We start from the raw sequence: 49,752 nt of genomic DNA, 5'->3' as shown, positions 1-49,752 counted from the left end.
CCCTTTGTCTGTCTCCGGGATCTGCCCGGCCCCGCCGTTCCCGCACGAAATGACAGCCATGACGTGATGGACCACAGCACCGACGTTCAGTCCTCCCGCGCAAAGCTCAACCGCCTTCAGATCACGACCCATCAGCGAACGAGCGCAACTGGTTTTGCTCGTGAGATCCGAGAGTTGGGTTCCGCATCATATTTCGTGATGGTAGCGATACGGAAAGCTCCGTTGATGCGTCGGAATCCAGCGACCGTTCCCCGGCGCGGCCGGGTACGTCCGATCTGGAATGCTGGCAGGCATGCTTAGCGACGGTGTGATGAAAGTGGTGGCAGCGGCCGTCGTCGATCGAGGACGTCTGCTCGTCGTCAGCAAGAAGGCCGCGCCAGAGGTGTTCTACCTACCCGGGGGAAAGGCCGAGGCAGGAGAGAGCCCGGAGGAGACCCTGGTTCGGGAGCTGAGCGAAGAACTCGGCGTTGTGCCCCGCGACATGGACCTGCTTGGCCAGATCGAGGACATGGCTGCGCTTGAAGGTGTGCCGATGCGCATGACGGTTTTCACGGCCAGACTGGCCGGACGCCCAACGCCCGCCGCTGAACTTGCCGCCCTGGGGTGGACCGACGGGCGTGATGACTACGAACCTCGCCTGGCCCCAGCGGTTCGCAACCAGGTGCTCCCCTTGCTCGTCCGAGCAGGAGTTCTCGTTCGTGCTCATCACGAAATTTAGCCAGAGCCGAGAGCTGACCACGATTTTCGTGAGTTCTGACCGCACTTGCCGGCTGAGACCGTGACTTTTGTTCGCGAGAAATGACCGCACTCCGGCAGGCCCGTCCCGGGAGACGTTGCCCGTCGCGAGGAGCTGAACTGGGCCGGCAATTTTGGTGAGATGCCTGCCTCATGACGGGTGCGGTCGGCGGTGGGCCCGGGGTGGCCCTGGGTGGTACTGACGAGGATCGTTTCAGTTGATCTTGCCCAGATGGCTCTGTCAACCAGAGGCGGGCCGGGGGTCTCCTAACAAGGGAGGGCTTCAGATTGCCCGAGTGCACTGGTGACGGGTTGGCGTGCCCAGAACAGCGCGTGACCGCTGTCTCCCTCGGGAACGAACTGCTGGTCGATGATCGCCAGGCCAGCTTGGCGCAGCCAGGACCGGTAGGTGGTGGCGTCGGCGTGACTCCACCACATGGCGGCGGGCCCGCCGAGCCAGTTGTCCTGCGTGCCGGTCCAGGCGTCCTGCCCGGTGGTGGCGAGGAGCCAGCCGCCGGGGCGCAGCCAGCGGGCGATGTCGTGCAGCAGGCGCGGCTGGCGGTCGAGCGGCATGTGAATCAGCGCGTAGAGGCAGATGACGGCGTCGAAGGAGCCGGGCGGGAAGTCCAGTTCGGTGGCGTCGGCGCGGATGAAGGCGGCGCCCGGGACGAGCCGGCGGGCGCGCTCGACCTGGACGTCGCTGATGTCCACGCCGGTCACCTGGTGCCCGACGGCGGCGAGGTGCCGGGTGACCGGGATGCCGCAACCGCATCCCAGGTCCAGGATCTGGCCTCGCCCGGGGAGGCGATCCCGCAGATCGGCCCGCCAGCGGTCGTACTCGTGTGCTGCGTCGTCGTCACTGCGGTAGTGGCGAGAAAGCGCGTTGTAGCCGGAGCGGACCAGATCTGCTGGATGGGTGTCCATGGCGAGCAGGCTATGCGCATGCGGGGTCGCGGCCGTGGCTGAGGTAAGCGCGCAGGGCTGGGCAGGCGACGGTCGCGGCGTGCTCGTCGGGCCTGTCGTCTGGCGTTATGGCTGGTCTTGCCCGAAGAGGTTCTCGCCGTCGCTGCCACCGAGGAGGAAGGTGAAGCGGTCCAGGCCGTAGGCGGGTCACCGAATGTAGGACAGGAAGGAGGGCGTGAGCGTGGCGGGGTCGGCGGCGAGTATGTCGTACGGTCGAAAATCACGAACAACGACTTCACCAAAACAGGGTCGCAGCCACACCTGGCAAGCACCTGCGGTCAACTCTCATGAACAAAACCACGCAACCGATCCGCCAGAGCTAGAACCTCCACGCGCAACTTGTCTGGTCGTACGACCGCAAAGGACCAGCCCAGCCCGGCCAGCATTTGAGCCATCCCATCGAGGCGCTCGGCCCGCGCCACCAACCGAACCCCGGAACCGATCTCCGTCAGGGATCCCACCGAAGGAGGGACGCGCCGCCTTACCTCCTCCAGGGGTGCGTGCAGCACCACCTCGACCTCGTGCCGGAACGGAACGCCCGCCAGGGAGTCCAAGACGTGAGTGACCGCGTTGAAATCGTCCGGGGGCGCGAAAGTCTCCTCCAGGAGGTCGACGGAAATCACCCGGTCGGCGCGGAATGTACGGAGTTCCTGGCGAAGGTGGTCGAAACCGGTCACATACCAGCGGGCGGAGTGCAGGACCAGGCCGTAAGGGTCCAGGTCGCGAGTGGTCGGGGCGCCGCGGAAGGAGCGGTATCGCATCTGGACCCTGCGGCGGCGGCGTGTCGCGTCCGCGAGTGACAGCAGGGCCGACGGGGGCAGCGGAGGCGAGGCGGGGCGGTGGAAGGCCAGGCCGACCGTTTCCGAAATGGCCCGGACGCGCTCTCCCAGGGCTTTGGGGAGGACGCGTTCGATCTTGGCCAGGGCACTTTCCGTACCCAGGGCGACCCCGTTGTGACGGCCTACCAGCAGGCCCAGAACCACCGCCGTCGCCTCGTCCTCCGACAACATCAATGGCGGCAGCTTGAAACCCGGCAGCAACCGATACCCGCCGTAACGCCCACGATCCGCCTGAACCGGCACACCCAGATCGGTCAACCGGGCGACGTAGCGGCGGATGGTGCGCTCGTCGACCTCCAGGCGGGCGGCCAGTTCCGGGCCGGTCAGACCGGGCCGAGCCTGAAGCAGCTCCAACAGAGTAAGCACACGATTCGTCGTCATATCAGGACCGATTCTGTCCGGATATATCCATACAGTCGAGACAACGAATCAGACGAATCAATGGACCTCAACGTCGTCGAGGATTGGCACGGCGCTCACGAAAGTCTCGTTCCCCGGCAAGGGCGGCTTGCTCGGGTCGAGACCAGCAACGAATCAGAGGAACCAAGGACCTCAACGCCGTCAAGAACCAGCACAACACCCCAACCCCAACGCAACAACCGCGAGCACGCACCGGAACAACAACCAATCAGAGGAGCGTAATGAGTACTTTTGTCCTGGTGCCGGGATTCTGGCTGGGTGCGTGGGCCTGGAAGGATGTTGTCGATGATCTTCGGGCGGCGGGGCATGTCGCGTACCCCCTCAGTCTCACGGGGCTTGCCGATCGAGTGCACCTGGCCTCGCCTGAGCTCTCCCTCGACGATCACATCAGCGACATCGTCAACCTCATCACCTACGAGGACCTGCACGACGTCATCCTGGTCGCGCACAGTGGAAGCGGTGGCACGGTCACCGCGGCCGCTGACAGGATCCCCGAACGTGTCGCCCGTGTCGTCTACGTCGACAGCGGCCCGGTCCCGGACGGTATGGCCCAGATAGACCTCGTCGGACGCGAAACTGTAGAGGTCGCGCTCGTCGACGGCTACCGGTTCCCTTTCATCTCCTTGGAGAGCCATCCCGGCGCCGAGGGCCTGACTCAGGAGGCCAGGGACCTGATGGGCGCCCGGGCCACCGACCAGCCGCTCGGCCCGATCAACCAGCCCATCTTCCTCACGGGCGCCGTCGACAAGGTTCCTAAAACGCTCGTGAGCTGCATGTTCTCAACAGCCCAGATAAGGGACCTGATTGCCCAAGGCCACCCTTACTTCGCTGCGGTGACCGGAACGGAGTGGCAGATCCGCGAACTCCCCACCAGCCACTGGCCGATGTTCTCCCGCCCAGCGGACCTCTCGGCACTGCTGCAAGCCTTGTAAGTACCTGAAGTAAGCACCCAAAGCGACCGTCTTTACAAAGTAGAGTACGGCGTGAGCTCCGTCGGTTCCGCGATCACATCCACCAGGGCGCCGTTGCGCAGCACCGTCACCGGCAACGGCCGCCCGATCGCCTCCGCGAACATCAGCCGCTGCAGCCCCTGCGCGTCCCCCACCGGCTTGCGCCCCGCGCTCAGCACCAGATCCCCCGCCCGCAACCCGGCCCGCGCCGCCGGAGACCCCGCGACCACCTCCACCACCCGCAACGCGCTCGCCTGCCCGACCCGCTCCCTGATCGCGGGCGGCAGCGGCGCGGGTGTCGTGACCAGCCCGAGGTAGGCCCGCCGTACCCGCCCGTCGCGCATCAGCGCGGCCACGATCGACCGCGTCGTGGAGTTGATCGGAACCGCCAGGCCCAGACCGGTCCCGGCCACCGCCGTGTTGATGCCCACCACGTGCCCGCCGGCGTCGGCGAGCGCGCCGCCGGAATTGCCGGGGTTGAGGGCCGCGTCGGTCTGGATGACATCCTCGATCAGCCGCACCGCGGACCCGCTGCGCGCCGGCAGCGAACGCCCTAAACCCGACACCACCCCGGCGGTCACCGAGCCGGTGAGGCCCAGTGGCGTGCCCACGGCCACCACCAGCTGGCCGACCACCAGCGTGTCGCTGTCCCCCAGCGTGACCGGCGGCGGGGTGGGCTCCAGCGCCCGCAGCACCGCCAGATCCGACAGCGGATCCGCGCCGACGACCGCGAACTCCGCGCTCGTCCCGTCGGAGAAGGCGGCGGAGCCCGTACGCGCCGAGCCGACCACATGCGCGTTCGTGAGCAGGAACCCATCCGCCGTGAAGATCACCGCGGAGCCGCTCGACCGCCCCGCCTTGACGCTCGCCACCTTGGGCGTCAGCTCCGCCGCGACGGACGCGACGATCCTGGAGTACTCATCCATGGGGCACCACCTTCATACACCAATTACTTCATTACACCTCATAACCCAGGACATTTGTCCTCCCGAACAGAGGATTGTGCGGCCTGCCGGGCCAGCGGCCCCGAAAATTACCGTTCCGACCATGACGAACGCCGTCGTCCTCGACGACATCCGCAAGAGCTACCACGACGTGACCGCCGTCGACGGGCTCTCCCTCACCATCCCCGAAGGCCAGACGCTGGCCCTGTGCGGCGCCAACGGCGCCGGGAAGTCCACCACCATCGGCATGCTGCTCGGCGTGATCACGCCCGACTCCGGGCACGCCCGCCTGTACGACCGCGACCCCACGCAAGCCGTACAGCGCGGACTGGTCGGCGCGATGCAGCAGGAAGGCGGCACACCACCGCGGGTCACCGTGAAGGAGCTGCTGACCTTCATCCGGGCGACCTACCCGAACCCGCTGCCGATGGCCGAGGTCGTCGCCACCGCCCAGATCGCCGGGCTCGAGCGCAAACGCGTCGACCGCCTGTCCGGCGGCCAGCGCCAGCGGGTGCGCTTCGCGATGGCCCTGGCGGGCGACCCCCGCCTGCTGGTCCTGGACGAACCCACCGCCGCCCTGGACGTGCGCGCCCGCCGCGAATTCTGGGCCGCCATGCGGCGCCTCACCGACCAGGGCAAGACCATCGTCTTCGCCACCCACTACCTGGAAGAGGCCGATCGGCAGGCCGACCGCATCGTCGTCCTCGCCGAAGGCCGGATCGCCGCCGAGGGCACCGGCGCCGACATCAAGGCGGCGGCCGAACTCGCCGCCGGAAGCCCTCTTGAGGACGCCTTCCTCGCCCTTATCGCCCACAAACCCCTCCCATAGACAGGCGCCGACCAGGCACCTCACCGCAGGGGCTGTCCAGATCACGACATCAAACCTCGAAGGAGAACCGGGGATGATCCCCTATATCCGGCTCGAAGTCCGCAAGATGCTCCGCGACACCGGCTACGTGACCATGGGCCTGGCCGTCCCCCTGATCATGTATCTGCTCTTCACCACCCTGGCCATCCCCGCCGAGGACCGCCCGGAGGGCGCGCTCTGGTCGATGATCGGCCTGGCCGCGTACGGCGCGCTCGGCGGCGCCTTCAGCAACGGCACCGGCACCGCCGAGGACAAATCCCTCGGCTGGCTGCGCCAGCTCCGCCTCACCCCGCTCACCCCCTGGCAGGTCATCAGCGGCAAGACGGCGACGGCCGCGATCATCGTGGTCCCCTCGATCGCGCTCGTCCTGTCCGCGGGCGCCTTCGTCAACCAGGTCAGGCTCGACCCGACGCAGTGGATCGCCGTCATCGCCCTGCTCTGGGCAGGCACGATCCCGTTCAGCCTGCTCGCCCTGGGCAACGGCTACCTGCTCTCCCCGCAGAACGCCGCCGCCGCCAACTTGGCCGGATATATCGGCCTATCGGTGATCGGCGGGCTCTGGTTCCCCACCAACAACCTCCCCGGCTGGCTCGGCACGGCCGCGACCTGGAGCCCCGTCCACGGCTACGCCAACCTCTCCTGGAGCGTCGCCTTCGACCACGCCCCCAATCCTCGCTCCGCCCTGGTGCTGCTCGCCTGGTCCGCCGCCTTCGCCGCCTACGCCAGGTACGGTTACCTACGCTCCGCCCGCATGGTCTGATGGAAACCGTGAACACCCCCGACCGGACCGGGATCCACGTCTGGGTCCTGCTCAGCGGGTTCCCCATCGCCGAGATCGTCTCCGGCCGCGACCAGCCGCTCTGGCTGGCCTGGCCCGCGATCGCCGCCATCGCCGCCCTCTACCTGTGGACCACCCGGCTCGCCTTCACCGACCGCGACAGGGCCACCAGGATCGCCCTCCCCCTCCTGATCGCGGTGGGCGTCGCGTCCGCCGTCGCCTTCCAGGGCGCCTGGTCGTTCGTGCTGACCATGGCCGCGATCGCCACCGGAACCACCGTCAGGGCCGCCCGCGGCATGCTGCTCCTGCTCGCCCTCACCGCGGTGGCCCTGGCCGTGAACGCCGACCTCGGCCCGCTCCTGATGATGTTCTCCGGCTGGGGCGTGTTCGTCGCCGGGCTCATCCCGTGGATCATCGTCCAGCTCTGGGACACCATCCACGAGCTGACCGAGACCCGCAAGGAGCTCGCCCGCGTCGCCGTCTCGGAGGAGCGGCTGCGCTTCTCCCGCGACCTGCACGACCTGCTCGGCCACACCCTCTCGGTCATGGTCGTCAAGGCCGAGGCCGTGCGCCGCCTCGCCCCCGGCGACGGCGAGGCCGCCGCCCGGCAGGCCGCCGACATCGAGCAGATCGGCCGCCAGGCCCTCGCCGAGGTGCGCGCCGCCGTCACCGGCTACCGCGGGCGCGGCCTGGACGCCGAACTCGCCACCGCCCGCGACGTGCTCGCCGACGCGGGCATCAGCCTGCGCGTCCAGACCTCCGCCGTACGGCTCCCGCCCGAAACCGACGCCCTCCTCGGCTGGGCCGTACGCGAAGGAGTGACGAACGTCATCCGCCACAGCGCCGCCCGCTCCTGCCAGATCACCCTCAGCGACACCGGCGGCCTCGAACTGGAGATCCTCGACGACGGCCAGGGCGCGCCGGAGCCGGTGGAGGGAAACGGGCTCGGCGGGCTGCGGGAACGGGTCGAGGCGGCCGGGGGGCGGCTGGCGGTCGCCGGGGCGAGCGGGTTCCGGTTGCGGGTGACCGTACCGGCATGATCAGGATTTTGCTGGCCGAGGACCAGACGATGATGCGCGGCGCGCTCGCCCTGCTGCTCGGCCTGGAGCCGGACATGGAGATCGTCGCGCAGGTCGCCGGCGGCGACGAGGTGGTCGCCGCCGCGCTGGACGCGCGGCCCGACGTGGCCCTGCTCGACATCGAGATGCCCGGCCGCGGCGGTCTGGAGGCCGCGGCCGACCTGCGCGAGCGGGTGCCCGGCTGCCGGGTGGTGATCCTCACCACGTTCGGCCGGCCGGGCTACCTGCGCCGGGCGATGGAGGCGGGCGCCTACGGCTTCCTGGTGAAGGACGGCCCGGTGGAGGAGCTCGCCGCCACCATCCGCCGGGTGCTGGCGGGGGAACGCGTGATCGACCCGGCCCTGGCCGCCGCCGCGCTCAGCGCCGGGCCGAGCCCGCTCACCGACCGGGAACGCGACGTGCTCACGGTCGCGGGCGACGGCGCCACGATCGCGGACATCGCCGCCCGCCTGCACCTGTCGGAGAGCACGGTGCGCAACTACCTGTCCTCGGCCATCGGCAAGACCCGCACCCGCAACCGGGTCGAGGCGGCCAGGCTGGCCCGCCACAACGGCTGGCTCTAGACCTTCTCGAGATCGGCCATCTCCCTGAACGTGATCTCGGCCAGCGCCCGCTGCCCCGCGACGTTCGGATGGAAGAAGTCCCACCCGCTGACCTGGTCGAGCGTGAACGGGTAGGCGAAGACCTGGCCGCCGTCGTAGCGGCAGCCGGGGCCGTACTCGGCGCAGGCCGCCTCCAGCTGTGAGTTGTACGCCACGACCCGCGCCCGCACGCGATCCCGGCGCTCGACGTCCTTCTTCGCCGTCGACCCCGGATTGGCCAGCAGCGCCTGGCAGACCTTGCCGATCGACCAGAACGTCCTGGCCAGCGGGTTGTCCTTGCCGACACGCCACAGATGCTTGAGGTCGGGGACGCTGGCCAGGAACACCCGCGCCCCGGTCGGCCGCAGTTCCCGTAACGCCGCCGCGATCCGCTGCCGGTAGGCGGCCACCGGCGTCATCTGCTTCTCGGTACGGACGCAGGCGTCGTTGGCCCCGATCAGGATCGTGACATAGGTGGCCTTGGCCGCCACCGCCGCGCGCGCCTGCCCGAGCAGATCGGCGCTGACCGACCCGGACACGGCGAAATTCAAGCCTTTCACGTCCGCCCCCGCGGCCAGCATGCGCAGATAGTGACTGTTGACCTCCGGGTGATCGCCCGCCGCCCAGGAGCGCGAGGGGCAGGCGACATACCAGCCGCAGGCGTTGAAACCCACGCTGATCGAATCCCCGAGCGCCGCCAGCACCACCGGTTCGGCACGGGCCGCCGCCAAAGCCGCCGTCCCGGTCATCGGCCAGCACAACGCGGCCACGAGCACGGGCGTGATCTTCTTGATCATGGGCACCTCCGGGAGCCCAAGCTAGAGATCGCGAAGATGTCTGCTCTATCACCATCCGGGCAGGCGTCCCTTCCATGACCAACTTCCTATCGGCCCTTGACATGGAGCCCCCGCTCAAAGGGCACCCAATGTCGAACACGTTCAGTTTCTGCGTAGAGTGTGTGGAGTGAGTGTCGCTCTCGGACTACAACGTCCCCTGGTGGTTCGCACGGTTCCGGTCGACGACGTCGGCGACCTGATCGCGCGCCTCCCCGACAGCGCCCCTTACGCCTGGGTGCGGCACGGCGACGGCCTCGTCGGCTGGGGAGAGGCCGCCGGCGTCACCGTCCCGCACGGCCCCGGCCGCTTCGCCTGGGCGCGCGCCTGGCTCAACTCGATCTTCCAAGCCGCCGACATCCACGACGAGGTCCGCCTGCCCGGCTCGGGACCGGTCGCGTTCGGCTCCTTCACCTTCGACCCCGGCTCCCCCGGCTCCACGCTGGTCGTGCCCAGGACCGTGCTGGCCCGCCGGGACGGCCGCGCCTGGCTGACCACCATCGGGGAGGAGACCCTCGACCTGGTCACCCCGGTCCGCACGCCCGGCCGGATCCGCTACAGCGACGGCTCGCTCACCTCGATGGAGTGGGAGCACGCGGTCGCCACCGCGGTCAAGGAGATCACCGGCGGCCGCCTGGACAAGGTCGTGCTGGCCCGCGACCTGATCGCCACCGCCGACCGCAGGATCGACCCGCGCGCCCTGCTGGCCCGGCTCGCCTCCCGTTACCCCGAGTGCTACACCTTCTCCGTGGGCGGCCTGGTCGGCGCGACCCCCGAGCTTCTGGTCCGGCACACCGGCCGGGCGATCGAGTCGCTCGTGCTGGCCGGGACCTCGCCCACCGGCGCCGACCCCGCCGACCTGTTCTGCTCGGAGAAGAACCAGTACGAGCACGTCTGCGCCGTCACCTCCGTTCGGGACGCGCTCGCCCCCCTCTGCGAGACCCTGGACGTGCCCGACCGGCCCGAGCTCCTGGTCCTGCCGAACGTGCAGCATCTGGCCAGCCGGGTCACCGGGCGCCTGTCCGACGGCGCGTCCGTGCTGGACGTGGTCGCCGCCATGCATCCCACCGCCGCCGTCGGCGGCACCCCGACCGAGACCGCGCTCGAGGTCATCCGCGAGCTGGAGGACATGGACCGGGGCGGCTACGCCGGCCCGGTCGGCTGGATCGACGCCCGCGGCGACGGCGAATGGGGCATCGCGTTACGCTGCGCCGCCATCACCGGCGACCGCGCCCGCCTGTTCGCCGGCTGCGGCATCATGGGCGAATCCGACCCCGCCGGAGAATTAGCCGAAGCCCAGGCCAAACTCCGCGTCATGCGCTACGCCCTGGAGGGCTGAGCGGGAACGTGCAGCCCGGCGCCCGGCGCCGCTGCCGCGCGACCCGCCGTAGCCGTGGCCAGCCAGTCGGTGAAGCCCGGCAGGCCGCTTTCCGTGACCGCGACCTCGAAGGCGACCTGGTTGCCGTAGTCGACGCCGCGAGGCGGGTGGCCGGAGACCCGTAGATCGTTCTCCAGGCGGCCGGCGTGGGCGTGGTCGATGGTGACCGTGACCAGCCGGGCCGGGACCATGGTGATCGGCGACGCCCGGTCGAGAGTCTCGCCCACCACGCCTCCGTACGCCCGGACCAGGCCGCCCGCGCCGAGCAGCACGCCGCCGAAATACCGGGTGACCACCGCCACGACGTCCGCGAACCCCCGCCGGATCAGCACGTCCAGCATCGGCGTCCCCGCCGTCCCGCCGGGCTCGCCGTCGTCGTCGGCCTTCCGTATCCGGGTGCCGATCACATAGGCGGTGCAGTTGTGCGAGGCGTCCGCCCGCCGCCGCGCCGCGATGAACGCCCGCGCCTCCTCCTCCGACCCGGCCGGAGCCAGGGCGCACAGAAACCGCGACCGCCGCACCTCGGTCTCGTGCTCCACGACCTCGCTGACGGTGGTGTACGGCATGCGCCCAGGATACCGCCTTTACAAAGTATGTCCTATATCCGTTTGCCGGCATATTCCCTCATCGGTATATTCAAAGAGTGCTGTTCGACGTGCTCGCCGAGCCGACCCGGCGGCGGATCCTGGACCTGCTCCTGGAGCGCCCGCATCCGGTCGGCGAACTGACCGCCCGGCTCGGTCTGACCCAGCCGGGCACCTCCAAACATCTGCGCGTGCTCCGCGAGGCCGGCCTCGTCCAGGTCCGGATCGACGCGCAACGCCGCTGGTATGAGCTCTGCCCGGCCCCGCTGGCCGAGATCGACACCTGGCTCACGCCGTACCGGCGACTCTGGGCCACCAGCCTCGACGCGCTGGAACTCCACCTCGAGACGATGGAGAACGATCAATGAACGAGACCCTGCACACCGTCGACGGCCGCACCGTGCTGCGGATGGAGCGGCTGCTCGCCCACCCCGTCGAGAAGGTCTGGCGGGCGATCACCGACCCCGCCCACCTCAGCCAGTGGTATCCGTTCCCCGCCGCCGAACTCGACCTGCGCCCCGGCGGGACGATCATCTTCGACGACGGCGCGGGCACCGTGCTGAAGGCCGTGATCACCGAGCTCGACCCGCCGCGCGTCTTCGCGTTCAGCGAGCACGCCCCCGCCTCGGTCCCCCGCGAGAGCGACGACCTGGTCCGCTTCGAGCTCCGCCCCGAGGCCGCCGACTGCCTGCTGATCTTCACCCACACCTTCGACGACAGGTACGCGGCGGCCAGCTACGCCTCCGGCTGGCAGACCTGCCTGATCGCCATGGAATTCCTCCTCGAAGGCCGCCCCTTCACCCCGCCCGAGGGCAACTTCCCCGAGCTCCACGAGGAGTACGTCACCCGGTTCCACCTCGACGAAGGCACCCGCGTTCCCGGCGGAGTGCGCTTCGAGCGCCAGCTCACCGTCCCGATCACCCAGGCCCAGGCGGCCCTGGAGAAGGCGGACTGGCCCCCGGCCGACTGCCACCTGTCCGACGGAACCGGCCACGGCGCCCGCCTGGTCGTCACCGCGCCCGACTCCGGCGACCCCGACCGGGCGCTGATCGAATGGCGGGAGCGCATCAACCGCTTCGCCCGCGACCGCGGCTGAGGGTTAGCTGAGGGTAAATTGTCTTGACATTCTGACCTCCGGTAACCTCGGACAGTGACATCGACTCGGTTGGAATTCGACCTGGACCGGTCGAGCCCCGTGCCCCTCTACTTCCAGGTGGCCGAGCAGATCTCGGAAGCGATCAGAACCGGCGAGCTGACACCGGGCTCCCGGCTGGACAACGAGATCCTGCTGGCCGACCGGCTCGGTCTGTCCCGCCCCACGATCCGGCAGGCGATCCAGTATCTGGTCGACAAGGGGCTGCTGGTCCGCAAGCGCGGCGTCGGCACCCAGGTCGTGCACGGCCAGGTCAAACGTTCGGTGGAGCTCACCAGCCTCTACGACGACCTGCGCCGCGCGGGCCAGGATCCCGCCACCCGGGTGCTGTCCATCGGCACGGCGGCCGCGGACGAGACGGTGGCCGAGGTGCTCGCCGTACCGATCGGAACCGAGGTCATGCACCTGGAGCGGCTGCGTTTCGCCGCCGGGGAGCCGCTCGCGCTGCTGCGCAACTGGCTGCCGCTCGGCCTGGCCCCGCTGACCGCCGACGCGCTGGCCGAGCGCGGTCTCTACGAGCTGCTGCGCGCCGCCGGGGTGCGCATGCGGGTGGCCAACCAGCGCATCGGCGCCCGCGCCGCCTCCCCGGCCGAGGCCCGCCTGCTCGGGGAACGCCGCGGCGCCCCCCTGCTCACCATGGTCAGGACCACCTACGACGACCAGGGCCGCGCGGTCGAGCACGGCTCGCACGCCTACCGGGCCTCGCACTACTCCCTTGAGGTCACGCTGATTGAGCGCTGACCTCCTCGGCCACGCTCCGGGCGGCGACCCGCTTCTTCAGCCACAGCGTGGTGCCGATCCCGAACAGGACGGCGACGACCAGCCCCACCCAGGAGAAGCCCTTCAGCCACTGCTCGGCGACCACGCCCAGGTAGTAGACGGCCGCCGTGGTCCCGCCCGCCCAGGCGATCCCGCCGAGCACGTTCGCCACCAGGAACCGCCAGTACGGCATCCGCAGCGCCCCCGCGAGCGGCCCCGCCAGGATCCGCAGCAACGCCACGAACCGCCCGAAGAACACCGCCCACATCCCGTACCGCTGGAACATCGCCTCCGCCTTGGCGATGTGCGCGGGCCCGAAATGTTTGGGGAACCGCCGCCCCAGCCGGTCGAACAGCGGTTTGCCGCCCTTCTTCCCGATCAGATAGCCGATCGAGTCGCCGACGATGGCGCCCGCGCTCGCGCAGACGCCCACCATGACCGGGCTCACCACGCCCTTGGCCGCCAGCAGGGCCGAGCTGACCAGCACGATCTCCCCCGGCAGGGGGATGCCCAGGCTCTCCAGACCGATCACCAGGCCGACCAGGGCATAGACCCAGACGGCCGGAATCGACTGCAACCATTCCTCGACGTGCATGCTCAACCCCTGTCGTCCGGACAGCCCATTCTTCCCTGACCGGAAGAGTGCCGGAGCCACCTTGCGAACGACCTGCGAACGAGCGTCAGTAGCCGAGAGTGGTCAGACCGGCCAGCGCCGCCTCCCGCATCCTGCCGCGCACCGCGACGGAGGCCGCCCGGTCGGTCCGCACCTCCACGATCCGCAAACCGTCCCCCTTGATCGCCCGGGACAGCTCGTCCGGCTCCTCGACCCGCGTGTACGGCGTGCCGGTCGCCGCCGCCAGATATCCCAGATCCACCCCGTGCGGCGTCCCGAAGACCCGCTCGAAGGGCGCTCCCAGGCTCGCCTGCGGCAACATCGAGAAGATCCCGCCGCCGTCGTTGTTGGCCACCACCAGGCAGAGATCGGGCCGGGGCTCGCGCGGCCCCAGGATCAGCCCGTTCTGGTCGTGCAGGAGCGTCAGATCCCCGACCAGCGCGTAGGAGGGGCCGTTGTGGGCGAGCGCGGCCCCGATCGCCGCCGACACCACCCCGTCGATCCCGGACGCCCCCCGGCAGGCCATCAGCCGCAGCCCGCGCCTGGGCCGCATCGCCCAGTCCAGATCCCGGATCGGCAGCGAGGAGCCGCAGAACAGCTGGGCCCCGTTGGGCAGCAGCGCGCCCAGATCCCGGGCCGTCCTGGGCTCGCTCATCCCGGCGGAGTCCAGCACCTGGTCGATGGCGTCCCGGGTGGTGAGATCGGCGTGCCGCCAGGAGTTCAGCCAGTCGTCGTCCCCGGCCGTGACCGGGATCTCGACCGCCTGCGCGACCTGGGTGGCCGACCGGGTCGGATCCGGCCACCTGGTCAGGTCCTGGGCGACGACGATGTGCTCCTGCGCGCGCTTCAGCCAGGACAGCAGCGGCCGCGACAGGCCCGGCCGGCCCAGCGTGACCACCACGTCCGGCACGTGCGCCTCGGCGAAGGCCTGGTTGCCCAGCAGGAAGTGGTAGGTGGAGACGGCGTGGTCGCCGTACCGGCCGTTGCCGCTGGGCTCGGACAGGACCGGCCAGCCGGCCATGCCCGCCGCGGCCACGTACCGCCGGACGTTGCTGGCGCCGTCGCCCACCACGAGCACGCCGCGCCGGGTCGGCGAGATGTGCAGCGCCGCCGACGGCGGCGCGACCCTGGACCTGATCCACGGCCCGTTGGCGTCGCCGTCCAGCGACTCGCACCAGGCCGAGTCCCCGTCGGGGATCAGCGGCTCGCGGAAGGCCAGATTGAGGTGCACCGGCCCGGGATCCATCGGCCCGGCCGCCCGCTGGTAGGCCCGGCACGCCAGCGACCGCCAGTACGCCACCTGCCCCGGCCGCTCCTCCGGCACGCCCACCTCGGCGAACCAGCGGACCGCTGAGCCGAACAGCTTCACCTGGTCGATCGTCTGGTTCGCGCCCGTGCCGCGCAGCTCCGGCGGCCGGTCGGCGGTGAGCACCAGCAGCGGCACCCCCGACTCGTGCGCCTCGATCACGGCCGGGAAGAAGTTGGCCGCCGCCGTCCCGGAGGTGCAGATCAGCGCGACCGGTTTCTCGGCGCGTTTGGCCAGCCCGAGCGCCAGGAAGGCGGCGGACCGTTCGTCGATCCGCACGTGCAGCCGCAGCCGGGAGTCGGCGTGCGCGGCCAGGGCGAGCGGGGCGGAGCGGGAACCGGGGGCGAGCACGACCTCGGTGAGCCCACAGCGGACCAGCTCGTCGACGAGCACGCCCGACAACGCGGTGGCCGGATTCACGAGAGACCTCCGCTTGGCCGCGCCTGTGTCTGGACTGAGGAACGCAGGTCGCGAAGCGGCCGGAGTGACGAGGGAAGACGCAGGCTGAGGGCGGCCAAGCCCGCCGTGCCGGAGGCGCGGCCATAAACACTGCCTAGCGCGCGAGACATGCGGCCGCCTCCTCCATCCGTCGAACCCACTTCGGCGACTCGATCTCGAAGCGCGCCAGCGCGGCTTCGTCCACCTCCGGACGCCGTACGGCGATCGCCCCGGCCACGGGGGTGAGCGAGTCCGCGACAACGTCCCCGGTCAGGAGGGACATGGTCCCGAGGCCGCAAGCGTACGGCAATTCGGGCAATGCGGCGGCCAGGGCGAGACCGGCGGCGAGCCCCACCGAGGTCTCCACCGCGCTGGACACCACGGCGGGCAGCCCGCAGGCCTCCACCACGCGCAGCGCGGCGCGCACCCCGCCGAGCGGCTGGACCTTGACCACGGCGATGTCGGCGGCCTCGGCGGCGCGCACCCGCAGCGGATCCTCGGCCTTGCGGATGGACTCGTCGGCCGCGATCGGGACGTCGACCCGGCGCCTGACCTGGGCGAGCTCGTCCAGGGATGGGCAGGGCTGCTCGGCGTACTCCAGGGTGAACCGGTTCAGCTCCTTGAGCCGCAGGACCGCCTCGTCGACGTCCCAGCCGCCGTTGGCGTCCACCCGGATCTTCCCGGCCGGGCCGAGCGCGTCCCGGACGGCCTCCACCCGGGCCAGGTCCGCGGCGAAGTCCTGGCCCCGCTCGGCGACCTTGATCTTCGCGGTCCCGCAGCCGGACGCCTTGGCCAGCTCGAAGGCCCGCGCGGCGGGCACGGCGGGGATGGTGGCGTTCACCGGGATGGTCGAGCGCACCGGGTCCGGCCAGCCTTCGAAGGCGGCCTCGCGGGCGCAGGCGAGCCAGCGGGCGCACTCGGCGGGGCCGTACTCCGGGAAGGGCGAGAACTCGCCCCAGCCGGCCGGGCCGCGCAGCAGCACCCCCTCCCGGGCCGTCTGCCCGCGGAACCGCAGGCTCATGGGAATGCCGAAGACCCGCGTCGTCATCGTCGCGCTCGCCTCCACAGGGCTGGTGGGTTGGGGAGACAAGCGTCGCATCACCCGACAACCGCCTCCCAGCCGCCGCGCCGTGACCGCACGTCCCGGGCCCTCGGGACGGTCCACGAGAAACCCCAGCCGCGCCGTGGCGGCTGGGTAGATCACGCCTTTGTCACTAATCTTGCGAGCGTGCCAGAACGCGCTGTCCATGCCCTGCTGCTCCCGCCCGGCCCCGAACTCCTGGAATCGGTGCGGAAGGCCGTTTTCGCCGAAGGGCCCGCCGTGCTGCCGCTCTCCCCCGGCCTCCCGGCGGCGGCCCTGAAGGCGACCCTGGACGCGCTGCGCCCCACCCACGTGATCACTCCGGATGGGGTGGAGCGGGTCGCGGGCGGCGCGCCGACCCGCGCCGAGGTGGCGGTGATCATCGCGACCTCGGGCTCCACGGGCGCGCCCAAGGGCGTGGAGCTGAGCGCGGCGGCCCTGGTCGCCTCCGCGGCGGCCTCGCTCCAGCGGATCGGCGCGGCCGGCGAGCGGTGGCTGTGCTGCCTGCCGACCTCCCACATCTCCGGCCTCCAGGTGCTGGTCAGGGCGATGCTGAGCGAGACCGTGCCGATCGTGCACGAGCGGTTCTCGGCCGGGGCGGTGGCCGCGTCGGGGGCCGGGCACGTGTCCCTGGTGCCGACCCAGTTGCGCCGCCTGGTCGACTCCGGCGCAGATCTGTCCGGGTTCCGGACGATCCTGCTGGGCGGCGCCGCCGCTCCCCCGGACCTGCTGGCCGCCCATCCGGGGATCGTCACCACCTACGGGATGAGCGAGACGAGCGGCGGCTGCGTGTACGACGGCACGCCCCTTTACAATGTAGATCTGGAAATCGGGCCCGACGGCCGGATCTCGATCGGCGGGCCCGTGCTGTTCTCCGGCTACCGCTTCGGGGAGCCGTTCGGCGGCGGCCGCTACCGCACCTCCGACCTCGGGATCTGGGAGGGCGGCCGGCTGACCGTGCTCGGCCGGGCCGACGACGTGATCAACACCGGCGGCCAGAAGGTCGTCGCCGGCAGCGTGGCCGCCGTGCTGGCCGAACATCCCGGCGTGGACGAGGTGGCCGTGCTCGGCCGTCCCGACCCCGAGTGGGGCGAGATCGTCGTCGCCGTCGTGGCCGGTCCGGCCGAGCTCGGCGAGCTGCGCGCCTTCGCCAAGGAACGCCTGCCCGCCTACGCCGCGCCACGTGCGGTCATGCGCGTTCGTTCACTCCCGCTGCTGCCCAACGGCAAACCCGATATGGTCGCCTTGCGGAACCAAATATGACCTGCGCTCGTCATACAGTTGCGTAAGCCCGCCACTAGGAGGACGTGCCCGTGCTGATTCCCACGCCCAAGATGCTGATCTCCGCTGGAGTCGTCGGCGCGATCCTCGTGGGCGGGGTGGCCGTGGCGCACACCGCTTCGGCGGGGCGGCTGAACGAGGAGTCGCTGCGGCTCAAGGAGGTCACCCGCGCGACCCCGGCGCCGGACTCCGGCGTGGTCTCCGAGCCGGAAACGGACCCGAATGTGGTCTCCCGGCTCATGCCCGGTGACCCGGGCGAGATCTCCGAGTACTGGACCAAGGAACGGCTGGAGGACGCGCAGCCGATGCCGATTCCGGAAGTGTCCATCAGCATCCTGCCCAACTGAGTCCCGCGCGGGCGGGCCAATCCACCGCCCCCGGCATTCTCGGGCCCCTGGGAACAAATCACGCCTTAAGGCGTTATTGCTACTGGCACGCCGGAGCGACGAGCCACCCGCCGCCGACTTCCTGACCGAGCCGGAACAGCCCATTCAGAATCACTTTACGCACGAAGTCAAGGAGGAGGTGTCCTCATGCCCCGAACCGCCGTGGCGGCCTCGCGCGCACGCGAAACGACCCCCACGACGCTCGACCAGCTCCTTGAGCGAGGCCGCGCGCAGGGTCACCTTTCCCTGTCCGAACTCCGCCAGGCCTTCACCGAGGCGGGCGTCGGCGCCGCGGAGGGCCGCACCCTGGTGCGCGAACTCACCGAGGCCGGGGTGAGCCTGGCCGATACCCCCCAAACCACGGCGGCGGAGGAGGATTTCGACCCTCAGGAGGCCGAGGCCGAGGCCCAGTCGATCGACATCGACGACAACACCTCCGTCATGGGCGACTCCGTCCACACCTACCTCAAGTCCATCGGCCGCCGCACGCTGCTCACCGCCGCCCAGGAGGTCGAGCTCGCCCGCCGGATCGAGGCCGGCCTGTACGCCGAGTACAAGCTGGAGGAGGCCGAGGAGTCCGGCGAGCGCCTGCCCCCCGGCTTCCGCGAGGACCTGGAGTGGGTGATCGAGGACGGCCGCCGCGCCAAGGACCACATGCTGGAGGCCAACCTCCGCCTGGTCGTCTCGGTGGCCAAGAAGTACACCGACCGCGGCATGGCCCTGCTGGACGTCGTCCAGGAGGGCAACCTCGGCCTGATAAGGGCGGTCGAGAAGTTCGACTACACCAAGGGCTTCAAGTTCTCCACGTACGCGATGTGGTGGATACGCCAGGCCATACAGCGCGGCTTCGCCGACTCGGCCCGGACGATCCGGCTGCCCGTGCACGTGCTGGAGATGCTGTCCAAGCTGTCGCGCGTCGAGCGGGACATGCACCAGCGCCTCGGCCGCGAGCCCACCCCCGAGGAGCTGGCCGTCGAGCTGGACAAGACCCCCGACCAGATCGAGGAGCTGCTGCGCACCAGCCGCCAGCCGATCAGCCTGGACTCCACCATCGGCGAGGACGGCGAGACCCGGATCGGCGACCTGATCGAGGACGTGGACTCGCTGGAGGCCTCCGAGGTGGTGGACCGGCAGCTGCTGGCCGAGCAGCTGCGCGGCGTGCTCGCCAACCTGTCCCCGCGCGAGGCGCGCATCATGGCGCTGCGCTTCGGCCTGGCCGACGGCAAGCCGCACACCCTGGACGAGATCGGCAAGCACCTGGGCCTGACCCGGGAGCGCATCCGCCAGCTGGAGAAGGAGTCGCTGTCCAAGCTGCGCCACCCCAGCAACACGATCCCGCTCCTGGACTGGGCCAGCTAACTAGCCAACTCGATCAGCGAGAACACCGCGCCCTGCGGGTCGGAGGCCACGGTCACCCGGCCCGAAGGCAGCGCGAACGGCGGGATCTCGATGACGCCGCCGAGCGACTCCACCCGGTCGGCGGCGGCCAGGCAGTCGGCCACCGCGAAGTAGACCATCCAGTGCGGCACGATCTCCTGCGGCCAGGCGTCGGTCATCTCCACCATGCCGGTCACGGTCTCCCGCGGCCGGCGCAGGTCGAACTCGGTGTAACTGCCGGAGACCCGGCCCTGCCAGCCGAACACCCGCCGGTAGAACTCCGCCGCCACCTCGGTGTCCCGGACGGCCAGCTCGTGCCAGCAGAACGTGCCCGGCACGTGATGCATGGCCGCCCCGGGAAAGTCCCGTTCCTCCCAGACCCCGAACATCGCCCCCGCCGGGTCGGCGAGCAGCGCCCCCCAGCCCTGCTCCCGGCCCTCGTCGAAAACCTGATCGGGCCCGGAAAGCAACCGCCCACCCGCCTGTACGGCATGCTTGACGCTCTCGTCGAGATCGTCCACCGCCATATGGGTGACCCACCCGGCCTCCCGGACCGGCCCGAACCCCGCCACCGGCTGGGCGCGCAGCAGCGCGGTCGAATGACTACGCCCCCGCGGCTCGAAGTCCCAGCCGAACAGCCCGTGGTAGAACTCCTCCGCCCCGGCCAGGTCCCCCGTGCCGAGATCGACCCAGCATGGCTTACCCGCCGCGTAACGCGCCCGTCCGGCCATCCGCCCTCCCGTACCTCACGGTAAGCTCCGGCGGCGGAACGTGCCCAGCGGTTGCGTGATCGGTTATCCGTTATCCGGGATCTCGCTATCCCGGAACGTTGTCCGGAACCCGGACGATCCCGGTCAGCCGGTGCTCCTCGCGGAGCGTCCGCAGCCGGTTCACCTCGGCGGTCCACTTGGCGCCCTCGGGCGTGGCCCGGCCCTTCCTGCGCCGGATCCGGTCGTCATACGCCTTGACCCCGAAGGTGGCCCGCTGCGCCGACTCGGCCGACCGCAGCGCCCCCGAGATCGCCTGGTCCAGCGCCACCCCGGCGGCCCGCAACTCCGCCCCCGGCGCGTGGGCGGCCCGCTTGGCGCGGTACTCCCGCTCCGCCGTGCGGGCGCGCTCCAGCATCGCCGGATAGCCCTTCGCCGCCTCCTGGTCGGCGTGGTAGCGAACCTCCGCCTCCCGGCTCACACGCGGACGGAAAAACGCCATCGTCAGCCCCTCAAACTCTGTCCAACCCTTACTGCCGGTAGCGTACGCGGTCCCGCCGACAGTCGTGCCCCCGGAGGCCGCCTGTACGAAGTAAGGTTCTCGATATGCCAGCCAAACGCCCGCCCGTCCCGCTCTCCCGGGAGCGCATCATCGACGCGGCCCTGCACATCGCCGACGGCCAGGGGCTGCGCCGCCTCACCATGCGGCGGCTCGGCGACGCCCTCCAGGTGGAGGCGATGGCCATCTACCATCACCTCCCCCGCGGCAAGGAGGCCCTGATGGACGCCCTGGCCGAGCATGTCACCACGATCGAGGTGGACTCGGGCGGGCAGACCTGGCAGGACGTCGCCAGGGACTGGGCGCGGGCGGGCAGGGCGGCCCTGCTCGAACACCCGGGCGTGCTGGCGCTGGCGCTGACCAAACCGCCCAAGGGCATGGCCCTGGCGACGATCGCCAACCAGGTGGAGCGGCTCCGCGAAGCCGGTCTTGACGACCCGTCGGGCGCGGTGCGCACACTCAGGGCGTACATGTTCGGCAGTGTCGCGGTGGAGGTGCAGCGCTCCGGCTGGGCCGATCCGGACGCCACCGTGGCGCACGCCCGGGTGGAGTCCGGCGAGGAGGATTTCGAACGGGGACTCGACGCGGTTTTGGCCGGTCTAGCCCGACCGAATGGTATGTAACCACTCATTTACCGGAACGACGGCGTGTCGCGCTTGGGCTGTTATCGTCCGTCAGGCAGTCTTGTGCCGCAGATCACATACGGCAAGGCTTGCCAACTGGACCGGTTGAAATCGTCCCAACGGGCTATGTCCTGACCGAGTGACCTACCGCACACTGGTGTAGTCCACTGCAACACGTCCAACCAAGCGCTCGTCCCCCGTCCAGCTGAGGGATCCGTCCAACGAGCGACCCGAGATAGACACGGAGCCCCGGCGATGTGCCCTCATGACCCGTCTTGTCCGAACGCGGAAGCGAAGGATCGAGAAGCCGCCAGAACCGTCGCGGCCCACCCCGAGCAGGGGTGGAGCCTGTTGTGCAACGGTGTGGTCCTATTTGAGGACACCGGCGAGCTGCTTCCGAACGGCGTCGTCATCGCCCCCCACCGGCCGACCGACCTGGCGAGCAGCGCGGCCTGACCCGCTCCGCCAGCCACCGGGCCACCTCCGCGCCCACCCGGGCCGGCTCCCTCTTGAGATCGTGACCCTCCCCGGCCAGCACCACGAGCCGGTCCGCGTCCGCCTCGGCGGGCACTCCGAACGGGTCCCGGTCGCCGTTCACCACCAGCACCCGCACCCCGGCCCCACGCAGCTCATCGGCCCGGGAGCGCTCCGGCCTGCCCGGCGGGTGCAGCGGGAAGGCCAGCGCCACCACCCCTTCGGCCCCGGCCTCCCGCGCCGTACGGCAGGCGACCCTGGCCCCGTTGCTGCGCCCGCCCTGGACCAGCGGCAACCCCGGTAGCCGCGCGCGCAACGCGCCGATGAGCGCCAGCCAGGCCTCGTCCTGCTTGGCGACCGGGCCGGGCGCCCGCGCCCCGCGCAGCCGGAACGGCTGGACCACCCGGGCCACGCTCACCCCCGCCGCCAAAGCCGCGTCCCGCACCGCCAGCAGATCGGGCGCGTCCACTCCCCCAGCCGAGCCGTGGGTGAGCGCCAGCACCAGCCACGGCGACTCCGCCACCTCGATCTCCACCCGCCCCGGCCCGTAGGCGGTCTCAAGCTCCATACCCGGACGCTACCTTGTCATGGCCGCGCCTCCGGCACGGCGGCTCCCTCCGGGGCATTACACGGGCGTCGTCCAAATGGAGGATGACGTCATGGCGCGGGTGTGCCAGATTTGACTACGTGCCCGACACATCATTGCCACGTGACGATCTGCGAGCCACCCTCGAAGCGCGCCGGGACCTCGGTCCCGAGTACGAGGACGCGCTCGTCGACTCGTTTTTGGAGAAACTTGACAGTGAGATCACCGCGCGGGTGCGCGCGGAGGTCGCGGTTCACCAGAGCAAAGCGGGCGTCAAGCCACCCAAGCCCGACAACTCACACATCCCGGTGGCGCTGGGCTCGCTCGGCATCGCCATCCCGCTGACGGCGATCGCGGCCGGCAACGCGGGCACCCCGGGCCTGTTCCTCGCCTGGGGTGGCATCGTCCTGATCAACCTGGCCTACGCGCTGGGCCGCCGCCGGAACTAGGGGCGGTCGTACCGCTGCCTGACCTGGGCGGCGAGCGTGTCGTCCGCGTGCTCGAACCCGTATCGCCAGACGGTTTCCGCGTCGCCGTCCCGGCCGCGCAGCGGGAGCGTGCGCGCCAGCAGCTCAATGGCCAGTGCGGCCGTGTCAGTGTCGGCATCGGGCCCCGCCTCGACGGCGGCGGCGAACTCCGCGCAGGCCATCTCCAGGTGCGCGATGCCCAGCAGCACCCGCAACCGCGGCGCGTCCGTCACCTCCAGCACCTGGAGCACCACATCGGCGGCCTCGTCCGGCCGCCCATCCGCCAGCAGATCCTCGGCCATACGCTCGGCCACCACCGCGAGCCCGAGCGCCGCCTGGGCCCGATCGTGCGCGCCCTCCGTGGTCGCCAGCTCCGCGAAGAGCTCGGCGGCGGCGTCCAGCTCGCCCGCCTCGTAGAGACGGCGGGCCCGGTCGATCTGCCGCACCTGATCGGCGCGAGGGTCGATGGCCGTCATGAGGGGGGCCTCCACTGCCGATCTCAGCCGGAAAAGGATCACGAGGATCCTAGCCTTCCGGGCGGCGATCCGCCCCCAGACATGCCAAACGGTTCAGTCCTCGTACGCTTCCAGCGGCGGGCAAGCGCACACCAGGTTCCGGTCGCCGTAAGCCTGGTCGATCCGGCGCACCGGCGGCCAGTACTTCTGATCCCGCAGGGACGCGACCGGGTAGGCCGCCTCGGTCCGGCTGTAAGCGTGGGTCCAGGTGTCGGCGGTGACGCTGTCGGCGGTGTGCGGCGCGTTCCGCAGCGGATTGTCGTCTCTCTCGTACGCCCCCGACCCGACCTTGTCGATCTCCCCCTTGATCGCGACCATGGCGGTCACGAACCGGTCGAGTTCGGCCAGGTCCTCGCTCTCGGTGGGTTCGATCATCAGCGTCCCCGCCACCGGGAAGGACATGGTCGGCGCGTGGAACCCGTAGTCGACCAGCCGTTTGGCCACGTCGTCCACGGTCACACCGGTCTCCTTGGTGATCTTCCGCAGGTCCACGATGCACTCGTGGGCGACCAGCCCGTCCCGCCCGGTGTACAGCACCGGGTAGTACGGCGCGAGCCGTACGGCCAGGTAGTTGGCCGACAGGATGGCCTGCTCGGTGGCCGCCTTGAGCCCTTCGGCGCCCATCATCCGCACGTACGCCCACGAGATCGGCAGGATCCCCGCCGACCCGTACGGCGCCGCGCTGACCGCCCCCACGCCCCGCCCGGGCAGGTACGGCGCCAGATGCGCCTTGACCGCCACGGGACCGACGCCTGGCCCGCCGCCCCCGTGCGGGATGCAGAACGTCTTGTGCAGGTTGAGATGGGACACGTCCGCCCCGAACTCGCCGGGCTTGGCCAGCCCGACCAGCGCGTTGAGGTTGGCCCCGTCCACGTACACCTGGCCGCCCGCGTCGTGCACCCGGGCGCAGATGTCGGCGATGGCCTCCTCGAACACGCCGTGCGTGGACGGATAGGTCACCATGATCGCCGCCAGCGCCTCCCGGTGCTTGCCGATCTTGGCGTCCAGGTCGGCGAGGTCCACGTTGCCGTCCTCGTCGCAGGCCACCACGACCACCCGCAGGCCCGCCATGACCGCGCTGGCCGCGTTGGTGCCGTGCGCCGAGGACGGGATGAGGCAGACGTCCCGCCCGAGGTCGCCGCGCGCGTGGTGGTAGGCGCGAATCGCCAGCAGCCCGGCGAACTCGCCCTGCGACCCGGCGTTGGGCTGGAGCGAGACGGCGTCGTAGCCGGTCACCTCGGCCAGCCAGCCCTCCAGCGTCTCGATCAGGGCGGCGTATCCGGCGGCCTGATCGACCGGCGCGTACGGGTGGATCCCGGCGAACTCCGGCCAGGTGACGGGCTCCATCTCGGTGGTCGCGTTGAGCTTCATGGTGCACGACCCGAGCGGGATCATCGACCGGTCCAGCGCGATGTCCTTGTCCTGCAATTTCCGCAGATAGCGCAACATTGCGGTCTCGGAGCGGTGGCTGTGGAACACCGGATGCGTCAGGAAGTCCGAGGTCCGCCCCAGCGCCTCGGGAAGCGCCTCCCGGCTACCCTCGACCGCAGGCACTCCGAAAGCCTCCCAGACCGCCTCCAGATGCCCGTATGTGGTCTTCTCATCACAGGACACGCCAACCTGGTCCGCGTCCGCCAGGCGCAGGTTGACGCCCCGCTCGCGGGCCGCCGCGACGACCTCCGCCGCCCGGCCGGGCACCCGGGCCAGCACGGTGTCGAAGAACTCCGCGTGCGCCACCTCGACCCCGCCCGCCCGCAGCCCCTCGGCCAGCAGGGCCGCGTGCCCGTGCACCCGCCTGGCGATCCGGCGCAGCCCGTCGGGGCCGTGGTAGACCGCGTACATGGCGGCCAGTACGGCCAGCAGCACCTGCGCGGTGCAGATGTTGCTGGTCGCCTTCTCCCGCCGGATGTGCTGCTCGCGCGTCTGCAGGGCCAGCCGGTAGGCCTGCCGCCCGTCCGCGTCCAGCGACACCCCGACCAGCCGGCCGGGCAGCTGCCGCTGCAGCCCTTCCCGGACGGCCAGGTAGGCGGCGTGCGGCCCGCCGTACCCGAACGGGACGCCGAAGCGCTGCGAGGAGCCGATCGCGATGTCGGCGCCGAGCGCGGCGGGGGTTTCGAGCAGCGTCAGCGCGAGCAGGTCGGCGGCGGCGACGACCAGCGCGCCGATCGCGTGCGCCCGCTCGGACAGGTCGCGGAAGTCGGCGACCCGGCCGCTCGCCCCCGGATACTGCACCAGCACCCCGAAACACTCGGGCAGCTCCCCGCCGAGATCGGCTTCGACCAGTTCGATGCCCAGCGGCTCGGCGCGGGTGGCCAGCACGGCCTTGGTCTGCGGCAGCGCGTCGGCGTCCACCACGAACACCGCGCTCTTGGCCTTGGACACCCGCCGCGCCAGCGTCATCGCCTCGGCGGCGGCCGTGCCCTCGTCGAGCATCGAGGCCCCGGCCACGTCCAGGCCGGTCAGGTCGGTGATCACGGTCTGGAAGTTGAGCAGCGCCTCCAGCCGGCCCTGCGAGATCTCCGGCTGGTACGGCGTGTACGCCGTATACCACCCCGGGTTCTCCAGCACGTTCCGCAGCACCACGCCCGGCGTGATCGTGTCGAAGTAGCCCAGCCCGATCATCGAGGTCAGCACCTGGTTGCGGGCGGCGAGTTCCCGCAACTCGGCCAGGGTCTCGATCTCACTGGCGGCGGCCGGCAGATTCAGCGGCTCTGTGGTGCGGATCGCCTTGGGGACGGCCACGGCGACCAGGTCCTCGGTGGTGGCGTATCCGACGGCGGCCAGCATGCGCGCCTGATCGGCGGCGGAAGGACCGATATGACGAGCGGCGAACTCGGAGTGAACAGTCATGACAGGGGCCTCCAGCGGCGTCGAGACCAGCGCGCCCGGCCTGGAACCGGTCGCTCTGCGGGTCTCCCCCTCTGTCATCGGACCTGAGAGCTTCACCGAGCCCTGATGAGGTGCCCGGCTTTCCCCTTCGGTGCGGCCGCCTGGCTGGACGGCACGGCTTTCCAGAGTCGCCTCGCCCGTGCGGTACCGGTTGCCTGAGAGATTCCGGGGAGGTTTGCTCCTTCGGCGCCCCTCCTACTGGACGTGGAAGGGACTCTCCCGCACAAGGTCGTCGGCTGCCACCAGCCTACCGCCATCGGGCCGGGATGCTCTCAACCGGTCTTGCGGGCGCGTCGTCGCTGCGCCAGTTCGTCGGAGGGGTGGTCGGCCTCAGGCGGAAGGCCGACCTCCGCGCGTTCCCCCGGCAGCTCCGCGAGCGATCCCTCGACTTCGCGCCACACGCGCCCGAGCGCGATCCCGAACACGCCCTGCCCGCCCTGCAGCAGGTCGATGACCTCGTCGGCCGAGGTGCACTCGTAGACGCTCACCCCGTCGCTCATGAGGGTGATCTGGGCCAGGTCGTTGACGCCGCGTTCGCGCAGGTGGTGGACGGCGGTGCGGATCTGCTGGAGCGACACCCCGGTGTCCAGGAGGCGTTTGACGACCTTGAGCACGAGGATGTCGCGGAAGCTGTACAGCCGCTGGGAGCCGGAGCCCTGCGCGGCTCTTATGGTCGGCTGGACCAGGTCGGTGCGGGCCCAGTAGTCGAGCTGGCGGTAGGTGATCCCGGCCGCCGAACACGCCGTGGGGCCGCGGTAGCCGATGTCGTCGGCGACGGCCGCGGGCCGCTCGTCGAACAGCAAGCCCTGCTCACCGGCGCGTTCCCGCGCCGACTCGCGCTGAGCCGGATCATGCCCGGCCGTCTTACCCTCGCCGCTGCTGACCGCCACTGCGGACCTCCGGCTTTCTCTCATCCCACGGCCTGATCTGGGGGTTCTTGAACTACAACCGTGGTTTCCCTTGCACGGTAGGACTGGCGCCAGCCTCAGTCAACGACCGCGATCGGCGCGTCGTGAAGCCGAAAAATCATCCGATCTCAACCGGCACGGCCGAAATCCTCCGGCGTGATGTTGTCCAGGAACTCGCGGAACTTCTCCACCTCGTCCTCCTGGTCATCGGGCATGCTGACTCCGGCCTCGCGGACCACGTCCTCGCTGGCGAAGATCGGCGTATGGGTGCGCAACGCCAGCGCGATCGAGTCCGAAGGCCGCGCGCTGACCTCTACGCCGTTGGAGAACACCAGGTCGGCGAAGAAGATCCCGTCACGCAACGCGACGATGTTCACGGTACGCAACTGGATGTCGAGCGCGTCCAGCACGTCCCGGAACAGATCATGGGTGAGCGGCCGTGGCGGCGGATCCTCTGCCTGTGCCAGCGCGATCGCGGTCGCCTCGGTCATGCCGATCCAGATCGGCAGGTACCGATCACCGTTCGCCTCCTTCAGGAGGACGATCGGCTGGTTCGAGGGCATCTCAACGCGGACCCCCACGACCTCCATCTGCAACACGGGCGACTCACTCTCCGGGATGCGGCATATATCACCAGGCATTCAACGTAACACCCGAGAGCGACAGGCGTTGTCAGCGGCCGAGAACGCCACGAACACTGCCATTAAGCAGCGCGGCGTGCAAACGCATGAGAAGTCCGGAGATTTCGCGTGCGGATTCCTCGGCGTGGTCGAGGGATCCGGGCGCGCGGCGGCGCAGCAGCGGCGCCACGGCCTGCTCCAGCAGCCCGGCCTCGCGCTCCGCGGCGGCCTTTACCGCGCGCAGATGCCGCGCGTGCAGCCCGAACCTGGCCAGCCGCCCCACGCTGCGCGCCACATCGAGCGCGTCGGCGTCGTAGCGCCGCGCGCCGGGCGGGATGAGGCCGTAGTCCTCCAGCTCGGCCAGGGTCTCCTCGTCGATCTCGGCCGCCGCCAGCAGCTCCTCCCGGCTGAGCCGGACCGGCGGCGTCTCGGCGCCGACCGCGCGCGGCCCCGGCGGATCGGCCAGCTGGTCCTTGATCACCCGCAGCGGCAGGTACTGGTCGCGCTGGGCGGTCAGGATGAACCGCAGCCGCTCGACGTCGGTGTGGGTGAACTTCCGGTATCCGGACGGGCTGCGCTGGGGCTCGATCAGCCCCTCCCCCTCCAGGAACCGGATCTTGGAGATCGTGACGTCGGGGAACTCCCCCTGCAGCAGGGCGAGCACCTCCCCGATGCTCATATGCGCCCTGATCGCCTCAGCGGCCATACGGGCTCACCCCCTTCTCACCCAGCGATCACGGCCCTCCCGGGCCGCGGGTGAGGAACACCAACCGGAATTTACCGATCTGCACCTCGTCGCCCCCGGCCAGCGGGAACTCCTCGATGCGCTCCCTGTTGACGTAGGTGCCGTTGAGGCTGCCCACGTCGCGAGCGGTGAACTGGCCGCCGCGCCGGTAGAACTCGGCGTGCCGCCGGGACACGGTCACATCGTCCAGGAAGATGTCGCTCTCCGGGTGGCGACCCGCCGTGGTGAGGTCGCTGTCGAGCAGGAACCGGCTGCCCGCGTTCGGCCCGCGCATCACGACCAGCAGCGCGGTGCCCGGCGGCAGCTGCTCGACCGCGGAACGATCCGGCAGCAGCGTCTGCCCGGTCGCCTCGTCCACGGCCTCAAGGGAGATCGTCGAGGTCGTGTCCGGCACCACCTGGTGCGCGGGCGGGCTCAGCGGCGAACCGCATCGAGAGCAGAAACGGGCATCCTCGGGGTTGGGGTGACCGCACTGCGTGCAGTAGACGCTGGGCATCGAACGGCTCGGCCTCTCTCACGACTTGCTCAGAACTGCGAATGCCGAAACTTACGCTGATCAGACACGAAGGTCAAGGCAGGCACGCTGGACATTGACTACCCAACGCTACCGTCAGGCACGGTCCAAGGTCCATGCCGCCACACCATCATCATCCGCCAGGGGGTTTCAGGTTATACAGGTTATCGTTTCAAGCCGATCCGGCGGCCCGCTCGACCACAAGAGCCCAGCGTTCGATGAGTGTTTGGGCGGTGTCCACGTCGTGTCCCTCGGCCCACAGGTGGGTGACGGCCTCGGCCGGGTCGGGCAGCACCATGGCCCAGCTGCCGTCCTCCTCGACGATCCTGACGCCGTCGGTGGTGTCCAGGCGGCGGCCCTCGGCGGCCTCCACGACCGAGCGCATGACCGCGCCCTTGTGCGCCCACGGCGTGGGGATGGTGCGTTTGAGGAGTTTGGCCTCGGGGATGCGGGCGTCGATCTGGCTGAGCGAGAGCCGGGTCCTGGCGACCAGGCCGAGCAGGCGCAGGAAGACGGCCAGGCCGTCCACGGTGGGCCCGAACTCGGGCACCACGAAGCCGCCCCTGCCGTCGCATGCGAAGATCATCTCCGGGTGGGTGGCGGCGCTGGTGAGGGCGTCGATGCCGGTGGCCGTCCAGTCCACGTGCACGCCGTGGAAGCGGCACACCATCTCGGCCACCCGGGTCGTGGTGACCGGCAGCGCCACCCGGCCGCCCCTGCGCTCGGCGGCGACCAGGTCCAGCACGACCAGCAGGGCGCGCTCCTCGCTGATCAGGTGGCCCAGCTCGTCGACCAGCGAGACCCGCTCCCCCACCGGGTCGAACCTGACCCCGAAGGCGGCCCTGGACGAGCCGACCAGCTCCGACAGGCGCTGCAGGTCGCGGCGGCGCTCGGCCAGCGTCTCGGTCGGCGAGGCGTCGTCCAGGCGGTTGTTGACCGTGAGCACGCCGACACCGACCCGGCCGAGCAGGCTCGGCAGCACCAGCGAGGAGGTGCCGCCGGCGCAGTCCACCACGACCTTCATCTCGGCGTCCTTGACGCCGGTCATGTCCACGCAGCGGAGCAGCTCGCGGGCGTAGGTGTCCACGGCGCGGGCCGGGAAGGTCAGCTCGGCGATCTCGCCGGGGAAGGCCCTGCGGTACTCCTGGCGGGAGAAGACGCGTTCCAGCTTGCGCTGGGCGGCCGGGGACAGGTCGGCGCCGGTGTCGTCCAGGAAGACGATGTCCACGCTCTGCGGGTCCCCCGCGGTGGTGCGCAGGGTGATGCCGCCGCGCACGTTCTCCCGGGAGGTGTGGAAGCGGGCCACCGGCATGGCGGCGGCCTCCAGGTCCACCACGTTGATGGCGCTGGAGTTGAGCGCGCTGATCACGGCGCGTTTCAGCGCGCGGGCCGCCCGGGAGGCGTCCCTGGAGGTCACCACCGTGTCGCCCTTGCTCAGGGTCGTCGCGTACGCGCTGGCCAGCCGGACGCACAGCTCCGGGGTGATCTCGACGTTGACCAGGCCGGAGACGCCGCGCGGCCCGAACAGGCTGCGCTGGCCGCGGGACTCCCAGATGACGCTGGTGTTGACCACCGCCCCGGCCTCGACCGTCTTGAACGGGTAGATCTTCACGCCGGACGAGACGTACGCCTCCGACTCGATCACGCACTCGTCGCCGACGACCGCGTTCTCCTCGATCCTGGCGCCCGTCATCACGTCGGTGTTCTTGCCGATCACGCAGCCGCGCAGGTGGGCGGCCGGGCCGACGTAGACGTTGTCGTGCACCACCGCCCGGTGCAGGAACGCGCCCTCCTTGACCACCGCGTTGCTGCCGAGCACGGTGTACTCGCGCAGTTCCGCCCCGGCTTCGACCTTGGCGTAGTCGCCGATGAACAGCGGGCCCTTGAGCACCGCGTCCGCGTCGACGGAGGCGCCCTCGGAGACCCAGACGCCGGGCGACAGCTCGAAGGCGTCGTCGAAGTCGACCTTCACCCGGCCCTCCAGCACGTCGGCCTGGGCCTTGAGGTAGCTCTCGTGGGTGCCGACGTCCTCCCAGTAGCCGTCGGCGACGTAGCCGAACAGGCGGGCGCCGCGTTCCAGCAGCTTGGGGAAGACGTGCGCGGACCAGTCCACCGACTCGCCGGGGGCGACCTCGTCCAGGACTCCGGGCTCCATCACGTAGATGCCGGTGTTGACGGTGTCCGAGAAGACCTGCCCCCAGGTGGGCTTCTCCAGGAAACGCTGGATCCTGCCGTGGTCGTCGACGATGATGATGCCGAATTCGAGCGGGTTGGGGACCCGTTTGAGGCCGATGGTGACCAGGGCGCGGTTCTCGCGGTGGAACCTGAGCATGTCGGTCAGGTCGATGTCGGTGAGGGCGTCGCCGGAGATGACCAGGAAGCGGTCCTCGCGGAGCCGGTCGGCGGCGTTCTTGACGCTGCCTGCGGTGCCGAGCGGGGTCTCCTCGGTGGCGTAGTAGAGGTTCATGCCGAGCTCGTCGCCGTCGCCGAAGTAGTTGCGGATCAGCGCGGCCAGGAACTGCACGGTCACCACGACCTCGGTGAAGCCGTGCTTCCTGAGCAGGCGGAGCACGTGTTCCATGATCGGGCGGTTGATCACCGGCAGCAGGGGTTTGGGCTGGTTGGCGGTCATCGGGCGCAGCCGGGTGCCCTCCCCGCCCGCCATCACCACGGCCTTCACGCCAATCCCACCTTCATCGGGACGCACGTGCGAGCCTGCGCACCTGCACCACGTACAGCACCCCCGCCCACCAGTACAGACCCGTACCCCAGATGACGAAGGCCCATCCGAATATCGCGCATATCTCCGCGTACCAGCCGGGGTGCGCGGCCAGGAACAGCAGGGGGAACGCGTACATCAGGTTGGCGGTGGCGGCCTTGCCGAGGAAGTGCACCGGGAGGGCCGGGCCGTAGCCGAGGCGGCGCAGGATCGGGACCATGCAGAGCAGCAGCAGGTCGCGGGCGAGGACCAGGGCGACCAGCCACCAGGGGATGATCTCGCGCAGCAGCAGGCCGGCCAGGGTGGCCAGGATGTAGAGGCGGTCGGCGGCCGGGTCGATCAGCCGGCCCAGCCTGCTGGTCTGGTTCCAGGCCCGGGCCAGCTTGCCGTCCAGCCAGTCGGAGAATCCGGCGACCATCAGCAGCGCGACGGCCCAGCCGTCGGCTTTGGGGCCGAGCACCAGCCAGAGGAACACCGGCACGCCGAGCAGGCGCAGAAAGCTCAGCAGATTCGGAATGGTCCAAATCCGGTCCTCGGCGGTGTCCACGATCCAGACCCTACATGCGCGCCGCGCGGCCCCGGCGGCCGCTCCGGTCAGGGCCGGGTGGGCCGGAAGTCGGCGTCCACCAGCCCGAGCCGGTGCGCGACCACGGCCGCCTGGGTGCGGTTGCGCAGGTCCAGCTTGTCCATCACGGCGGCCACGTGGGTCTTGACGGTGGTGACGCCCAGGTGCAGCCGTTCGCCGATCTCGGCGTTGGACAGGCCGATCCCGACCAGCGTGAGCACCTGGAGTTCCCGCTCGGTGAGCGCGGCCGGCACCCGGGGATATTCCTCCTCGGCGGCCAGCGCCCTGGCCACCACCCGGCGCAGCACCGAGGCGGCCAGCAGGGGCTCGCCCTGGGCGGCCCGCCGAACCGCCTCCACCATCCGGTCCGGCGGATCGTCCTTGACCAGGAAGCCGAGCGCGCCCGCGCGCAGCGCCGCGTAGACGTTCTCGTCCTCGGCGAACGTGGTCAGCACCACGATCCTGGTGCCCGGCCGCGCCGCCAGGATCCGCCGGGTGGCCTCGAGCCCGTCCACCCGCGGCATGCGCAGATCCATCAGCACCACGTCGGGCCGATGCCGCTCCGCCTCCTGTACGGCCTGCGCCCCGTCGGCCGCCTCCGCGCACACGGTCATGTCCCCGGCGGCCTCCAGCATCATCCGCACCCCGGCCCGCACCAGCGCCTGGTCGTCGGCGACCACGATCCTGATCATCGAACGCCCCCCTTGGCGAAGCGGGTGACCGCGCAGTCCCAGTCGGAGCCCCGCTCGGGCAGCGCGAACGCCGCCGCCAGCCGCCAGCCGCCGTCGGGCAGCGGCCCCGCGGTCAGCCGCCCGCCGAGGGCGTGGGCGCGTTCCCGCATGCCCGCGATGCCCTGCCCGGAGGACGGCAGCATCGGCACCGCGCCGCCCGCCGCGTTGCGCACCTCCACGGTGAGCTCGTGGTCGTTCACCTCCACCCGCACCCGGGCGGGCGCGCCGGGCCCCGCGTGTTTGAGCACGTTGGTGAGGCCCTCCTGGACGATCCTGGCCGCCGAGGCGCGGGCCACCAGCGGGGCGACGGCCACCTCGGGGGCGATCTCCAGCGCCACCTCCAGGCCCGCTCCCGCCATCCGGGCGGCGGCGTCGCGCATCACGTCCTCGGGGTCGCCGACCGGGAGTTCGGCGCCGGGGGCGCGCAGCACGGTGAGCAGGCCGCGCAGGTCCTCCAGCACCTGGTGGCCGGTGGCGCGGATGTCGGCCAGGGCTTCGGCGGCGGGGCCGGTGGCGCCGGCGTACTCGGCCGCTCCGGCGCGCAGCACCATGGCGCCGACGTGGTGGGCGACGATGTCGTGCACCTCGCGGGCGATGCGCTCCCGCTCGGCCAGGCGGTCCGATCTGGCCCGTTCCGCGGCCAGTTCGACCTCGCGTCTGGTGGCGGTGCGCCGTACCCGGACGAAGGCGCCGATCGCGGCCGGGGCCGCGACCATCGTGGCGAGCACGAGCAGCCACCAGAACGTCACCTCCGCGCCCGCGCCCACGGCGGTGAGCAGGGTGACCACGCAGGTGAGCGCGGACGCGGCGAGCAGCCACCGCCAGGTGACCTGGCTGGCGAAGACGCCGAGGGCGATGAACAGCAGCACCTGGAGGCTGGCCGCGGCGTCGGGGGCGCGGCCGGCCGCGACGAGCAGCAGGGCGCTCTCCAGCAGCAGCACCGCGCCCGGCAGCCAGCGGACCACGCCGAGGGCGAGGCCGGACAGCACCGCGAGCAGGCCGATCCCCCAGGCGTGCATCTCCGCCTCCGGCCAGTTCGCCCAGGTGCCGAGCACCGCGAACGAGACTCCGCCGCCGGCGAGCAGGATGTCCAGGAGGGGTGAGCGTTCCTCGCCGTCCGGCACGGCGGCCGACTGGCTGCGCAGGTAGCGGCCGATGGCGACGGGGACGCCGATGATGCCGAAGGTGTAGAAGAGCACGCTGCCGGTCGGGGCCGTGCCGGAGGCCAGATGGATCGCGGTGGCGGCGCAGGCCAGCGCGGCCACCGGCAGCGTCCACGTCCAGTCGCGCGTCCTGGCCAGCGCCCCCGCCGTGAGGGCGAGCAGGATCTGCAGGCCGTCGAGGATCCCCGCGCCCACGCCGTCAAGGGCCGCCAGCAGGAGGGCGAGGTAGATCGCCACCGGACCCGGCGTCCGGCGGGCCAGGCCGAGCGGCAGCCCGGCGGCCAGCACGACCACGGCCGTCAGCCAGCCAGGAATGTCAGGACCGCCCCAGGACTGTTGGGTAAGTGCGCACAGCGCGACCCCGGCCACCGCCAGGAGAAAGTCCAGGGTGAATCCACGCCAACGCATGACTGAAACCGTATCCGTCCCGGTCACCACCGGGTTCCCCCGCGGATACGTATCCGTCCCGGTCATACCGAGCGCCGCCCGAACACCGGACCCGATCATCGGGCTCCCTCCCACACCCGGCCCGATCCTCAGATTTCCGTATCCATCCCGGTCGGTATCGTGTTCTCCCTCACACTCGGAACCCCTTCGCATCCCCCGGTCAGCGTGGTCTTCTCCTTCGCTGGGAGGAGGCGGGTCCTCCAAGTGGCCGGTGTCTCTGGCCGCTCGACCGTGGTCACCGGTGCCGTTCACCCTTTAGCGTGCAGGCCATGGCCAACGAACCAGCGCTCTTCTTCGGGCAGTTCATGCGCTCCCCCGCCGTGATCGGCGCGATCGCCCCCAGCTCCCGGCGGCTCGCCACCGCGATCTCCGTGCCGATCCCCGAGGACGGCGACCCGGTCGTGGTCGAGCTGGGGCCGGGGACGGGCCCGTTCACCGCCGAGATCCAGCGGCGGCTCGGCGGCCGGGGGCGGCATCTCGCGGTGGAGATCAACCCCCAGCTGGCCGGCCACCTGTCCACCCGCCATCCCGGCGTGGAGCTGATCGTGGACGACGCCCGCAAGCTCCCCGACCTGATGGCCGCGCGCCGGGCCGGGCAGGCCGATGTGATCATCAGCGGGCTGCCGTGGGCCGCGTTCGGGGCGGGCACCCAGGAGGCCCTGCTCAACGGGGTTTTGACGGCGTTGAAGCCGGACGGGGCTTTCACCATGTTCGCGTACGTGCACGCGCGGCGGCTGCCCCCGGCCGTCCGGATCAGGAAGGCCCTGCAGAGATCCTTCGAGGAGGTCGTGCTCGGCCGCACGGTGTGGCGCAACCTGCCCCCGGCGTTCGTCTACCACGCCAGGCGCCCTCGCCGAATCTCCTAGGATTGCTGGCCATGGACTTCACGCTTCCCGAGAGCGCCCAAGCCGTCCAGGCCGGGATCGCGGCCATCTGCGCGCGATACGACATGGACTACTGGCAGCGGTGCGAAGCCGAGAAGCGCTGGCCTGAGGAGGTCTGGGCCGAGCTGGCCAAAGGCGGCTGGCTCGGCCTGGCCGTGCCCGAGGAGTACGGCGGGGGCGGCCAGGGGCTGCTCGAACTGGCCGTGGCCACCGAGACGCTGTCGGCGTCCGGCTCCGCCGGGGGCTCGGCCTTCACCTACGTGCTGACGCCCGGCTTCGGGGCGATGACGCTGGCCCGGCACGGCAGCCCCGCCCAGCGCGCCGCGCTGCTGCCCAAGCTGGCCACCGGCGAGATCGAGACCTGTTTCGCGCTCACCGAACCCGACGCGGGCTCCAACGCGCTGGCGATCTCCACCTTCGCCCGCCAGGACGGCTCCGAGTATGTGATCAACGGCCAGAAGATCTGGATCACCGGCGTGCAGCGGGCCACCTGGATGCTGCTGGTCACCCGCACGATCCCCGCCGCCGACGCGAAACCCCGCACCAGCGGCCTGACCGTCTTCCTGGTCAACGTCCCCGACGCCGTGGCCGCCGGCCGGCTGAGTTACCGCCCGATCCCCAAGATGGGCGCCAACACCACCCCGTCCAACATGGTCTTCCTCGACGACCTGCGCGTCCCCGCCGACGCGGTCATCGGGGAGGTGCACGGCGGCGCCGTCGTCCTGTGGGACATCCTCAACCCCGAACGGGTGCTCCTGGCCGCCTCCGCCCTCGGCGGCGCCGAGGTCGCCCTCCGGGTCGGCGTCGCGTACGCCAAGGAGCGCGAGGTCTTCGGCCGCCCGATCGGCTCCAACCAGGCGATCGCGTTCCCGCTGGCCCGGGTGAAGGCCAAGATCGAACTCGCCCGGCTGATGCTGTACAAGGCCGCCTGGCTGTTCGACCAAGGGCAGCCGTGCGGCACCGAGGCCAACATCGCCAAGCTCTCGGCCTCGCAGGCCGCGTGGGAGGCGGCGGACGCGGCCTTCCAGACGCACGGGGGGATGGCGTACTCGCTGGAGTATCCGGTCGCCCGCCTGCTGAACGAGGCCCGCATCGGCAAGGTCGCCCCCGTCACCGAGGAACTCCTCCTGAACTACCTCGCCACCCAGGTCCTGGGACTCCCCCGCAGCTTCTAGGACGCCAGGTCGAGGGCGATGTCGACCTGGCGGCCATCCGCAGGTTCTTGCCGAGCCGGAGGATCTTCATCATGAGATCGGTGCCGATGTTGCCGGAACCGATCACGGCCACGTCCGTCATGTACGCCTCCCGGTGAAGGTCGCGCTGACCGAGCCGATGCCGTCGATCGACGCGTCGAATCTGTCACCCGGGAGTACCGGCGCCATCGGGCCGAGCGCGCCGGACAGCACGATGTCGCCCGCGCGCAGCGGCCGGCCGCGATCGCGGGCGGACCTGGCCAGCCAGGCGACCGCGTTGAGCGGATCGCCGAGGCACGCCGCCCCGGATCCGGTCGACACGATCTCCGCGCCCCGGCGCATCGTCATCGCGCATCCTGCCAGGTCGAGCCCGTCCAGGCGGCGGCGGGAGCCCAGCGTGAACAGGCCGGAGGAGGCGTTGTCCGCGACGGTGTCGACGATGTCGATGTCCCAGCCGGCGATCCGGCTGTCCACGATCTCCAGCGCCGCGACGACCCAGCCGGTCGCGGCGGCGACGTCGGCGGGCTCGAGGGCGGGGCCGGTCAGGTCGCTCGCGAGCACGAACGCGATCTCGGCTTCGATCTTCGGCTGGAGGGTCCGGCCGATGTCGATGGGGGTGCCCGCCGGGCACTCCATCGTGTCGAGCAGCACCCCGGAGTCGGGCTGGTCGACACCGAGCTGAGCCTGGACGACGGGGTTGGTGAGCCCCACCTTGCGGCCCACGACCACGGCTCCCGCCGCGACCTCGGAAGCCACCCACGCGGACTGCACGGCGTACGCCGCGTCGATGTCCGGCACCAGGGACCGCACCGGAGCGCAGGGGTGCCCCGTGGCCCGGGCCGTCAGCAGCCGCTCGAGGGCCACCTCAGCTCACCTCGAACGTGGTGCCGATGCCCATGCCGGTGATCCATTCCGGCACCGGTTCGTAGCTGGTCCACACGAGCGGCCGGCCCATTGCGGCCAGTCCGATCAGCCAGGTCCGAATCTCGTGCCCGCCGCTGCCCGCCATCCGCTCCAGGCCCTCGTCGCCGAGGTCGGCCACCGGCGCGAGGTCGGCCGTGCCGAGCTGCTTGAGGAACCACCGGTCCCACTCCGCGTTGACCGGCGCGTCCGGATTGCCGGCCATGGCCAGGACGCGCGGCTCGCGGGCGGCGGCGAACGCGCGCGTGTCCTTGCGGCCGCGGATCACCGCCTCGCGGCGGTCCGCGGCGACCGACGGGTCCCGCGGGTCGTTGGACGGGAGCCAGTGCGACAGCCCGCCGCTGGCCACGAGCAGCACCCGCCCGGCGTACCCCGAACCGCGGATGGCCGCGCCGAGCGAGCGGCCCAGCTGGACGCAGCGCGGCATGCCGGGCAGCGGCGGCGCGGCGGTGTTCACGACCAGCGGGACCATGGGGAGGTCGGCCGTGCCGCGGACCATGTCATAGCTCTGCGCGATGCCGTGGTCGACGGTCAGCGCGTACGACAGGGTCAGGTCGAAGCCGTCGTCGGCGAGGGCGTCGCGGATCGACCACGCCAGCGCCGAGGCGACCGGCAGCGGGCCCGCCTTGCTGCCGAAGTCGCCGAACCCGTCGGCCTGTTCGACGCCGAGGATGAAGGGGGGCATGGCGTCGTAGAAGTTGGCGTGGAAGTGGTCGGGGCCGATGACCACGAGCGCGTCGGGCGCGAGCGCGGCCACGGCCGCGGCGACGCGCCGGGCGTCGGCGAGGAAGCGCCCGCCCGGCTGAGCGGGGTCGGCGGGCGGCAGCAGGGTCGCGAACGGGGAGTGCGACATCCCCACCATGCCGATGATCTCGCTCATGCCAGGAACTCGTGGTGAACGCGCAGGTACTCTTCGGGCTTCTCCCACTGCGGCCAGTGCCCCGCGTCGGCGATCACGTGCAGCCGGGCATCGGGCAGCCAGTCCAGCAGCATCCGCGCCTCGTCGAGGCCGCCGGTCGGGTCGTGGTCGGTCCACAGCAGCAGCGTCGGGGCGGTGATCTTGCCCACCCAGGAGGGATCCCAGGCGAAGTCCTTCCGCACCTCGGGATCCTGCAGCACCAGAGTATTGGTGATGGCCCGCACGAAGCCCGGACGGCTGTAGACCGCGCGGCGGAGGCCGACCAGCTCGCCGGTGACCAGCTCCTTGTGGTGGAACAGGAACTCGACGCGCCTGCGCACGTTCGCCTCGCTCGGGTCGGTCACCGCGGCCATGGTGCTCTCCCGCAGCCGGACCATCACCTCCGGCTTGTTGGCGATGTTGCCCGGGGTGTTGAGCACCATGCGCTCGACTCGGCCCGGATGGTGCGCCGCGGTCCAGGCGGCCACCCAGCCGCCGAGCGACTCGCCGGACAGGTGGGCGGACTCGACGCCCAGCGCGTCCATGAGGCCGACCAGGTGATCGGACAGCACATCGATCGTGTACGGCCGGTCCGGCAGATCCGACCACCCGTGCCCCACCATGTCGTACGCGGTGACCCGGAAGGCGGTGGCCAGCCCGGCGATGTCGCGCGCGTACGCCTCCAGGTGCCCGCCGGTGCCGTGCAGCAGGATCAGGTCCGGGCCCGCGCCCGCGCGAAGCACCCGGGTGCGCACGCCGCCGACGTCGACGTGGCGCAGCTCGTGATCGACGTCGGACAGCTCGCCCCAGATGCTGATGTGGTCAGTCATGGAAAGTCCTCCTGGCCTCCGCGACGGTGCACAGGCCCGCGCTCTGGCGCCGTCCGACGCCCAGCAGGTTCAGCAGGCGGGAGTTCTCGATGGTGAGGAACTCGACGGGCTCCTCGGCGGAGTCGTTGTAGTGGCGGTGCCACGTCCAGGGCGGGGTGTAGACGAAATCCCCGGCGGCCCAGTCGGCGGTCTCGTCCTCGACCTCGCTGTGGCCGCGCCCGGAGATCACGAAATGCACCGTCTCGTGATGGTGCCGCTGCATGTCGGAGCTCAGCCTGGGCGGGATCGTCTGCCGGAAGATCTCGAACGTCGCGGTCGGCAGCTTGCCCGCGATCGACAGGGTCGTCGGGTTGTGCACCTGATCGGCCGGCAGCGTCTCCAGCTCGGCCGCGTGGACGACCACGGGACGCGCCGGACCGGGCCGTACCACATCACTGATCGAGCCGAGGAACTCGGCCATCTCGAATTGCGACATCAGATCGTTTCCGTCCTTCCACCGTCGACCGTCAGCACGGTCCCGTTGAGGTAACTCGCGTCCGCCGACACCAGGAACTCGACCGCCGCGGCGATCTCGTCCGGCCGTCCCGGCCGTCCCGCCGGAATGCCGCTGACGTCCTCGGCGTCGAGCTCCGCTTCCGGGAGTCCGGTACGGCGTGCCCGCCCGGCCAGGATCTCCCGGCGGCGCTGGGTGTCGATGGCGCCGGGGGCCACACAGTTGACCGTGACGCCGTCCGCCGCGTGCTCGCGGGCGAGCAGCTTGGCGGCGGCCGTGACCGCCGACCTCAGCACCACCGAGACGGCGAGATCGGGCTGCGGCTGGCGGACGGCGGCCGAGGTCACGAAGACCACCCGGCCGAAGCCGCGCCCGGCCATGGCGGGCAGCGCGCGCCGCGCCAGCCCCAGCGGGCCGAGCAGCAGCAGCTCGGTGGCCGCCCGCCAGGCGTCGTCGCCGACGTCGAGGATCCGGCCGGGCGGAGGACCCCCGGCGTTCAGGATGAGGATGTCCATGTCATCGACTGGGGCATCCCCCTCAGATATGTCGTTGACCAGCGTCGCGACCGTGGCGCCGGTGCTCTCCTTGAGCCGCAGCGCGGCGGCGTCGAGGGCGTCGCCGCGGCGGCCGGTGATCACGACGCGGTGCCCGGAGCGGGCCAGCCGCTCGGCGATCGCGTAACCAATGCCGGTGGCTCCGCCGCCGACGAATGCGGTACGAATGACGGCCTCCCAAGGGATCGAGACGAGGTTTAGCCTGACTCGTATGCATACCGGGAACCAACGATGAGTCCCGCTGAGCGGGACGTATCGGCGATGGGCGGGCTCGACCGGGCGGCCGCGATCCTGGGCGCGTTCGACGCGACCCACCGCGAGCTCACCCTCGCCGCGCTGGTCGCGCGCAGCGGCCTGCCGCGTTCGACCACGCATCGCACCGCCGGCCGGATGCTCCAGCTCGGCTGGCTGGACAAGCCCAGGAGCCGCTACCGGATCGGCAACCGGCTCTTCGAGATCGCCAGCCTCGCCCCGATCCGGATGGAGCTCCGCGAGGCGGTGCTGCCGTTCCTGCAGGACCTGCACCACGCCACCAAGATCACAGCGCAGCTGGGCGTGCTGGAGGGCGGCCAGATCCTGGTCGTGGAGAAGATCACCGGCCATCGGGCGATGCCGATGTTGTCGCAGGTCGGCGGGATCATCCCGGCGTACTGCTCGGCGCTGGGCCGGGCCATTCTGGCCTACTCCGATCCGCCGGTCATCGAGGCGGTCCTCGGCGCCCCGCTCCCCGCGCGCACGCCCCGCACGCTGACCAGCCCGGTCGCCATCATGCGTGAGCTGACCGCCGTCCCGGAGCGCGGCTGGGCGATCGACCGTGAGGAGGGGGTCATCGGCGTCAGCTGCGTCGCGGCGCCGATCTTCGGACCTCTGGGCGACGTGGTCGCGGCGCTGTCCGTCACCGGGCCCAGCCAGCTCGTTCGGGCCGACCGGATCGGGCCCGCCGTGCGGATGGCCGCCTCGGCCGCCTCCCGGACGTACTCCACCCGACGCTGAGTCCCAGTCAGTGGGACACCTGATTGCGGATCACATCAAGCCCCCGCACGCTGTGACATCAGACACACGGCGAAGGAGGCCACGGTGACACTAGGTGGTGGATACATGCTGCCGTCCCGCGACGGACACAAGATCGCGGCGATCGGCCTGGGCATCACGATGAAGACCGACGGCAAGTCGACCCACGACGCGTACTCGCTGTTCGAGTACGCCGTCCCGCCGGAGACCGACGGCCCGCCGCCCCACCTGCACACCCGCGAGGACGAGTCGTTCATCTGCCTGGCCGGGCGGCTCGACGTCCACCTGGGTGGCGAGGACTTCACCCTGGAGCACGGCGATTACCTGTACCTGCCGCGCAACGTGGTGCACACGTTCCGGAATCCGTACAAGGAGGAGTCCCGGGTCATCTCGGTGGTCTCACCGGCGGGTCTTGAGGGCTACTACCAGGCGCTCGCGGACATGCCGCCTGGGCCGAAGGACATCACCCTGATCAAGAAGATCATGGCGGAGTTCGGGCTGGAGATGCGGCTGCCATGAGAGTCGCGATCATCGGAGCCGGGGTGGCCGGCCTCAGCACGGCCAAGGTGCTCACGCAGGCCGGGCACGACGTGGTGGTGTTCGAGCAGGCCCCGGACGTCGGCGGCGTGTGGAGCCGGACCCGGCGCTACCCGGGCCTGACCACCCAGAGCCCCAAGGCGCAGTACTCGCTGTCGGACTTCCCGATGCCCAGGGACTACCCGCAGTGGCCCAGCGGCGAGCAGGTCCAGGCCTACCTCGCCGCCTACGCCGAGGAGTTCGGGCTCATGCCCGCCGTGCGGCTGAACACCCGGGTGACCGCGGCCGAACCGGGTAACGGCGGGTGGACAGTGACCACGGACGACGCGACGGAGACCTTCGACCGGCTGATCGTCGCCAACGGCGTGTTCTGCGAACCCGCCATCCCGAGCTACCCCGGCCTGGCCGAGTTCACCGCGGCCGGCGGGCGGCTGCGCGCGGGCACCGAGGTGCACGACGTCGAACCGGCCCGCGGCAAGCACGTCCTGATCGTCGGGTACGGAAAGTCGGCGTGCGACATCACGGTGCCGATCAGCCAGGTCGCCGCGAGCACCGATGTGATCGCCCGCCACCTGCTGTGGAAGGTGCCCCGCAAGATCGGCGGCGTCCTCAATTTCAAGCTGCTGCTGCTGACCCGGATGGGCGAGGCGCTGTTCCGGTACCTGCGCCTGCGCGGCGTCGAGAAGTTCCTGCACGGCCCCGGCAACGGCATGCGCACCCGGATGATCAACTCCATCGGCACGGTGTCGGTACGCCAGTTCCGCCTGGACAAGCACGGCCTGGTCCCCCCGGGCCAGATGGAGGACATCGTCAAGGGCGCCATTGGCCTGGCGACCGAGGGCTTCTTCGAAGGCGTCGCCGACGGCGCCATCACCGTGCACCATGACCGCACCATCGCCAGGCTCCACGCGAACGACGGCAGCCCGTACGCCGAACTCGACGACGGCACGTCGCTCCCCGCCGACCTCGTCATCTGCGCCACCGGCTTCACCCAGGGGGTCCCATTCCTCCCCGGCGACGTCCAGGAGCGGCTGTTCGACGAGCGCGGCAACTTCATGCTCTACCGCCAGATCCGGCCCATCGACGTACCGGGCCTGTACTTCAACGGCTACAACTCCTCGTTCTTCAGCCCGCTCAACGCCGAGATGGCCGCCTTATGGATCGCCGCCGACCTCGCGAACGCGGTCCCGCTTCCCGACCCGGCGTCGATGCGTCGAATGGTCACCGACCAGCTCGCGTTCATGGACATCGCCACCGCCACCCACCACTGCCGCGGCACGAAGATCATCCCCTTCTCCATGCACAACGTCGACGAGGTCCTCGGCGACCTCGACCTCAACATCAGCGCCCCCGTCCGCGCCTCCCACTGGCTCAACCCAATCAACCCAGCCGCCTACCGCCGCATCACCCCCGCCCTACTCAAACGCCTCTCCTCGACCTCACCGGCTCCCAGAACGGCCCTCCCGCCACCGGCCCCCCACCCCGCTGGACGAAAGCCCTGAACGCGGAACCGGGTTCATCTGGTCCATGGGCTACCGGCCAGGAGGCCGCCGTCCGCGAAAATGCTGACTCCGGAGATGAACGAGCCTGCCTGGGAGGCGAGCAGCAGGCAGGCGCCGATCAGTTCGGAGGGCGCTCCCGGCCGTCCCATGGGGCATCGGTCGAGGATCCAGTTCGCCCGGTCCTCGTCGTCCCAGAGGGGGCGTGACAGGGAGGTCATCAGAAAGCCAGGCGCCAGGCAATTGACCCTGATGTTGTATTTCGCCCACTCTACGCACATTGTCTTGGTCGCCTGTGCCAAGGCTGCTTTGTGCGCCCCGTAGATCGAGACGTGTTCGAGTCCCACCTCGGAATTGATCGAGGTGATATTGATGATGGAGCCTCCCCCGCTGCCCCTCATGGTCAGCATCGCCTCACGGGCGAGGAAGTATGCGGCTCGCAGATTGACGCTGCCGATCCGCTCCCAAAGGTCGGTGTTCACCTCGGAGATGGGACGGCGCTCGTTGATCGCCGCGGCGTTGACCACCACGTCGAGGCGGCCGAAATGTTCTACCGCGTGGGCCACGATCTGCTGAGGGGCGGTGATCTCCCGGAGGTCCGCGGGGACGACGGTGTGATCGACATCATTGTCCGACAGCAGGCTGGAAATCCCTTCGCATCGTTCTTTGGTGAGGTCACTCAGCACGATGCGAGCGCCAGCCGCCGCCAGCCCCGCGGCAAGCCATCCGCCCACGCCGCCACCGGAACCGGTTACCAGAGCGACCTTTCCGGTCAACGAGAAAATCTTCTCAGGACGCAACGCGCCCATATCCCATTGAACGTCAGAGTCCACGGTGCCCCATTCGGAAACTCTCGGGATAGACATGAAATGCGCCCTAACTCCAGAGTTTGATACTTTCCCGGCTCGCGCCCACTCCCAAGAACCCGGACACGCTAACACGCCGCCCCGCGATCGTCTTGTTCACAGCGTGCAGACGCGTAGATCTCACGATGACCAGATCACCGGTTCTGGGCTGGATGACCACATCGGGGGGCGGTAATCTCTCCCGATCGAATCCATACGTTCCGTCCTGTGCCGTGTATCCCGCTCCGACCAGATCCCCCAGCTTCTTGTCCCAGACCAGGAGTTCGCCGCCGTGACGCGGGCCCTCGGTGTAGATATTCACACCAAACTGTTCGCTGAACTGAAATGTCGAGCCGAACGCGGGCGTCGCTTCTTGAATGATGTCGAAATGAGGGAGGGCCTCCATGTCGGATTCCCAGCTTCGCATCATGCCGAACACGAGCGGGCGACCGCCGAAACGGAGCAGGGTCGCGCCGTGCGGGGCGACCTCGTCCAGGTCGGCGCGGAACATGTCGGCCGGGCTGGCGAAAGGCAGGAACGCGAGACGCATCGCACGCAGGACCTCGGTCGCCTGCTCAAGGTACCCTTCTTCCGCGTGGACGTCCCGGGAAATCGCCTCCGTGAACGCTCGCACCTGGCTTCGATAAATTCGCTGAAATGAGTTCTCCAGCAGCAGTGGGACGACGTGGCCACGCGCCCGGTCGCAGACCTCGGGCGGAAGATATCCTTGGACGTGCGCCGCCAATGCGCCCGGATCCCCGGCGAGAGACGTGTAGGCGGTTTCCAGGGAGTCGGCCCTGATCAGCATCACGCTACCTTTCTGGTCGCAACTCGTGGAATATGCTGGCAGCTCCGGCCGAGATGTGCCCGGCATCGGATCCCACCGCCAGCAGACTGGTTTTCCGTGCCAGTTCGGCGTTCATCGCCGTGGTGTTAGGACAGAATATGCCGAAGGGCACATCCGCGGTCTGACATGCGCGGCGGACGCGATTCACGTTCTCGATCAGTGCGGGATCGGTCAGCCGGCCGAGTATGCCCATGCTTCCGGAAAGGTCGTACGGGCCGACGAAAATGGCGTCGATGCCCTCGACAGCGAGGATGTCATCGACGTTCTCCACTCCGTCCACGTCTTCGATCTGGGCGATGACCGCGATTCTTTCCGCCGCGCCGCTCAGATAATCCTGGAAAGATGAGCCATATCCCTGCGCGCGTGCGATGCCCACGCTTCTCCGTCCGAGTGGTGGATATTTCGAGAATAGAACGGCCCGCTCCGCGTCCGCCCTGCTCCCTATATGCGGAATGATCACTCCGTCACACCCGGTGTCGAGCGCATGTTTGATCCATGTCTCCGAATTGTCCGGCACCCGTATCACCGCGTACCCCTGAGGCTGGAGAACCTCAATGATGCGCTGTGCGCTTTTAAGATCCAAAAGTGCGGAATGCTCGAGGTCAAGGAAGAACCAGGTAAATCCCGCGCGCTGCAGAATGAGCGCGACTTCGGGAGAGTCGAGGGTGATGAGCGTGCCAAGAAGCGGCTCGCCCGACTTCAGCCTGATTCTCAGATTCGTCACAGGGTCAGGCCTTTCCGCAAGCTTTGATAGAATGGATTGGCGTCCATTTCCGGATTAAGCTGGACAATCCGATCGAGCCCCTGGGGCCGGACCTGCCTACCCTCGTTGATCTTCAGAGAGTCGTGCCAAAGAAGATTGTAGTAATCCAGCATCGCCTTTCCCAGCACTGGATCCGATATCAGAATCGAGTCCATCGAGCCCGTCAGGTTTACCGGCGGGAAGATGAAAACGTGGATATTTCCGTTCTTGTACGTGATGTGCAGGCTTAACGGGTGCAATAACGGGCGAATACGATCTTGGTCGAAGATCGCGAAGGACACCCGTCCGGTTTGATGGAGTTCGTAGCTTCTCTCGACCAGCCAGGCAGATTTCTGGACCGTGTCGACACTCGCAATGCTACGAAAACTCCGGAGCGGGCTCTTCCGGTTCTTGATGCTGCTGTGGACGATGTCGAAATATCGGTCCAGTTCTGGATGTTCTCCCTTTGCCGGAGACAGGTTCAGGGTGCTGACGGTGGACGCGCCGACGGTTATCTCCACCAATTTCCGCAGAAACTCTTCGCTGGTGGTGAACACCTGAACGCCCCTCGCCGGCTGATGCAACAGGCGATCCTGGCGCTCCAATATCAGCTCTGATCGTCCGTAGACGTAGGCGATGAAGCTGGCAAGCGTGCCCAGCAGATAACCTGCGACAAGATCAAGAGGCACTGGCACGGGTTCGTCCAGAAAAAGGTTGATCGCACCCACAATCAAAGCAACGATGGCAAAGAGACTGGCCAGCCAGATTGACAATTTTCCAGCAAGGCGTGTGCCGTCGTCACTCAATGTCCCGGATCGCCTGTCTGTGCTCGGCAGAGATCAGATGCCCGAACCGTGCGATGACCACAGTGTCACCTCCAGGATAGATGAAAGTTCTAGCGTCAGCAATAGAAATAGCACGAAACCCAGACGAGGTTAAGCAAGCGTGCGACATCGCAATTAGCCAGCTCCAACATCAGATAGAGGATTCGGTCCGTCACCCACGTCCCCGGCTATATGCCAATACCGCACAGCCCTTTTTCGCTGTGCTGGCGATCACTCAGATTGGATCACTCTCACTCCTGTGCCGAGCGTCACGTAAGGATTCGTCCACGAGGAGGTGCGACCCAAACGATTACGTCGGCTAAGGGGCCGGCGCCGCGCTCTGCCGGCCTTGGTCAGGGATTAATCTGGGCATGGTGGAGACCCGTGGCGTTCGCGGGGACCGGTCAGGGGTTCCTGGTCGGGGAGGTCGTCCGGCGCCTCACCGAGCGGAGCATGGGCGCCTTCTTCGCGGAGGAGGTGGCCGGGCCTGCCCCGGCCTGCCATGCCTGCGGCACCTGTAAACGCCGGCGCGTGCTGTCGCACCAGGCCGCCGGACGGTTTGCGGACATTCGACGACGTGCGGGCCTGGCTGGAAGCGGCCCGCGGGGGCCCGCCGCCAGGCCGTTCGTCTGCGGGCCCGAGACGGCCTGATTCGGTCCCGAGCTCACAAGGGGACCTGCCAGTGCAGTCGCGTCCCGCCGCCGTCGGGGGTCTCCAGTTGGGCGGTGCCGCCCAGTCGGCCGGCGCGGTCTTCGATGTTGCGCAGGCCGCTGCGGCGTTCCACCTCGCCCACGCCGACGCCGTCGTCGGCGACCGTCAGGGTCAGCTCGCCGCCCGCGGCCTCGACGGCGACGTCGGCCCATTTCGCGTGGGAGTGGCGTACCACGTTCGAGAGGGCCTCGCGCAGCACGGCGAGCAGGTGATCGGCGGTGAGGTCGGGCACCAGGGCGTCGACCTGTCCCTCCATGCGCAGCCCGGGCATGAACCCCAGATGCGCCCCGGCGCCCTCCACCAGCTCCACGATCCGGCCGCGCAGGCTGGGCGTGGACTCCCCGGGCGGCCCCTGCAGGGCGAAGATGGTCGAGCGGATCTGCCGGGTCGTCTTGTCGAGTTCGTCGATCGCGTGCCGCACCCGCTTGGCCGCCTCCGGCCGCTCCACCAGCCGTACCGTGCTCATCAGCGTCATCGCGGCGGCGAACAGCCGCTGGATGACGACGTCGTGCAGGTCCTTGGCGATGCGATCCCTGTCTTCCAGCAGGCCGAGCCGCTCGGCGTCCCGGCGTGCCTCGGCCAGTTCCAGCACGATCGCCGCCTGGTCGGCGAACGCTCGCAGCATCTGCTGGTCCGCGTCGCTGAACGGCAACCGCCTGCTGCGTCTGGCCAGCGCCAGCACCCCGCGCACGTTCGGCGAGGTTCCCAGGGGCACCATCAGTTCCGGCCCGTAGCCCAGCCGACTTAACGGCACGCCCGCGGCCGGGACGATCACCGGCTCACCTTGGGCGAACACCTCGCCCGCGAGCACGTCGTCGAAGACGGTCTCCGCCAGTTCCGCGGCGCCTTCGCCCTCGGCGGCCGCCACGGTGAGCGACTGCTTGCCCGGGACCGGCAGCAGCACCTGGGCCAGATCCGCGTCGCTCATCTGCCGGGCGCGCTCGGCCACCACGGTCAGCACCTGGCGTGGGTCCGCGCCGGACAGCAGGCTGGTGGTCACCTCCGCGGATGCCTGGAGCCAGGTCTCGCGCCGCCGCGACTCGTCGTACAGGCGCGCGTTCTCCACCGCGACGCCGGCCGCGGTGGCCAGCGCGATCACCACGGCCTCGTCCTCCTCGTCGAACTCGCCGCCGCCGCGTTTCTCGGTGAGGTAGAGGTTGCCGAAAACCTCGTCGCGCACCTGGATGGGAACGCCCAGGAAGGTGCCCATCGGCGGGTGACCGGGCGGGAAGCCGTAGGACTCCGGGTGATCGGAGATGCGGCCCATCCTGAGCGGCCGCGCGTCTTTGATCAGCAGGCCGAGCACGCCGAGCCCGTGCGGCCAGTGCTCGATCTTGGCGATCTCCTCCTCGCTCAACCCCACCGGGATGAACTGGATCAGATTGTTCCCCTGCCCGACCACGCCCAGCGCCCCGTAACTGGCGTCCACCAGCGTGGTCGCGGTCTCCACGATGCGGCGCAGCACCGTCTCCAGGTCCAGATCGCTGCCCACCGACACGACGGCCTCAAGCAGCGCGTGCACCCGATCGCGGGTGGCCAGCACGGCGTTCAACCGCACCTGCAACTCGGCCAGCAGCTCATCGAGCCGCATCTGCGGCAGCAACGGACGCGGCTCGCTCCCCATGCCCCACAGTGTCGCACTGGAGCGGTCCGGTATCCCATCCGCCTACGGCAGCGGGGGGACGATGAGCAGGTCGTCCTGCTCCGTGCTCACCTCGTTCACCACGTCGACCACCCCTTCGACGGCGCGCACCGCCTCGACGACGGCGATGGCCTGGGAGCTGCGCTGGACCCGGCCGCCGATGGTCACCACTCCCTGGTCGATCGCGATGGACAACGCCTCGGGAAGCACGGTCCTGATGTCGGCCTCAAGCTCGGGGACGGGCCGGGTGAGGATCCGCAGCACGTCACGCTGGTGCAGCGTGCCGACGATCCGCCCGGTCACCGGGTCGATCACGGGCAGCTGCTTGACGCGTTCGCCGTGCATCAGCCGCGCCGCGTCACGCACCGCCGTACCCGGTGTGACGGTGACCGCCGGAGAGGTCATCAGCTGGACCGCCGTCACCCCCGCGGCCTGGTCGCGGGTCTCCTTGAGCAGCGGGTCGTCGCCGGAGACGACGCCCACCGGCCGCCGGTCGGCGTCGATGACGGTGACCGCGCCGACCGCGTACCGCTTCATGGTGGCCACGATGTCGGTGAACGGCGCGTTCTCCAGGACGACGATGGCCACGCGCCCCATGACGTCCTTGACTTCGATTGACATAGCGTCCACCTCCGCGTACACGCTCTCCCATCCCCCGCGCGGGCCATCAGTGGCGGACGTCCCGGATGCCGGGTGACCAAGGTCCCGCCCGGCGGTGGCCTCTCGGGCGCGTTCACTGGCCG

54 protein-coding genes and 1 riboswitch are annotated in these 49,752 nt (G+C 70.0%); of the genes, 22 read left to right on the top strand and 32 right to left on the bottom strand.

The features are described from left to right. Positions 1–292: 292 nt before the first annotated feature. The gene (locus tag Aple_RS44485; protein WP_155350823.1) at positions 293–718 is read left to right on the top strand and encodes an NUDIX hydrolase; all 426 of its coding nucleotides are present in this window, start codon (positions 293–295) and stop codon (positions 716–718) included. Between the two features lie 284 nt (positions 719–1,002). On the opposite strand, the gene Aple_RS44480 is transcribed toward Aple_RS44485, so the two are convergent. Together Aple_RS44480 and Aple_RS44475 are read right to left on the bottom strand one after the other, a co-directional pair. Then, positions 1,003–1,659: a class I SAM-dependent methyltransferase gene (locus tag Aple_RS44480; RefSeq protein WP_155350822.1), complete on the bottom strand. Its 657-nt coding sequence runs from the start codon at positions 1,657–1,659 to the stop codon at positions 1,003–1,005. Positions 1,660–1,976: 317 nt separating this feature from the next. After that, positions 1,977–2,918, bottom strand: coding sequence for a helix-turn-helix transcriptional regulator (locus tag Aple_RS44475; protein ID WP_155350821.1), 942 nt, complete (start codon positions 2,916–2,918; stop codon positions 1,977–1,979). Positions 2,919–3,178: 260 nt separating this feature from the next. Between Aple_RS44475 and Aple_RS44470 the strand changes: the two genes are divergently transcribed. Further along, complete coding sequence (locus Aple_RS44470) at positions 3,179–3,889, top strand: alpha/beta fold hydrolase (protein ID WP_155350820.1); 711 nt, start codon at positions 3,179–3,181, stop codon at positions 3,887–3,889. 32 nt (positions 3,890–3,921) lie between these two features. Here the strand turns inward: Aple_RS44470 and Aple_RS44465 are convergent, their stop codons facing one another. Next, positions 3,922–4,833: a S1C family serine protease gene (locus tag Aple_RS44465; protein ID WP_155350819.1), complete on the bottom strand. Its 912-nt coding sequence runs from the start codon at positions 4,831–4,833 to the stop codon at positions 3,922–3,924. A 121-nt stretch (positions 4,834–4,954) separates the two neighbouring features. Between Aple_RS44465 and Aple_RS44460 the strand changes: the two genes are divergently transcribed. From Aple_RS44460 to Aple_RS44445, 4 genes are all read left to right on the top strand, one after another. Further along, complete coding sequence (locus tag Aple_RS44460) at positions 4,955–5,680, top strand: ABC transporter ATP-binding protein (protein ID WP_155350818.1); 726 nt, start codon at positions 4,955–4,957, stop codon at positions 5,678–5,680. 73 nt (positions 5,681–5,753) lie between these two features. Then, the gene (locus tag Aple_RS44455; RefSeq protein ID WP_155350817.1) at positions 5,754–6,479 is read left to right on the top strand and encodes an ABC transporter permease; all 726 of its coding nucleotides are present in this window, start codon (positions 5,754–5,756) and stop codon (positions 6,477–6,479) included. Between the two features lie 8 nt (positions 6,480–6,487). Then, on the top strand, positions 6,488–7,537 hold the full coding sequence (locus tag Aple_RS44450) for a sensor histidine kinase (RefSeq protein ID WP_170321975.1): 1,050 nt from the start codon (positions 6,488–6,490) through the stop codon (positions 7,535–7,537). Beyond that, the gene (locus tag Aple_RS44445) at positions 7,534–8,139 is read left to right on the top strand and encodes a response regulator transcription factor (RefSeq protein WP_155350815.1); all 606 of its coding nucleotides are present in this window, start codon (positions 7,534–7,536) and stop codon (positions 8,137–8,139) included. Before Aple_RS44450 ends, Aple_RS44445 begins: the two co-directional genes overlap by 4 nt. Here the strand turns inward: Aple_RS44445 and Aple_RS44440 are convergent. Next, the gene (locus Aple_RS44440; RefSeq protein ID WP_155350814.1) at positions 8,136–8,954 is read right to left on the bottom strand and encodes a GDSL-type esterase/lipase family protein; all 819 of its coding nucleotides are present in this window, start codon (positions 8,952–8,954) and stop codon (positions 8,136–8,138) included. The two genes, Aple_RS44445 and Aple_RS44440, sit on opposite strands and share 4 nt — an antisense overlap. A 166-nt stretch (positions 8,955–9,120) precedes the next feature. On the opposite strand from Aple_RS44440, the gene Aple_RS44435 reads away from it, so the two are divergent. Continuing rightward, entirely contained in the window at positions 9,121–10,329 is a 1,209-nt protein-coding gene (locus Aple_RS44435) for an isochorismate synthase (protein ID WP_155350813.1), read from the top strand. Here the strand turns inward: Aple_RS44435 and Aple_RS44430 are convergent. Then, positions 10,311–10,934, bottom strand: a complete 624-nt coding sequence (locus Aple_RS44430) for an IMPACT family protein (RefSeq protein WP_155350812.1) — start codon at positions 10,932–10,934, stop codon at positions 10,311–10,313. The genes Aple_RS44435 and Aple_RS44430 overlap by 19 nt on opposite strands. A 77-nt stretch (positions 10,935–11,011) precedes the next feature. On the opposite strand from Aple_RS44430, the gene Aple_RS44425 reads away from it, so the two are divergent. Genes Aple_RS44425 through Aple_RS44415 form a run of 3 tightly spaced genes read left to right on the top strand, consistent with a single transcriptional unit; the run spans position 11,012 to position 12,846 of the window. Next, positions 11,012–11,320, top strand: a complete 309-nt coding sequence (locus Aple_RS44425; protein WP_155350811.1) for an ArsR/SmtB family transcription factor — start codon at positions 11,012–11,014, stop codon at positions 11,318–11,320. Then, complete coding sequence (locus Aple_RS44420) at positions 11,317–12,048, top strand: SRPBCC family protein (RefSeq protein WP_155350810.1); 732 nt, start codon at positions 11,317–11,319, stop codon at positions 12,046–12,048. Before Aple_RS44425 ends, Aple_RS44420 begins: the two co-directional genes overlap by 4 nt. Positions 12,049–12,102: 54 nt before the next feature. After that, positions 12,103–12,846, top strand: coding sequence for a GntR family transcriptional regulator (locus tag Aple_RS44415; RefSeq protein WP_155350809.1), 744 nt, complete (start codon positions 12,103–12,105; stop codon positions 12,844–12,846). Here Aple_RS44415 and Aple_RS44410 read toward each other — a convergent pair. From Aple_RS44410 to Aple_RS44400, 3 genes are all read right to left on the bottom strand, one after another. Then, positions 12,827–13,459: a DedA family protein gene (locus tag Aple_RS44410; RefSeq protein WP_155350808.1), complete on the bottom strand. Its 633-nt coding sequence runs from the start codon at positions 13,457–13,459 to the stop codon at positions 12,827–12,829. The genes Aple_RS44415 and Aple_RS44410 overlap by 20 nt on opposite strands. 85 nt (positions 13,460–13,544) lie before the next feature. Continuing rightward, positions 13,545–15,203 carry a 2-succinyl-5-enolpyruvyl-6-hydroxy-3-cyclohexene-1-carboxylic-acid synthase gene (gene menD, locus Aple_RS44405; RefSeq protein WP_155350807.1) on the bottom strand — a complete coding sequence of 553 codons (1,659 nt, stop codon included), beginning with the start codon at positions 15,201–15,203 and terminating at the stop codon, positions 13,545–13,547. A 133-nt stretch (positions 15,204–15,336) separates the two neighbouring features. Further along, positions 15,337–16,269 carry an o-succinylbenzoate synthase gene (locus Aple_RS44400; RefSeq protein WP_155350806.1) on the bottom strand — a complete coding sequence of 311 codons (933 nt, stop codon included), beginning with the start codon at positions 16,267–16,269 and terminating at the stop codon, positions 15,337–15,339. A 180-nt stretch (positions 16,270–16,449) separates the two neighbouring features. Between Aple_RS44400 and Aple_RS44395 the strand changes: the two genes are divergently transcribed. The 3 genes from Aple_RS44395 (at position 16,450) to Aple_RS44385 (ending at position 19,328) form a co-directional block, all read left to right on the top strand. Continuing rightward, positions 16,450–17,565 (top strand): AMP-binding protein, encoded by a 1,116-nt coding sequence (locus Aple_RS44395; RefSeq protein WP_155350805.1) that lies wholly within the window; start codon positions 16,450–16,452, stop codon positions 17,563–17,565. A 50-nt stretch (positions 17,566–17,615) separates the two neighbouring features. Continuing rightward, complete coding sequence (locus tag Aple_RS44390; protein ID WP_155350804.1) at positions 17,616–17,930, top strand: hypothetical protein; 315 nt, start codon at positions 17,616–17,618, stop codon at positions 17,928–17,930. A gap of 186 nt (positions 17,931–18,116) precedes the next feature. Further along, positions 18,117–19,328: an RNA polymerase sigma factor gene (locus Aple_RS44385; protein WP_155350803.1), complete on the top strand. Its 1,212-nt coding sequence runs from the start codon at positions 18,117–18,119 to the stop codon at positions 19,326–19,328. Here the strand turns inward: Aple_RS44385 and Aple_RS44380 are convergent. Next, a complete protein-coding gene (locus Aple_RS44380) occupies positions 19,325–20,077 on the bottom strand; it encodes a VOC family protein (RefSeq protein ID WP_155350802.1) in 753 nt (250 codons plus the stop codon). The two genes, Aple_RS44385 and Aple_RS44380, sit on opposite strands and share 4 nt — an antisense overlap. Positions 20,078–20,162: 85 nt before the next feature. After that, on the bottom strand, positions 20,163–20,555 hold the full coding sequence (locus Aple_RS44375; protein WP_155350801.1) for a hypothetical protein: 393 nt from the start codon (positions 20,553–20,555) through the stop codon (positions 20,163–20,165). A gap of 104 nt (positions 20,556–20,659) precedes the next feature. Here Aple_RS44375 and Aple_RS44370 point away from each other — a divergent pair, with 104 nt between their 5' ends. Both Aple_RS44370 and Aple_RS55200 read left to right on the top strand, forming a co-directional pair. After that, positions 20,660–21,235, top strand: a complete 576-nt coding sequence (locus tag Aple_RS44370; protein WP_155350800.1) for a TetR/AcrR family transcriptional regulator C-terminal domain-containing protein — start codon at positions 20,660–20,662, stop codon at positions 21,233–21,235. Between the two features lie 255 nt (positions 21,236–21,490). Further along, on the top strand, positions 21,491–21,691 hold the full coding sequence (locus Aple_RS55200) for a DUF5999 family protein (protein WP_155350799.1): 201 nt from the start codon (positions 21,491–21,493) through the stop codon (positions 21,689–21,691). On the opposite strand, the gene Aple_RS44360 is transcribed toward Aple_RS55200, so the two are convergent. Then, on the bottom strand, positions 21,645–22,277 hold the full coding sequence (locus tag Aple_RS44360; RefSeq protein ID WP_155350798.1) for an alpha/beta hydrolase family protein: 633 nt from the start codon (positions 22,275–22,277) through the stop codon (positions 21,645–21,647). The genes Aple_RS55200 and Aple_RS44360 overlap by 47 nt on opposite strands. Positions 22,278–22,396: 119 nt before the next feature. Here Aple_RS44360 and Aple_RS44355 point away from each other — a divergent pair, with 119 nt between their 5' ends. Further along, a complete protein-coding gene (locus Aple_RS44355) occupies positions 22,397–22,744 on the top strand; it encodes a hypothetical protein (RefSeq protein WP_218038823.1) in 348 nt (115 codons plus the stop codon). Here the strand turns inward: Aple_RS44355 and Aple_RS44350 are convergent. The 10 genes from Aple_RS44350 to Aple_RS44305 form a co-directional block, all read right to left on the bottom strand. Beyond that, positions 22,741–23,238, bottom strand: a complete 498-nt coding sequence (locus tag Aple_RS44350) for a hypothetical protein (protein WP_155350796.1) — start codon at positions 23,236–23,238, stop codon at positions 22,741–22,743. The two genes, Aple_RS44355 and Aple_RS44350, sit on opposite strands and share 4 nt — an antisense overlap. A 93-nt stretch (positions 23,239–23,331) precedes the next feature. Next, on the bottom strand, positions 23,332–26,127 hold the full coding sequence (gcvP, locus tag Aple_RS44345; RefSeq protein ID WP_155350795.1) for an aminomethyl-transferring glycine dehydrogenase: 2,796 nt from the start codon (positions 26,125–26,127) through the stop codon (positions 23,332–23,334). 171 nt (positions 26,128–26,298) lie between these two features. Then, positions 26,299–26,398, bottom strand: a riboswitch (glycine riboswitch). 40 nt (positions 26,399–26,438) lie between these two features. Next, positions 26,439–27,056 (bottom strand): MerR family transcriptional regulator, encoded by a 618-nt coding sequence (locus Aple_RS44340; RefSeq protein WP_218038822.1) that lies wholly within the window; start codon positions 27,054–27,056, stop codon positions 26,439–26,441. Positions 27,057–27,202: 146 nt separating this feature from the next. Continuing rightward, entirely contained in the window at positions 27,203–27,673 is a 471-nt protein-coding gene (locus Aple_RS44335) for a bifunctional nuclease family protein (RefSeq protein ID WP_155350793.1), read from the bottom strand. Positions 27,674–27,746: 73 nt separating this feature from the next. Beyond that, entirely contained in the window at positions 27,747–28,400 is a 654-nt protein-coding gene (gene ftsR, locus Aple_RS44330) for a transcriptional regulator FtsR (RefSeq protein WP_155350792.1), read from the bottom strand. Positions 28,401–28,428: 28 nt separating this feature from the next. Further along, positions 28,429–28,935: an FHA domain-containing protein gene (locus Aple_RS44325; protein WP_155350791.1), complete on the bottom strand. Its 507-nt coding sequence runs from the start codon at positions 28,933–28,935 to the stop codon at positions 28,429–28,431. Between the two features lie 190 nt (positions 28,936–29,125). Further along, positions 29,126–31,633, bottom strand: coding sequence for a mannose-1-phosphate guanyltransferase (locus tag Aple_RS44320; protein ID WP_155350790.1), 2,508 nt, complete (start codon positions 31,631–31,633; stop codon positions 29,126–29,128). 13 nt (positions 31,634–31,646) lie between these two features. Next, positions 31,647–32,219, bottom strand: coding sequence for a cardiolipin synthase ClsA (gene clsA, locus Aple_RS44315; protein ID WP_246265261.1), 573 nt, complete (start codon positions 32,217–32,219; stop codon positions 31,647–31,649). Between the two features lie 47 nt (positions 32,220–32,266). Next, the gene (locus Aple_RS44310; RefSeq protein WP_155350789.1) at positions 32,267–32,929 is read right to left on the bottom strand and encodes a response regulator; all 663 of its coding nucleotides are present in this window, start codon (positions 32,927–32,929) and stop codon (positions 32,267–32,269) included. After that, a complete protein-coding gene (locus Aple_RS44305; protein WP_170321973.1) occupies positions 32,926–34,539 on the bottom strand; it encodes a sensor histidine kinase in 1,614 nt (537 codons plus the stop codon). The genes Aple_RS44310 and Aple_RS44305 overlap by 4 nt, the downstream gene beginning before the upstream one ends. Positions 34,540–34,847: 308 nt before the next feature. Here Aple_RS44305 and Aple_RS44300 point away from each other — a divergent pair, with 308 nt between their 5' ends. Both Aple_RS44300 and Aple_RS44295 read left to right on the top strand, forming a co-directional pair. Further along, entirely contained in the window at positions 34,848–35,444 is a 597-nt protein-coding gene (locus Aple_RS44300; protein ID WP_155350787.1) for a class I SAM-dependent methyltransferase, read from the top strand. Positions 35,445–35,455: 11 nt separating this feature from the next. Continuing rightward, positions 35,456–36,637, top strand: a complete 1,182-nt coding sequence (locus Aple_RS44295; protein WP_155350786.1) for an acyl-CoA dehydrogenase family protein — start codon at positions 35,456–35,458, stop codon at positions 36,635–36,637. A gap of 117 nt (positions 36,638–36,754) precedes the next feature. Here Aple_RS44295 and Aple_RS44285 read toward each other — a convergent pair whose 3' ends face one another. From Aple_RS44285 to Aple_RS44265, 5 genes are read right to left on the bottom strand one after another with little or no spacing between them, the layout of a single operon-like run. Continuing rightward, a complete protein-coding gene (locus Aple_RS44285; protein WP_155350785.1) occupies positions 36,755–37,519 on the bottom strand; it encodes a 2-keto-4-pentenoate hydratase in 765 nt (254 codons plus the stop codon). 1 nt (position 37,520) lies between these two features. Next, the gene (locus tag Aple_RS44280; protein ID WP_155350784.1) at positions 37,521–38,456 is read right to left on the bottom strand and encodes a DODA-type extradiol aromatic ring-opening family dioxygenase; all 936 of its coding nucleotides are present in this window, start codon (positions 38,454–38,456) and stop codon (positions 37,521–37,523) included. Continuing rightward, entirely contained in the window at positions 38,453–39,304 is an 852-nt protein-coding gene (locus Aple_RS44275) for an alpha/beta fold hydrolase (RefSeq protein ID WP_155350783.1), read from the bottom strand. The genes Aple_RS44280 and Aple_RS44275 overlap by 4 nt, the downstream gene beginning before the upstream one ends. Further along, positions 39,297–39,779, bottom strand: coding sequence for a cupin domain-containing protein (locus Aple_RS44270; RefSeq protein WP_155350782.1), 483 nt, complete (start codon positions 39,777–39,779; stop codon positions 39,297–39,299). The genes Aple_RS44275 and Aple_RS44270 overlap by 8 nt, the downstream gene beginning before the upstream one ends. Next, on the bottom strand, positions 39,779–40,666 hold the full coding sequence (locus tag Aple_RS44265; protein WP_218038821.1) for an SDR family oxidoreductase: 888 nt from the start codon (positions 40,664–40,666) through the stop codon (positions 39,779–39,781). Before Aple_RS44265 ends, Aple_RS44270 begins: the two co-directional genes overlap by 1 nt. On the opposite strand from Aple_RS44265, the gene Aple_RS44260 reads away from it, so the two are divergent. The 3 genes from Aple_RS44260 (at position 40,583) to Aple_RS44250 (ending at position 43,401) form a co-directional block, all read left to right on the top strand. Further along, positions 40,583–41,344 (top strand): IclR family transcriptional regulator, encoded by a 762-nt coding sequence (locus Aple_RS44260; protein ID WP_155350781.1) that lies wholly within the window; start codon positions 40,583–40,585, stop codon positions 41,342–41,344. The genes Aple_RS44265 and Aple_RS44260 overlap by 84 nt on opposite strands. A gap of 84 nt (positions 41,345–41,428) precedes the next feature. Beyond that, positions 41,429–41,881: a cupin domain-containing protein gene (locus tag Aple_RS44255; protein ID WP_218038819.1), complete on the top strand. Its 453-nt coding sequence runs from the start codon at positions 41,429–41,431 to the stop codon at positions 41,879–41,881. Next, complete coding sequence (locus tag Aple_RS44250; protein ID WP_155350780.1) at positions 41,878–43,401, top strand: flavin-containing monooxygenase; 1,524 nt, start codon at positions 41,878–41,880, stop codon at positions 43,399–43,401. The genes Aple_RS44255 and Aple_RS44250 overlap by 4 nt, the downstream gene beginning before the upstream one ends. A 14-nt stretch (positions 43,402–43,415) precedes the next feature. Here the strand turns inward: Aple_RS44250 and Aple_RS44245 are convergent, their stop codons facing one another. The 4 genes from Aple_RS44245 to Aple_RS44230 form a co-directional block, all read right to left on the bottom strand. Next, positions 43,416–44,207, bottom strand: a complete 792-nt coding sequence (locus tag Aple_RS44245) for an SDR family oxidoreductase (RefSeq protein ID WP_170321972.1) — start codon at positions 44,205–44,207, stop codon at positions 43,416–43,418. A gap of 67 nt (positions 44,208–44,274) precedes the next feature. Beyond that, the gene (locus tag Aple_RS44240; protein WP_170321971.1) at positions 44,275–45,051 is read right to left on the bottom strand and encodes a 2OG-Fe(II) oxygenase; all 777 of its coding nucleotides are present in this window, start codon (positions 45,049–45,051) and stop codon (positions 44,275–44,277) included. A gap of 4 nt (positions 45,052–45,055) precedes the next feature. Beyond that, a complete protein-coding gene (locus Aple_RS44235; protein ID WP_170321970.1) occupies positions 45,056–45,814 on the bottom strand; it encodes an HpcH/HpaI aldolase family protein in 759 nt (252 codons plus the stop codon). After that, positions 45,811–46,638 carry a hypothetical protein gene (locus Aple_RS44230; RefSeq protein ID WP_155350776.1) on the bottom strand — a complete coding sequence of 276 codons (828 nt, stop codon included), beginning with the start codon at positions 46,636–46,638 and terminating at the stop codon, positions 45,811–45,813. Before Aple_RS44230 ends, Aple_RS44235 begins: the two co-directional genes overlap by 4 nt. A 402-nt stretch (positions 46,639–47,040) precedes the next feature. On the opposite strand from Aple_RS44230, the gene Aple_RS44225 reads away from it, so the two are divergent. Then, complete coding sequence (locus tag Aple_RS44225; protein ID WP_155350775.1) at positions 47,041–47,307, top strand: hypothetical protein; 267 nt, start codon at positions 47,041–47,043, stop codon at positions 47,305–47,307. Positions 47,308–47,320: 13 nt separating this feature from the next. Here the strand turns inward: Aple_RS44225 and Aple_RS44220 are convergent, their stop codons facing one another. Together Aple_RS44220 and Aple_RS44215 are read right to left on the bottom strand one after the other, a co-directional pair. Beyond that, positions 47,321–48,991 (bottom strand): sensor histidine kinase, encoded by a 1,671-nt coding sequence (locus tag Aple_RS44220; RefSeq protein ID WP_155350774.1) that lies wholly within the window; start codon positions 48,989–48,991, stop codon positions 47,321–47,323. 42 nt (positions 48,992–49,033) lie between these two features. Then, on the bottom strand, positions 49,034–49,630 hold the full coding sequence (locus Aple_RS44215; protein ID WP_155350773.1) for a CBS domain-containing protein: 597 nt from the start codon (positions 49,628–49,630) through the stop codon (positions 49,034–49,036). Positions 49,631–49,752: the final 122 nt, after the last annotated feature.

Origin of the sequence: Acrocarpospora pleiomorpha (genome assembly GCF_009687885.1) — a bacterium.
In the GTDB taxonomy this organism is placed as follows: domain Bacteria; phylum Actinomycetota; class Actinomycetes; order Streptosporangiales; family Streptosporangiaceae; genus Acrocarpospora; species Acrocarpospora pleiomorpha.
This window is presented reverse-complemented; position numbering and strand designations above follow the sequence as displayed.

Bases quoted from the DNA above. Each gene is read 5' to 3' on its own strand.
- Aple_RS44485 (WP_155350823.1), top strand. From the start codon at position 293: ATGCTTAGCGACGGTGTGATGAAAGTGGTGGCAGCGGCCGTCGTCGAT.
- Aple_RS44480 (WP_155350822.1), bottom strand. From the start codon at position 1,659: ATGGACACCCATCCAGCAGATCTGGTCCGCTCCGGCTACAACGCGCTT.
- Aple_RS44475 (WP_155350821.1), bottom strand. From the start codon at position 2,918: ATGACGACGAATCGTGTGCTTACTCTGTTGGAGCTGCTTCAGGCTCGG.
- Aple_RS44470 (WP_155350820.1), top strand. From the start codon at position 3,179: ATGAGTACTTTTGTCCTGGTGCCGGGATTCTGGCTGGGTGCGTGGGCC.
- Aple_RS44465 (WP_155350819.1), bottom strand. From the start codon at position 4,833: ATGGATGAGTACTCCAGGATCGTCGCGTCCGTCGCGGCGGAGCTGACG.
- Aple_RS44460 (WP_155350818.1), top strand. From the start codon at position 4,955: ATGACGAACGCCGTCGTCCTCGACGACATCCGCAAGAGCTACCACGAC.
- Aple_RS44455 (WP_155350817.1), top strand. From the start codon at position 5,754: ATGATCCCCTATATCCGGCTCGAAGTCCGCAAGATGCTCCGCGACACC.
- Aple_RS44445 (WP_155350815.1), top strand. From the start codon at position 7,534: ATGATCAGGATTTTGCTGGCCGAGGACCAGACGATGATGCGCGGCGCG.
- Aple_RS44440 (WP_155350814.1), bottom strand. From the start codon at position 8,954: ATGATCAAGAAGATCACGCCCGTGCTCGTGGCCGCGTTGTGCTGGCCG.
- Aple_RS44430 (WP_155350812.1), bottom strand. From the start codon at position 10,934: ATGCCGTACACCACCGTCAGCGAGGTCGTGGAGCACGAGACCGAGGTG.
- Aple_RS44420 (WP_155350810.1), top strand. From the start codon at position 11,317: ATGAACGAGACCCTGCACACCGTCGACGGCCGCACCGTGCTGCGGATG.
- Aple_RS44410 (WP_155350808.1), bottom strand. From the start codon at position 13,459: ATGCACGTCGAGGAATGGTTGCAGTCGATTCCGGCCGTCTGGGTCTAT.
- Aple_RS44400 (WP_155350806.1), bottom strand. From the start codon at position 16,269: ATGACGACGCGGGTCTTCGGCATTCCCATGAGCCTGCGGTTCCGCGGG.
- Aple_RS44385 (WP_155350803.1), top strand. From the start codon at position 18,117: ATGCCCCGAACCGCCGTGGCGGCCTCGCGCGCACGCGAAACGACCCCC.
- Aple_RS44380 (WP_155350802.1), bottom strand. From the start codon at position 20,077: ATGGCCGGACGGGCGCGTTACGCGGCGGGTAAGCCATGCTGGGTCGAT.
- Aple_RS44375 (WP_155350801.1), bottom strand. From the start codon at position 20,555: ATGGCGTTTTTCCGTCCGCGTGTGAGCCGGGAGGCGGAGGTTCGCTAC.
- Aple_RS44370 (WP_155350800.1), top strand. From the start codon at position 20,660: ATGCCAGCCAAACGCCCGCCCGTCCCGCTCTCCCGGGAGCGCATCATC.
- Aple_RS55200 (WP_155350799.1), top strand. From the start codon at position 21,491: ATGTGCCCTCATGACCCGTCTTGTCCGAACGCGGAAGCGAAGGATCGA.
- Aple_RS44360 (WP_155350798.1), bottom strand. From the start codon at position 22,277: ATGGAGCTTGAGACCGCCTACGGGCCGGGGCGGGTGGAGATCGAGGTG.
- Aple_RS44350 (WP_155350796.1), bottom strand. From the start codon at position 23,238: ATGACGGCCATCGACCCTCGCGCCGATCAGGTGCGGCAGATCGACCGG.
- gcvP (WP_155350795.1), bottom strand. From the start codon at position 26,127: ATGACTGTTCACTCCGAGTTCGCCGCTCGTCATATCGGTCCTTCCGCC.
- ftsR (WP_155350792.1), bottom strand. From the start codon at position 28,400: ATGGCCGCTGAGGCGATCAGGGCGCATATGAGCATCGGGGAGGTGCTC.
- Aple_RS44325 (WP_155350791.1), bottom strand. From the start codon at position 28,935: ATGCCCAGCGTCTACTGCACGCAGTGCGGTCACCCCAACCCCGAGGAT.
- Aple_RS44310 (WP_155350789.1), bottom strand. From the start codon at position 32,929: ATGATCAGGATCGTGGTCGCCGACGACCAGGCGCTGGTGCGGGCCGGG.
- Aple_RS44305 (WP_170321973.1), bottom strand. From the start codon at position 34,539: ATGCGTTGGCGTGGATTCACCCTGGACTTTCTCCTGGCGGTGGCCGGG.
- Aple_RS44300 (WP_155350787.1), top strand. From the start codon at position 34,848: ATGGCCAACGAACCAGCGCTCTTCTTCGGGCAGTTCATGCGCTCCCCC.
- Aple_RS44295 (WP_155350786.1), top strand. From the start codon at position 35,456: ATGGACTTCACGCTTCCCGAGAGCGCCCAAGCCGTCCAGGCCGGGATC.
- Aple_RS44280 (WP_155350784.1), bottom strand. From the start codon at position 38,456: ATGAGCGAGATCATCGGCATGGTGGGGATGTCGCACTCCCCGTTCGCG.
- Aple_RS44275 (WP_155350783.1), bottom strand. From the start codon at position 39,304: ATGACTGACCACATCAGCATCTGGGGCGAGCTGTCCGACGTCGATCAC.
- Aple_RS44270 (WP_155350782.1), bottom strand. From the start codon at position 39,779: ATGTCGCAATTCGAGATGGCCGAGTTCCTCGGCTCGATCAGTGATGTG.
- Aple_RS44260 (WP_155350781.1), top strand. From the start codon at position 40,583: ATGAGTCCCGCTGAGCGGGACGTATCGGCGATGGGCGGGCTCGACCGG.
- Aple_RS44250 (WP_155350780.1), top strand. From the start codon at position 41,878: ATGAGAGTCGCGATCATCGGAGCCGGGGTGGCCGGCCTCAGCACGGCC.
- Aple_RS44245 (WP_170321972.1), bottom strand. From the start codon at position 44,207: ATGGGCGCGTTGCGTCCTGAGAAGATTTTCTCGTTGACCGGAAAGGTC.
- Aple_RS44240 (WP_170321971.1), bottom strand. From the start codon at position 45,051: ATGCTGATCAGGGCCGACTCCCTGGAAACCGCCTACACGTCTCTCGCC.
- Aple_RS44220 (WP_155350774.1), bottom strand. From the start codon at position 48,991: ATGGGGAGCGAGCCGCGTCCGTTGCTGCCGCAGATGCGGCTCGATGAG.
- Aple_RS44215 (WP_155350773.1), bottom strand. From the start codon at position 49,630: ATGTCAATCGAAGTCAAGGACGTCATGGGGCGCGTGGCCATCGTCGTC.